Origin of the sequence: Marinobacter sp. MDS2 (assembly GCF_030718085.1) — a bacterium.
In the GTDB taxonomy this organism is placed as follows: Bacteria; Pseudomonadota; Gammaproteobacteria; order Pseudomonadales; family Oleiphilaceae; genus Marinobacter.
This window is the reverse complement of sequence record NZ_JAVAJF010000002.1, coordinates 403,700-461,370: the sequence shown is the minus strand read 5'-3', so window position 1 is coordinate 461,370 and position 57,671 is coordinate 403,700. Positions and strand designations below refer to the sequence as shown.

General features: G+C 54.1%; 47 protein-coding genes and 1 tRNA gene (2 of these 48 running past the window's edge). 18 read left to right on the top strand and 30 right to left on the bottom strand.

Features of this window, described 5'->3' with window-relative positions; genetic code table 11:
• The 4 genes from gspD to Q9245_RS12850 form a co-directional block, all read right to left on the bottom strand.
• A protein-coding gene (gene gspD / locus Q9245_RS12865) for a type II secretion system secretin GspD (RefSeq protein WP_305897561.1) crosses the window boundary here: on the bottom strand, positions 1-652 show its 5' end (the start). The gene continues 1,298 nt to the left of window position 1, outside the view; the window shows 652 of its 1,950 coding nt (coding positions 1-652); its start codon is at positions 650-652; the stop codon falls past the left edge of the window.
• Between the two features lie 32 nt (positions 653-684).
• Positions 685-1,551, bottom strand: a complete 867-nt coding sequence (locus Q9245_RS12860; protein ID WP_305897560.1) for a type II secretion system protein N — start codon at positions 1,549-1,551, stop codon at positions 685-687.
• Position 1,552: 1 nt separating this feature from the next.
• The gene (gene gspN / locus Q9245_RS12855; RefSeq protein ID WP_305897559.1) at positions 1,553-2,344 is read right to left on the bottom strand and encodes a type II secretion system protein N; all 792 of its coding nucleotides are present in this window, start codon (positions 2,342-2,344) and stop codon (positions 1,553-1,555) included.
• A gap of 241 nt (positions 2,345-2,585) precedes the next feature.
• On the bottom strand, positions 2,586-4,094 hold the full coding sequence (locus tag Q9245_RS12850; RefSeq protein WP_305897558.1) for an NAD(P)/FAD-dependent oxidoreductase: 1,509 nt from the start codon (positions 4,092-4,094) through the stop codon (positions 2,586-2,588).
• Positions 4,095-4,218: 124 nt separating this feature from the next.
• Here Q9245_RS12850 and Q9245_RS12845 point away from each other — a divergent pair, with 124 nt between their 5' ends.
• The gene (locus Q9245_RS12845; RefSeq protein ID WP_305897557.1) at positions 4,219-5,112 is read left to right on the top strand and encodes a metal-dependent hydrolase; all 894 of its coding nucleotides are present in this window, start codon (positions 4,219-4,221) and stop codon (positions 5,110-5,112) included.
• Between the two features lie 59 nt (positions 5,113-5,171).
• Here Q9245_RS12845 and Q9245_RS12840 read toward each other — a convergent pair whose 3' ends face one another.
• From Q9245_RS12840 to Q9245_RS12825, 4 genes are all read right to left on the bottom strand, one after another.
• Positions 5,172-6,014 (bottom strand): SDR family oxidoreductase, encoded by an 843-nt coding sequence (locus Q9245_RS12840; RefSeq protein ID WP_305897556.1) that lies wholly within the window; start codon positions 6,012-6,014, stop codon positions 5,172-5,174.
• A gap of 269 nt (positions 6,015-6,283) precedes the next feature.
• Positions 6,284-7,945: a chaperonin GroEL gene (gene groL / locus Q9245_RS12835; RefSeq protein ID WP_305897555.1), complete on the bottom strand. Its 1,662-nt coding sequence runs from the start codon at positions 7,943-7,945 to the stop codon at positions 6,284-6,286.
• A 75-nt stretch (positions 7,946-8,020) separates the two neighbouring features.
• A complete protein-coding gene (gene groES, locus Q9245_RS12830; RefSeq protein ID WP_114333243.1) occupies positions 8,021-8,308 on the bottom strand; it encodes a co-chaperone GroES in 288 nt (95 codons plus the stop codon).
• A 197-nt stretch (positions 8,309-8,505) separates the two neighbouring features.
• Positions 8,506-9,018 carry an FxsA family protein gene (locus tag Q9245_RS12825; protein WP_305897554.1) on the bottom strand — a complete coding sequence of 171 codons (513 nt, stop codon included), beginning with the start codon at positions 9,016-9,018 and terminating at the stop codon, positions 8,506-8,508.
• 128 nt (positions 9,019-9,146) lie between these two features.
• Between Q9245_RS12825 and Q9245_RS12820 the strand changes: the two genes are divergently transcribed.
• Both Q9245_RS12820 and Q9245_RS12815 read left to right on the top strand, forming a co-directional pair.
• A complete protein-coding gene (locus Q9245_RS12820; RefSeq protein WP_305897553.1) occupies positions 9,147-9,908 on the top strand; it encodes an SDR family oxidoreductase in 762 nt (253 codons plus the stop codon).
• A 23-nt stretch (positions 9,909-9,931) separates the two neighbouring features.
• The gene (locus tag Q9245_RS12815; protein ID WP_305897552.1) at positions 9,932-10,255 is read left to right on the top strand and encodes an MGMT family protein; all 324 of its coding nucleotides are present in this window, start codon (positions 9,932-9,934) and stop codon (positions 10,253-10,255) included.
• Positions 10,256-10,297: 42 nt separating this feature from the next.
• On the opposite strand, the gene Q9245_RS12810 is transcribed toward Q9245_RS12815, so the two are convergent.
• A complete protein-coding gene (locus Q9245_RS12810) occupies positions 10,298-11,812 on the bottom strand; it encodes a fumarate hydratase (protein ID WP_305897551.1) in 1,515 nt (504 codons plus the stop codon).
• A gap of 470 nt (positions 11,813-12,282) precedes the next feature.
• Here Q9245_RS12810 and Q9245_RS12805 point away from each other — a divergent pair, with 470 nt between their 5' ends.
• Complete coding sequence (locus Q9245_RS12805; protein WP_305897550.1) at positions 12,283-15,090, top strand: hypothetical protein; 2,808 nt, start codon at positions 12,283-12,285, stop codon at positions 15,088-15,090.
• 71 nt (positions 15,091-15,161) lie between these two features.
• Here Q9245_RS12805 and Q9245_RS12800 read toward each other — a convergent pair whose 3' ends face one another.
• The gene (locus tag Q9245_RS12800) at positions 15,162-16,220 is read right to left on the bottom strand and encodes a CaiB/BaiF CoA-transferase family protein (protein WP_305897549.1); all 1,059 of its coding nucleotides are present in this window, start codon (positions 16,218-16,220) and stop codon (positions 15,162-15,164) included.
• 187 nt (positions 16,221-16,407) lie between these two features.
• Between Q9245_RS12800 and Q9245_RS12795 the strand changes: the two genes are divergently transcribed.
• Positions 16,408-17,430, top strand: a complete 1,023-nt coding sequence (locus Q9245_RS12795; protein ID WP_305897548.1) for an AraC family transcriptional regulator — start codon at positions 16,408-16,410, stop codon at positions 17,428-17,430.
• Between the two features lie 4 nt (positions 17,431-17,434).
• Here the strand turns inward: Q9245_RS12795 and Q9245_RS12790 are convergent, their stop codons facing one another.
• Together Q9245_RS12790 and Q9245_RS12785 are read right to left on the bottom strand one after the other, a co-directional pair.
• Complete coding sequence (locus Q9245_RS12790) at positions 17,435-18,313, bottom strand: hypothetical protein (protein WP_305897547.1); 879 nt, start codon at positions 18,311-18,313, stop codon at positions 17,435-17,437.
• A 4-nt stretch (positions 18,314-18,317) separates the two neighbouring features.
• On the bottom strand, positions 18,318-19,730 hold the full coding sequence (locus Q9245_RS12785; protein ID WP_305897627.1) for a DNA recombination protein RmuC: 1,413 nt from the start codon (positions 19,728-19,730) through the stop codon (positions 18,318-18,320).
• A gap of 295 nt (positions 19,731-20,025) precedes the next feature.
• On the opposite strand from Q9245_RS12785, the gene Q9245_RS12780 reads away from it, so the two are divergent.
• The 4 genes from Q9245_RS12780 (at position 20,026) to Q9245_RS12765 (ending at position 23,814) form a co-directional block, all read left to right on the top strand.
• Positions 20,026-20,409, top strand: a complete 384-nt coding sequence (locus Q9245_RS12780; RefSeq protein WP_305897546.1) for a hypothetical protein — start codon at positions 20,026-20,028, stop codon at positions 20,407-20,409.
• Between the two features lie 234 nt (positions 20,410-20,643).
• Entirely contained in the window at positions 20,644-21,351 is a 708-nt protein-coding gene (locus Q9245_RS12775) for a RimK/LysX family protein (protein WP_305897545.1), read from the top strand.
• On the top strand, positions 21,348-22,865 hold the full coding sequence (locus Q9245_RS12770; protein ID WP_305897544.1) for an inactive transglutaminase family protein: 1,518 nt from the start codon (positions 21,348-21,350) through the stop codon (positions 22,863-22,865). The genes Q9245_RS12775 and Q9245_RS12770 overlap by 4 nt, the downstream gene beginning before the upstream one ends.
• Position 22,866: 1 nt before the next feature.
• Entirely contained in the window at positions 22,867-23,814 is a 948-nt protein-coding gene (locus Q9245_RS12765) for an alpha-L-glutamate ligase-like protein (protein WP_305897543.1), read from the top strand.
• A 69-nt stretch (positions 23,815-23,883) separates the two neighbouring features.
• Here Q9245_RS12765 and Q9245_RS12760 read toward each other — a convergent pair whose 3' ends face one another.
• On the bottom strand, positions 23,884-25,476 hold the full coding sequence (locus Q9245_RS12760; RefSeq protein ID WP_305897542.1) for a BCCT family transporter: 1,593 nt from the start codon (positions 25,474-25,476) through the stop codon (positions 23,884-23,886).
• A gap of 267 nt (positions 25,477-25,743) precedes the next feature.
• Between Q9245_RS12760 and Q9245_RS12755 the strand changes: the two genes are divergently transcribed.
• Entirely contained in the window at positions 25,744-27,387 is a 1,644-nt protein-coding gene (locus Q9245_RS12755) for an FMN-binding glutamate synthase family protein (protein ID WP_305897541.1), read from the top strand.
• Between the two features lie 112 nt (positions 27,388-27,499).
• A tRNA-Pro gene (locus Q9245_RS12750) sits at positions 27,500-27,576 on the top strand.
• A gap of 55 nt (positions 27,577-27,631) precedes the next feature.
• On the opposite strand, the gene Q9245_RS12745 is transcribed toward Q9245_RS12750, so the two are convergent.
• Both Q9245_RS12745 and Q9245_RS12740 read right to left on the bottom strand, forming a co-directional pair.
• A complete protein-coding gene (locus Q9245_RS12745; RefSeq protein WP_305897540.1) occupies positions 27,632-28,318 on the bottom strand; it encodes a response regulator in 687 nt (228 codons plus the stop codon).
• Positions 28,315-29,910 (bottom strand): sensor histidine kinase, encoded by a 1,596-nt coding sequence (locus Q9245_RS12740; protein WP_305897626.1) that lies wholly within the window; start codon positions 29,908-29,910, stop codon positions 28,315-28,317. The genes Q9245_RS12745 and Q9245_RS12740 overlap by 4 nt, the downstream gene beginning before the upstream one ends.
• A 231-nt stretch (positions 29,911-30,141) precedes the next feature.
• Here Q9245_RS12740 and Q9245_RS12735 point away from each other — a divergent pair, with 231 nt between their 5' ends.
• Genes Q9245_RS12735 through Q9245_RS12725 form a run of 3 tightly spaced genes read left to right on the top strand, consistent with a single transcriptional unit; the run spans position 30,142 to position 33,088 of the window.
• The gene (locus Q9245_RS12735) at positions 30,142-31,119 is read left to right on the top strand and encodes a tripartite tricarboxylate transporter substrate binding protein (protein ID WP_305897539.1); all 978 of its coding nucleotides are present in this window, start codon (positions 30,142-30,144) and stop codon (positions 31,117-31,119) included.
• Positions 31,116-31,562 (top strand): tripartite tricarboxylate transporter TctB family protein, encoded by a 447-nt coding sequence (locus Q9245_RS12730; RefSeq protein WP_305897538.1) that lies wholly within the window; start codon positions 31,116-31,118, stop codon positions 31,560-31,562. Before Q9245_RS12735 ends, Q9245_RS12730 begins: the two co-directional genes overlap by 4 nt.
• On the top strand, positions 31,562-33,088 hold the full coding sequence (locus Q9245_RS12725; protein ID WP_305897537.1) for a tripartite tricarboxylate transporter permease: 1,527 nt from the start codon (positions 31,562-31,564) through the stop codon (positions 33,086-33,088). Before Q9245_RS12730 ends, Q9245_RS12725 begins: the two co-directional genes overlap by 1 nt.
• Positions 33,089-33,165: 77 nt before the next feature.
• Here Q9245_RS12725 and Q9245_RS12720 read toward each other — a convergent pair whose 3' ends face one another.
• Both Q9245_RS12720 and putA read right to left on the bottom strand, forming a co-directional pair.
• The gene (locus tag Q9245_RS12720) at positions 33,166-33,729 is read right to left on the bottom strand and encodes an NADPH-dependent FMN reductase (RefSeq protein ID WP_305897536.1); all 564 of its coding nucleotides are present in this window, start codon (positions 33,727-33,729) and stop codon (positions 33,166-33,168) included.
• A gap of 146 nt (positions 33,730-33,875) precedes the next feature.
• Positions 33,876-37,502, bottom strand: coding sequence for a bifunctional proline dehydrogenase/L-glutamate gamma-semialdehyde dehydrogenase PutA (gene putA / locus Q9245_RS12715; RefSeq protein ID WP_305897535.1), 3,627 nt, complete (start codon positions 37,500-37,502; stop codon positions 33,876-33,878).
• A gap of 200 nt (positions 37,503-37,702) precedes the next feature.
• On the opposite strand from putA, the gene Q9245_RS12710 reads away from it, so the two are divergent.
• The 4 genes from Q9245_RS12710 to Q9245_RS12695 all read left to right on the top strand — a co-directional run bounded on the left by Q9245_RS12710 (position 37,703) and on the right by Q9245_RS12695 (position 41,882).
• Positions 37,703-38,155: an Lrp/AsnC ligand binding domain-containing protein gene (locus Q9245_RS12710; RefSeq protein WP_305897534.1), complete on the top strand. Its 453-nt coding sequence runs from the start codon at positions 37,703-37,705 to the stop codon at positions 38,153-38,155.
• Positions 38,155-39,246 carry a sugar diacid recognition domain-containing protein gene (locus Q9245_RS12705; protein ID WP_305897533.1) on the top strand — a complete coding sequence of 364 codons (1,092 nt, stop codon included), beginning with the start codon at positions 38,155-38,157 and terminating at the stop codon, positions 39,244-39,246. The genes Q9245_RS12710 and Q9245_RS12705 overlap by 1 nt, the downstream gene beginning before the upstream one ends.
• A gap of 151 nt (positions 39,247-39,397) precedes the next feature.
• Positions 39,398-40,741 (top strand): GntP family permease, encoded by a 1,344-nt coding sequence (locus Q9245_RS12700; RefSeq protein WP_305897532.1) that lies wholly within the window; start codon positions 39,398-39,400, stop codon positions 40,739-40,741.
• A gap of 1 nt (position 40,742) precedes the next feature.
• Positions 40,743-41,882, top strand: a complete 1,140-nt coding sequence (locus tag Q9245_RS12695; RefSeq protein ID WP_305897531.1) for a glycerate kinase — start codon at positions 40,743-40,745, stop codon at positions 41,880-41,882.
• 76 nt (positions 41,883-41,958) lie between these two features.
• Here Q9245_RS12695 and Q9245_RS12690 read toward each other — a convergent pair whose 3' ends face one another.
• From Q9245_RS12690 to Q9245_RS12630, 13 genes are all read right to left on the bottom strand, one after another.
• A complete protein-coding gene (locus tag Q9245_RS12690; protein ID WP_305897530.1) occupies positions 41,959-42,324 on the bottom strand; it encodes a MerR family transcriptional regulator in 366 nt (121 codons plus the stop codon).
• A complete protein-coding gene (ihfA, locus tag Q9245_RS12685) occupies positions 42,305-42,607 on the bottom strand; it encodes an integration host factor subunit alpha (protein ID WP_022989370.1) in 303 nt (100 codons plus the stop codon). Before ihfA ends, Q9245_RS12690 begins: the two co-directional genes overlap by 20 nt.
• 3 nt (positions 42,608-42,610) lie before the next feature.
• Positions 42,611-44,983 carry a phenylalanine--tRNA ligase subunit beta gene (gene pheT / locus Q9245_RS12680; RefSeq protein WP_305897529.1) on the bottom strand — a complete coding sequence of 791 codons (2,373 nt, stop codon included), beginning with the start codon at positions 44,981-44,983 and terminating at the stop codon, positions 42,611-42,613.
• Positions 44,984-45,055: 72 nt separating this feature from the next.
• Positions 45,056-46,054, bottom strand: a complete 999-nt coding sequence (gene pheS, locus Q9245_RS12675; RefSeq protein WP_199007760.1) for a phenylalanine--tRNA ligase subunit alpha — start codon at positions 46,052-46,054, stop codon at positions 45,056-45,058.
• Between the two features lie 139 nt (positions 46,055-46,193).
• Entirely contained in the window at positions 46,194-46,547 is a 354-nt protein-coding gene (rplT, locus tag Q9245_RS12670) for a 50S ribosomal protein L20 (protein ID WP_114333214.1), read from the bottom strand.
• A 50-nt stretch (positions 46,548-46,597) separates the two neighbouring features.
• Positions 46,598-46,789, bottom strand: coding sequence for a 50S ribosomal protein L35 (gene rpmI / locus Q9245_RS12665; RefSeq protein WP_007151842.1), 192 nt, complete (start codon positions 46,787-46,789; stop codon positions 46,598-46,600).
• Positions 46,790-46,883: 94 nt separating this feature from the next.
• Entirely contained in the window at positions 46,884-47,420 is a 537-nt protein-coding gene (infC, locus tag Q9245_RS12660; RefSeq protein ID WP_199007885.1) for a translation initiation factor IF-3, read from the bottom strand.
• Positions 47,421-47,422: 2 nt separating this feature from the next.
• Complete coding sequence (thrS, locus tag Q9245_RS12655; RefSeq protein WP_199007761.1) at positions 47,423-49,348, bottom strand: threonine--tRNA ligase; 1,926 nt, start codon at positions 49,346-49,348, stop codon at positions 47,423-47,425.
• Positions 49,349-49,506: 158 nt separating this feature from the next.
• Entirely contained in the window at positions 49,507-52,107 is a 2,601-nt protein-coding gene (locus Q9245_RS12650) for a TRAP transporter permease (protein WP_305897528.1), read from the bottom strand.
• Positions 52,108-52,185: 78 nt separating this feature from the next.
• Entirely contained in the window at positions 52,186-53,169 is a 984-nt protein-coding gene (locus Q9245_RS12645; protein WP_305897527.1) for a TAXI family TRAP transporter solute-binding subunit, read from the bottom strand.
• A gap of 185 nt (positions 53,170-53,354) precedes the next feature.
• The gene (locus tag Q9245_RS12640; RefSeq protein WP_305897526.1) at positions 53,355-55,745 is read right to left on the bottom strand and encodes an RND family transporter; all 2,391 of its coding nucleotides are present in this window, start codon (positions 55,743-55,745) and stop codon (positions 53,355-53,357) included.
• A gap of 45 nt (positions 55,746-55,790) precedes the next feature.
• Positions 55,791-56,939, bottom strand: a complete 1,149-nt coding sequence (locus tag Q9245_RS12635; protein ID WP_305897525.1) for a YCF48-related protein — start codon at positions 56,937-56,939, stop codon at positions 55,791-55,793.
• Positions 56,940-57,069: 130 nt separating this feature from the next.
• On the bottom strand, positions 57,070-57,671 hold the 3' end of the coding sequence (locus tag Q9245_RS12630; protein WP_305897524.1) for a DUF1329 domain-containing protein. 787 nt of this gene lie beyond the right edge of the window; only the last 602 of its 1,389 coding nucleotides appear in the window; its start codon lies beyond the right edge, outside the window; the stop codon is at positions 57,070-57,072.

The following is a 57,671-nucleotide window of genomic DNA, read 5'->3' as shown; positions in this document are numbered from 1 at the left end:
GGCCCAATTCACTTGGCGCCAATTCCTGCAGCAACTTCACCATGTCGCCAACCCAAGCTTCACGAAGTTGGATGACTTCCACCTCAGAACGGGAGGGGCTGTCGAGCTCACGAACGATCTGTTCGATGCGTTGAATGTTGGATGAGTGGTCACTCACGATCAGGGCATTGGCCGCCGCCACTCCGGCCAAATGCCCGTATTTAGCAACCAAAGGGCGAAGAATCGGCACCAACTCCAGCGCATTGGCGTTATCAATCTGGATAACCCGGGTAATCAGTTGTTCAGAGGGTGTTGCGTTAAACCGATCCAGTATTTCAGCGGATTGTTTAGCATCCACCTGTTGCACCACTTTCACGACCTCTTCGCCAGGAATGGCAGTAAAGCCGTGCACGTTCAGTACCGCCAAAAAGAGATCGTAAATTTCGTCTTTGTTCATCGGTGCGCTCGACAGCACCGTGACTTTGCCCTTCACTCGCGGGTCTACCACAAAGCTGTAGCCCGTGATGTCCGCAACCTGGGTTACGAAGGCCCGTATATCGGCTTCCTTGAGATTCAGCCTCCAGGTTTCTTCCTGCGCCTGTGCCACCGCCATTAACGGCAGTAGAAGAACAAATAAGAGAGCCCTGAGGATGTTTGTTTTATGGTTATACATCTGGCGGTGTCGTCCTGTATTGAATTACCCGGTCAGTTACGCCATTGCTCGGGAATGGCGTAACTGACCGTGAGTAGACTTCCGTTACGTTCTATTTCTATATCCAGCCTTGGCTGACTGCGCCATTCGTCAAACAGCGCTTTATCCTGTGCGAAGTCGCCCAAGCGCTGGCCGTTCAGAGCGGTGATCACATCACCGGGCTTCAGATTAACGGCATTCAACATGGCGTTCGAGCCATCGTACACATATCCGGATTGACCATCGTCGCTCGCCGGACTCAACCCGTAAGCCCTGAGAGCCGCGGCCCCCTGAGTATCCAGCTGAGCCCTGGCATTGGCCAGAAAGTCATCAGGAGAGCCTGCTGGCCGAGATGGCTCTTCCGGCGCTTCAGCCACAATTCCTTCAACGCCGAGAACCTCTTCAAAGGCCAGCGATTCGTAACGCCCGCCCCGTCTTATCAAGATTCGCGCTGGTTCAACCTCGGCAAGTTCCGCATTGCCCGGCAATGTATCGCCTACGCGGTAGTATTCAGTTTCTCCATTGCTTCCGGCAACTATAGCACCGGAGTCTTCCGGACGCTGCCCTATCAACACCCCTTCCAGGCGTAATCTCAGACCTGTTTCCGGAGCGGTTTCCCGAATCACGTCCGCCACCCCCGCCTGAGACTCGGACCGGCCAAACATTTCATAACCGGCAATGGGGGCCAGATCCCCCCCCCTTAAAGTACCCTGCGCCCCGGATACCTGCCCATACAATTCGGGCACCGGCTGATCGGGCCAGACATACCACCAGGCCATACGTGCAAGCTCTACCCCCAGGTACACAACCAACAGAACGAGAAGCAGGTTCGCCAGCGAGCGAGACAGCCGTTCTTGTGTTTTTACGGGGAAGCCGGACATGTTAAAGGCCTCCCGGCAATAGAGGTTGCTTCACCCGGAACACCACATCACTGGGCTTGCTGTTGCCAGACCAAGGTTGTTGTGCCAAATCAACCATGCGCTTGTACACACGAATTTCCATCATGCCATTCCAAAGAATGCTGGCATCCGCTGCGGGGCCGTCACCGCCCTGCTCCAAAATATCCAGTGCAACACCGCCTTCAACAGTATCCAGGTTGGCTTGCATCGGGGGGAAGCGGGCCTGCCCCGTCTGGTTCCCCATCGGCCAGGTAACCATGCCGCCATCCCAGCGCCCCACGCCTTCGGCGTGTTGTAGGCGATCTTCAGCCCAACGCAGATTCAGATGCTCAATGGCCACCTTGCCCTCGATCATTGCCCCTCCGCTCTGACGGATCAGGTCTTTGAATTCCGCAACGGTTACCACCCCGCCAGCCATTACCTCAAAATGACCGGGCCAGCCGCCAGTCGCCACACCTTGCAACCGAGATTGTGATGAAGACACTGAAAACGCGATCGGCAAGGTCAGATCCGTTAACGACGGCCAATCCAGTTGCCACTGAAGCCGCGCAGGAAAGCCCGCCAAATGCACTTTAGCCGCGCCACTCCACACACTCCCGGACACTTGGCGCACTTGTACCTGGGGCGGAAGGTCAACCTGCCCCGACACTTGATGCCATGCCCAGCCAACAGGCATTCTAATGACGAGCGTCACCGCAAAGACAAGCACCCCAAGCAGCAACAGCAAGATGAACTTGCCAGGGCGAAAAAAAGGTTTTGGGGAATCTTCACTCATTACATCGTGCACATTTGTAAGTCGGTTGCCGAGTCTAACAAACACAATTGCCAAGCGCATGATTAAAGCAACAAAAAACCCCGCGTGGATGTGATCCAGCGCGGGGTTTTCTATACAAACCAAAGCAGGGCAAAAAACTGAACTTTCTTGTACATCAATCTTCGCTATCACTCCGTCCCGGTATCAGAACGAGGGCCCTGTTGGACTGAGCGAGCGGGGACGATTGCCCCCAGCCCAAAGTTCAGGAAAATTTGAGGCCTACCGGGCCCAGCAAGGCGGCTATTGTCTTTTTCTTCGGACTTGCTTTTGCGAACCTCAACCCGGACTCGCTGCCCTTTGAAAAACGAATCACCGCAGTGTCGTGCAAATAACTTTGTATGACCTTCCACGGGCCGCTATTACCTTGCCTCGGCAACAAATGCCTGGCCCTAGCCACATATCCTGACTGCAAGTCTAGAAACGGCGCATCCGAGTATTCATCGCACCTGGCTTCGGGGACGCAGTAAGGGATCCCTTGTTTGTCCATATAATTGATCAGGCGACAGCAATACTCAGCTATCAGATCGGCTTTTAACGTCCAGGATGAGTTGGTATATCCAAACGTCATAGAGAAATTCGGCATGCCGCTGACCAGGGAGCCTTTATAGATCAGACATTCACCGATATTCACAGGCTGTCCATCGACGACAGGCGTGACTCCACCGAATATTTTCATATCCAATCCAGTCGCTGTAACAACCATGTCGGCTTGCAGTACCTTACCGGATTTCAGCCGAATCCCTTGCTCGGTAAAGCTGTCGATATGATCAGTAACTACAGAAGCTTGTTTTTGCTTCAACGCTTTGAATAAATCGCCATTGGGTACCGCGCACAACCTTTCATCCCACGGATTATAGTGAGGTGAGAAATGAGTCATGTCGAAATCGCTGCCTAGCTGGCGCTTGGCGGCCATCAGCAGAAGGCGCCTAACCGCTTGAGGCTTTTGTTTGGAAAGCCGGTAAACGCCAAGCTGGACACCCACGTTTCTTGCCCGAGCTAATTTATAGACCAGCTTCTCGGGCAAAACCTTACGTAAACCAATGGAAATATGATCTTTCTCCGGGACAGAAGCCACATAGCTTGGCGACCTCTGCAACATAGTGACATGCTCCGCCTGGCCACTCATCGCAGGCAATAAGGTTACGGCCGTAGCGCCACTCCCAATAATGACGACCTTTTTACCTTTGTACTGAATGTCATCCGTCCATTTCTGGGGATGAACAACCTCCCCCTTAAACTTTTCAATGCCCGGAAACTCAGGCGTATAACCCGCCTCGTAGTTAAAGTAACCCGTACAACCCATCAAAAAATTGCACGTGAAAACATGCTCTTCGTTGCTATCGTTCAGAATGGCAATAACTTTCCATTGCGCTTGCGCACTATTCCACTCGACACGGACAACCTGCATTCCATAGGTGATTTGCTCTGTGATGCCGTATTCGCGAGCGGTCTCCTTTATGTAGTTCAGGATCGAAGCGCCGTCGGCAATGCTCTTCTCATTTGTCCATGGTTTAAAGCTATAGCCCAACGTGAACATGTCGGAGTCTGACCGGATACCCGGATAGCGAAACAGATCCCAAGTGCCGCCCATAGACGATCGACTTTCCAAGATCGCAAATGTCTTTTGGGGGCAATGTCTTCTCAGATGAGCAGCTGCCCCTATCCCAGACAAGCCGGCCCCTATGATCAATACATCAACGTGCTTACTCATATTATCTCCGCGCCAACTGGCCCATGACAGAATTACCCTCCGCAGCTATCACTCCAGCCAGAGAGAATTCAAACTCTAGACAATGCTACACTGAGCAATGTAACGTTGTACAGGTAATCAATTGGTGCACGTAAAAAATCAACGCCATTTGGAGGCTAATATGAGTCAGCCGAACAAGAACACACCGATGCTAATGCCAACGAGACGCGACATTCAGTTCGCTTTGGATCCACAGATTATTAGTGAGTGGCACTATTCTGGCGGCCCGGTTTTCACAACGTTCCTCAATATTTTTTCAACCATTCTTCCTGTCGGTGAGCGGTTCTTTATCGATAGCGTTCGAGCCTACCGGGACAAAATTGAAGACCCTGAGCTAAAAAAAGCCGTCACAGCCTTTATTGGTCAAGAGGCGATGCATGGTCGTGAACATGAGGAGTACAATTCCGCGTTCTTAGCCAAAACGCCGGCCGCCAGAACGTTTGAACGGGTAGTGACCAAACTGCTTAAAAGCGCGACCAAGCATGCACCCAAATCTTTCGGGCTTTCATCGACGATCGCTTTGGAGCATTTTACGGCCCTGTTGGCTGACGGAGTGTTATCCGAACCACTTGCCACCGAAGGCGCGGACCCGCAATATGCCGCTTTGTGGCGCTGGCACGCTCTGGAAGAAACCGAGCACAAAGCCGTTGCTTATGACGTTTGGGATGTCGTCATGGGGAAAGGCGCAGGAGCCTACCTAGGCCGAAGTGCCGGCTTCGTTACTGCGACCGTGATTTTTTGGGGGTTAACGATTCCTGCGTTTATTGCTGCATTGCGCAATGAGGGGCAAATCACCAACTGGGACGGCTGGAAGAACTTTTTCAGATACACGATGGGAGATATTGGATTACTGCGCCGTCAAATCGGCAATTATCTGGATTACTTTCGACCCGACTTTCACCCGTGGGATCACGACAACCGCGAGTATCTGGAGCAAATAGATCAATTTCTTACTGACCAGAAAGGCTTAGCCGCCTAATGACGAAATACTGGAACGCGGACGGTAACCTCTACTTTCCGCGTTCTTGTTCAGCGTTGCTATTTCGCGGTGAAAGCCAGCGACTTTTCCACCAAGGCTTGATACGAAGCCGGTAACGCTCTCGCCATAACGTCCAACAGCTTGGCGTCAGGCCCTATCAATATTCTGCGCTGGTTTTTCTTTACACCGTTCAGAATAACTGACGCCGCTTTCTCTGGCGTGGTTATGAAAAGACTCTCGAACTGGTCGCGCACCTCCTCAGCGCTGGCTTGCTTGGCAATACTCTCCACGCTTTTGTTCATTCGCGCATTTTTGGCGATGTTGGTTTTAATACCGCCTGGATGGACGCAGCTCGCTGACACCCTCCCTTTTTCAAGATCCAGCTCTTGTCTAAGCGATTCCGTAAATCCCCTCACTGCAAACTTTGAAGTGTTGTAAGCGCTTTGTGTGGGTTGCGAGAACAAGCCAAACACACTTGAAATATTTACCACATGCCCTTCTTCACCCGACGACTTTATATAGGGCAAGAAAGCCTTGGTACCATATATCACGCCCCACAAATTAATATTCAGGATCCATTCATAATCTTCCAACGGGGTTTCTTCGACGGTACCGCCCATCGCCACACCGGCATTGTTAAAAATCAGATTTACCTTACCGTGATAATCAACAACGTTGTCGGCCCACCTTTTCATCGCCGCATGGTCAGACACATCCAGTACGTCATGACACACTTTGACATCGAACTGTTTCAGCTCGGATACCGTTTTCTTCAACCCGACGGGGTCCACATCACTCAACGCGAGGTGGCAACCTTCCTTCGCAAGGGCTAGAGCAAGGGCTTGTCCAATACCAGACGCAGCTCCAGTGACGGCCGCCACTTTATTTCGCAAACTTTTCATTGATGAGAACTCCGATAAATATGAATTCGACTGTTTTTTTTGAGGGGTACGTCAGCGCATCAAGCGCCCATACCCTCACAAGAAAACCTTAAACTTCTAAACATCACTCAGTGTAACATAGCACAGTGGCTCGATTTACCCAAACACTATGCCTTACGCCTACCGGAGAATTAAGAAAGATTACGGAGTAACCAATAAAAAACCCCGAAAGCCAGAGACTTTCGGGGTTTTCGAACGCGATGAACGCGGGTGAATCAGTTACATGATGCTTACATCATGCCTCCCATTCCACCCATTCCACCCATTCCGCCCATGCCGCCCATGTCTGGCATAGCGGCACCAGCACCTTCTTCGGCCGGCTCGTCAGCAACCATCGCCTCAGTGGTGATGATCAAGGACGCTACAGATGCCGCGGCCTGCAGAGAAGAGCGAGTCACTTTGGCTGGGTCAAGAATCCCCATTTCCAGCATGTCGCCGTATTCTTCAGTTGCTGCGTTGTAACCGAACGCCTTATCGCCTTCGCGAACCTTCGCAACCACTACGGAAGACTCACCGCCAGCGTTGAATACGATTTGACGCAGAGGCGCTTCCATCGCGCGACGCAGAATGTTCACACCAGCTTTCTGCTCTTCGTTGATCGCGTCTACCTTGTCCAAAGCGGCAATCGCACGGATCAGGGTAACACCACCACCGGCAACGATGCCTTCTTCAACGGCAGCGCGAGTAGAGTGCAGCGCGTCTTCAACACGGGCCTTCTTCTCTTTCATTTCAACTTCGGAGCCAGCACCGATCTTGATAACCGCAACACCGCCAGCCAGCTTGGCTACGCGCTCTTGCAGCTTCTCTTTGTCGTAATCGGAAGAGCTGTCTTCGATCTGCTTGCGGATCTGCTCAACGCGGGCTTCGATGTCAGCCTGAGCACCAGCACCATCGATGATGGTGGTGTTCTCTTTAGTGACGTTCACACGCTTGGCGGTACCCAGGTCATCCAGAGTGGTGTTCTCAAGAGTCAGACCCACTTCTTCGGAAATCACAGTACCGCCAGTCAGAATGGCGATGTCCTGCAGCATTTCCTTACGACGGTCACCAAAGCCAGGCGCTTTAACCGCGTTCACTTTGACGATACCGCGCATGTTGTTCACAACCAGAGTGGCCAGCGCTTCGCCTTCGATGTCTTCAGCGATGATCTGCAGCGGCTTTCCGGCTTTAGCAACGGCTTCCAGAATCGGCAGCAGTTCGCGAATGTTGGAGATTTTCTTGTCTACCAGCAGGATGAACGGGTCGTCCAGCTCTGCAGACATGTTGTCCTGGTTGTTGATGAAGTACGGGCTCAGGAATCCGCGGTCAAACTGCATACCTTCAACCACGTCCAGCTCGTCTTCCAGACCACGACCTTCTTCAACCGTGATCACACCTTCTTTGCCTACACGCTCCATGGCGTCGGCGATGATCTTACCAATGGTTTCGTCGCCGTTGGCAGAGATAGTACCTACCTGAGCGATGTTGCGGCTGTCGTCGCAAGGCGTCGCCATTTCACGAATCGCTTTAACGGCTTCAGCAGTCGCTTTGTCGATACCGCGCTTCAGGTCCATCGGGTTCATGCCAGCGGTTACGGCTTTGATGCCTTCGCTAACAATTGCCTGAGCCAGAACGGTTGCGGTGGTGGTACCGTCACCGGCAGTTTCGTTGGCCTGGGAAGCAACTTCCTTAACCATCTGCGCGCCCATGTTCTCGAACTTGTCTTTCAGTTCGATTTCTTTCGCGACAGATACACCGTCTTTGGTTACGGTCGGCGCGCCGAAAGACTTCTCCAGAACCACGTTACGACCTTTGGGGCCCAAGGTAACCTTCACGGCGTCAGCCAGAACGTTTACACCTTTTACCATGCGCTTGCGGGCGCTATCACCAAACTGAACTTCTTTTGCTGCCATGTCTCTAATTCCTGTTCGTTAAACCGAAATTTGATCGATCGGATAAATGTTCGTTCGTGCGTGTCGCTTATGCGATCACTCAAGCACGCCGTAGATATCGTTCTCGCTCATGATGAGCAGCTCTTCACCGTCTACCTTCACGGTATTGCCGGCGTACTGGCCGAAAACAACGGTGTCACCCACTTTGACTGCCAGTGAACGAGTTTCGCCATTCTCGAGAATGCGGCCGTTGCCCACTGCGATTACCTCGCCCTGAGACGGCTTCTCTTTAGCGTTACCCGGCAGCACGATGCCACCTGCAGTTTTTTCTTCTTCTTCCTTACGGCGCACAACAACACGGTCGTGTAGCGGACGAATCTTCATTGCTCGGTTTCTCCAATAGTCAGATTAATGTGGCAATGACAATTGCTTGTTAAAAAATGTCTGGCCGGAAAACCCGGACCCGACAAACTGCCCGGTCTCCAAACATCTGATAGTCAGAGCTTTTCAACCTGCGGCGAATCTGTGCAACTTAAATGGGGCTGTCGAATACGTTTTCAACACCCCACGATGAAAATTTTTTACTTTTTTTCCAACTTGTCCCGGTCCGCCTCGGTCTGATCCTGATACTCGCCTTCAATGATGTCACCGCCGGCGTTTCGGTCGAACGGCCGCTGCGGTCCAAAGGGGCCCGAGCCAAACCCGCCACCGGACTGAAAATGAAAGCTTCGGCTTTGCCCTGCGACCACCATGCGCTTCATCGCCTGCCCCGCCAGCCAATGCCGGGTTCCGGGTAACAAACAGAAAAAACCAAACGCATCGGTGATAAAGCCCGGGGTGAGCAGCATCGCGCCACCTACCGCCAGAATCAGCCCCTCCGCCACTTCTTTCGCGGGCAGCTCACCACTGTTGAGGCGCTGATTCGCCCTCAACAAGGTCTGCAACCCCTGCTTTCGTAGCAGCCAGGCACCGACAATGGCCGTCAGGAACACCAGCGCAATGGTATTAAGCGCGCCAATCATGCCCCCCACTTTGATGAGCACCACCAGTTCAGCAACGGGCATGACAATAAACAGAAAAAGAAAAACCGGCATATTGGCCTCGAGGTCGTGAATGTGTGTTCGGCAACGTCTGGTATACTCCGCGCCATACAAAAATGACTCAAAGCCACGGGCACACAGTTAATTCTTACCATCACTGAGAAACTAACTAAGGGCAAACTATGAAACTTCAAGACTCCGTAATCGCAATTACTGGCGGCGGCCAGGGTCTGGGCCGTGCAATGGCCGAATACCTGGCAGCTAAAGGCGCAAAACTGGCGCTGATCGACCTGATGGAAGACAAGCTGGCCGAATCGGTTGAAGCCTGCAAAGTAGCCGGCGTTGAAGCCAAAGCCTACGTGTGCAACGTGGCCAAGGAAGAAGATGTAGAGAATACATTCAAAGCCATCGTTGCCGACTTCGGCCAGCTAAACGGCCTGATCAACAACGCCGGTATCCTGCGCGACGGCCTGATGGTAAAAGTGAAAGACGGAAAGCTTGAGAAGCGTATGGAGCTGAGCCAGTGGCAGTCGGTTATCGACGTTAACCTCACCGGTGTGTTCCTGTGCGGCCGTGAAGCCGCTACCCGCATGATCGAAAACGGCGACAAAGGCGCGATCATCAACATCGCTTCCATCTCCCGTGCCGGCAACATGGGCCAGAGCAACTACTCCGCTGCCAAAGCCGGCGTGTCTGCACTCGTGCCGGTTTGGGCGAAAGAACTGGCCCGTTACGGCATCCGCTGCATGGGCATCGCCCCGGGTTTCATCGAAACCGAAATGACCGCTTCCATGAAGCCGGAAGCACTGGAAAAAATGACCGCTGGCATCCCGCTCAAGCGCATGGGTAAGCCGGAAGAAATCGCATCGGCCGCTGCATTCATCTTTGAGAACGACTATATGTCTGGTCGCATGATCGAAGTTGACGGTGCGCTTCGCCTCTAGTCGGCTGAATTGCGGAGTTCTGCGTGGACGAAATCGGTAACGAACCCACTAAAGAACAAAAGATCTGGCAGGTGGTGGCTGCGATCCCCCCGGGGAACGTGGCCAGCTACGGTCAGGTTGCCGCCATGGCGGGTCTTGGCCGCCAAGCCCGCTTTGTTGGCCGGGCACTGGGCAAATTGCCGGCCGGCCACAGCATCCCCTGGCACCGGGTTCTCCGGAGCAACGGCCAGATCGCTTTTCCTGAAGGTACAGAAACCCGTCAACTGCAAACTGAAAAGCTGCGATTGGAAGGGGTAGAAGTAAACAAAGGAAGGGTATCGATGAAAAGCTTTCAGTGGCAGCCCTGAACCTTCGCTCAGGGCCGCACTGATTAAAGCAGAAAACTCAGATTACACAGCCTTGGCTGCGATAATCTTCTCCTGCCATTCAACCGGGCCGGTCTGGTGCACAGAGCTACCACGCGAATCGACCGCTACCGTTACCGGCATGTCTTCCACTTCGAACTCGTAGATCGCTTCCATTCCCAGCTCTTCGAAGGCCACAACTTCTGAACCTTTGATCGCCTTTGATACCAGGTAAGCCGCACCGCCCACGGCCATCAGATAAACCGCGCCGTGCTTCTTGATGGCGTCAATCGCAACCTGCCCGCGCTCGGCTTTACCGATCATACCGGTCAAACCGGTTTTCTCCAGCATGGTGTCAGTGAACTTATCCATGCGGGTGGCGGTAGTGGGGCCAGCGGGACCAACCACTTCTTCGCCCACAGGATCAACCGGGCCAACGTAATAGATGAAGCGGCCTTTCAGATCCACCGGCAACTCTTCACCGCGTTCGATCATATCGACCATTTTTTTATGAGCCGCATCACGGCCCGTCAGCATCTTGCCGGACAGCAGAACGGTTTCACCCGGCTGCCAGTCTTTTACGTCTTCCGGGGTCACGGTATCGAGGTTCACGCGGCGAACGTTCTCACCCACTTCCCAGGTGATTTCCGGCCAGTCGTCCAGGCTCGGCGGCGTTTGCAAAGACGGGCCAGAGCCGTCCAGCGTGAAGTGCGCATGGCGAGTCGCGGCGCAGTTCGGGATGATCGCAACCGGCTTGTTGGCAGCGTGCGTCGGGTAGTCTTTTACCTTCACGTCCAGAACCGTGGTCAAACCACCCAGACCCTGGGCACCAATACCCAAGTCGTTCACTTTTTCGAACAACTCAAGACGCAACTCTTCAGCACGGTTAGAGGCACCGCGCTCTTGCAGATCGTGAATGTCGATCGGGTCCAGCAAGGACTCCTTCGCCAGCTCCATTGCCTTTTCAGCGGTACCACCAATACCGATACCCAGCATGCCGGGCGGACACCAGCCAGCACCCATCTGCGGAATCATCTTAAGAACCCACTCTACAACCGAATCAGACGGGTTCAGCATGGCAAACTTGGACTTGGCTTCTGAGCCGCCACCTTTCGCTGCCACGTGCACTTCAACGGTATTCCCCGGAACCATCTTGTAGTGAATGATGGCGGGGGTGTTGTCTTTGGTGTTCTGACGCTTGCCGTCCGGATCAGCCAGTACAGAAGCACGCAACACGTTGTCTGGGTGGGTGTAGGCGCGGCGCACACCTTCGTTGATTACATCATCCAGCGCCATATCGCACTCGAACTTCACATCCATACCGATGTTCACGAATACGGTCACGATGCCCGTATCCTGACAGATCGGGCGATGGCCCTGGGCACACATGCGGGAGTTGATCAGAATCTGGGCCATGGCGTCTTTCGCCGCCTGAGACTCTTCCCTCTTGTAGGCCTCGTACACGCCCTGAATGAAATCCTTCGGGTGGTAATAGGAAATAAACTGCAGCGCATCGGCTACGCTTTCGATCAGGTCGTCCTGGCGGATTACGGTGGTCATAGTCGCCTCATCAGCTTTCTGATTATGGAAGTGCGCAGAACCCCAAAGTGGCCCTGCTTATAAAGGAAGCGAGAGTTTACCAGAAAACTCGACACGCGAGGCATGCGACGGAAGGCGAAACACACTATGACCTCACTAGCCGGAATCTATGAAGCCCACAGGCTGTTTTTGAAACAAATTGTTAAATCCTGCAGCAGCAGCCCCCCTTAACTCGACAAACCCCTAAACGCACTCTATTTTTCAAGGAGGCGACTCCATCTGTGCGAGGAGGGGTTGCAACGCAGAATCACACTTTTGGCTGATCAACACTTGCCAAGGTGTCGCTATAGTCAATGCTACAGAAATTGGCTTAACGTGCTGGCTACGATTTCAGACAACTAAGCAGAACAGGCAAAAGAGCGGAATTCAGGGGCCGACCGGTTCCGTCTAAGCCGGATATAACGATACAACAACAGGAAAAGGTTCCACCCATGTTCAAGAAAACTTTATTAAGTCTTGCCGTGGCTTCTACTCTAGGGTTGACGGGCTGCTTTGACAGCGGCAGCAACGACAGTAACGCCAACCCCAGCCCGAAATACAAAGACTCTTCTATTGATGGGAAGACTTGGCCAGTTTTTAATCCGGCGACCAGTCAACTGCCTCTGCCGAATGACTTGATTTTTGACAGCGAGCAAGGGGACGGAACCTTTGGTGTAGCGGATACTAAACCGCCTGTCACAACTGCGCTCAATGAACTTTCCGGCGCCTCCACCGTGGCCCCTGCCGTTATCCAAACCAACGGTCAGCTAGATATCGAGACAGTCGTTTATGGCAAGTCTGTACACCTCATCGAGCTAGCTTACGCCAGCGAAGATCCTCTTCGAGCCCTCTCTATCAGCGAGCCCCCCACACTGGGTCTTGCCGTGGGCAGCTCACCTGTTCTGGCAAGAGCTGATGTGGAAACGCTGGACGGCACGTCGGCGATTCGCATCCTTCCGCTTGAGCCCCTCAAACCCAAAAAACGTTATGTTGTTCTTATCACGACTGATGTTAAAGATATCAACGGCGACTCTATTATCCAGGATCCCGTTTACGCCAACATAACTGCAGCTGGCACAGCAGAGGACCCAAATGCGGGACTGCTTAGCAACGCTCTTGCTCCCGTCAGGAGTCTGGTCAACAAGCTTTGGGAGCCTTTAGCACTTGCGTATGCTCAAGCCGCTGGCACCCCAATTGCTGAAGACCAGATAGCGTTGACCTATAGCTTCACTACCTCTAACGATGAGAAAGCGCTCCAGTACATTGCTGAGCCTGCGGCATGGTTTGAGGATCAACTTGAATCCTTCATCAAAGTGTCAGCTGCAAAGCAAGCAGTTGCAGGCGGAGCAGCGGATTACGCCACTGTGAAAGCAACGGTAGACGGCGCGTTCACCGCGTTCCCGAACATTCCTCTTGGTGATAGTGGGAAAACCGCGACTGAAGCACTTTCCTCTCTATACGGGACCGGCGCGCCGTGCGAACCCACAGTATCACTCGGTGGAGATGCAGCAGTAGACTGTGCTGCGGTTGCACTCGCTTCAAACTTTGCAGCTTCCGGGGTTCTGCCAACCCCCTCACCACTGAACAGAAGTGCGAGCGACTTTACCTTGGGTGCACCAGCGCCCGTCGGCCTAGTTTCAGCGGTAGCTTCCAGCACCCTTACAGCGCTCAAATCATCAGGTTTGGCACCGAACGATGTATTGGCGGCACAAGGCACCGTAAAGCTTCCCTACTACCTCGGAACTTCAGGCGCGGATCTGGTCACCAAATCCTGGGTCGCAGACAGCAGCCTGGCAGCAGCGCTGAACACTGCATTCACAGGTACTGGACTTTCTATCCCACAAGCGGACCCGTCCGTTTCGACAGCTGTGAACCACATTTTCCCCTTCCCTAAGAAGCAGGCAGATGTAGACGCTCCGGCACTGGTACTTTACCCTGCGAGCCCAACCATTAAAGGCGTTGTGCTGTTCCAGCACGGTATCACTACCGACCGCAGTACAGCCCTGACCATTGGCAGTGCCATGGCCGCCAACGGGTATGTAGTGGTTGCTATTGACCAGCCTTTGCATGGTATCGCTCCATTCACACAGAAAGAACAAGATGATCTTGCCAATGTGTTGCTGACAGGTGCTGGGCTTGACGTGAACGACACGAACCGGGCTGCCCTCATTGCAGGTCAACTTTCACTTGGTTATTACCAGCAAATTGCTACCACCTGCAACGACAATGGAGCAGGGCTGAGCTCTGACCCAGCGGTGGCGATACAACAGATAATGGGCGGGGCATGCGATTCAGTTATAGCTGATTCATCCGCTACGATGGCAGGCTTAGTCTCGATTCAGAACACCGTAGCCAATGCAGGCAGCACCATCCCTGGAATTGCGCCACAAGACGGCGACGAGCGCCACTTTGGCTTCTATGCTGCACAGCCTAGCGTACCGAGCCCTATGACCGAAACAGCGGGCGACTCCGGAAGCTTGTTCATTAACCTGACCAACTTTTTGGGCACACGCGACAACCTTCGTCAAAGTGCAGTTGACCAGATGAACTTGCGCGCAAGTCTCGCCGGTCTCAACCTCCCGATAGACCAATCAAACAGCATCACGATCGCGCCCACGACACCGGTTCTGTTTGTCGGTCACTCCTTGGGCACCATTACAGGCGCACCGTTCATAGCCGCCGTTAACGGAGATCAACTTGGAAACACGATTAGCGACGGAACGCCGGCAGGCACAGTACCATCAGCGTTCAACAACATTGCCGGTGCGGCCTTACTGACTCCTGGCGGCGGCGTTGTACGCACTCTGGAAAACTCTCAGACCTTTGCCCCACGCATTCTACCTGGTTTGCAAGCGGCAGCTGGCCTGACACAAGGCGACTCTGGCCTTGAGAGTTACTTCAATATTTTCCAAGCGGCGATCGATACCGCTGATCCGATCAATTTCGCGGATAACCTGGCCGACTTGGCTACGCCGCTGGCCTTGGTTGAAGCACCCAACGATACGGTGATTCCGAATTCGGCTGACCCTGTCTGGGGCGGCTCACCATTGAAAGGCAACTTCAAAACAGAGAGTGGCGGCAACATTACTATCGACAGCTTTAACGCTCCGCTAGCCGGCACCCAGCCGCTGGCATTGACAGGAACAGCTGTTACGACCATTCCAGCTGGCACCCATAGTGGTCCTGTAGACCCTCAGGACGCAGGATTTGCCGCATTCGTGCAACAAACACTAACCTTACTTGGTACGGTAGCGCCGTAAAACAACTAGCAACCTATAACAAAAAACCGGCCATTCAGGCCGGTTTTTTGTTTATTAAAGCGAAAAAGAGTTCAAGCAAATCGAATCGGCACCCCAAACTGCCTCTGCCCAACACCATCCCCCCGATCCCTCTCAACAACCATCCCCCTAGCTTTCATCTGAGGATGCTCCGCCGCTTCCTCAATCGTCAACACTGGCTCAACACAGGCGTCTACCTCTGCAAAAACCGCACGCCATTCCGCAAAGGTTTTGGCAGCCACTTTTTCCTTGATGGCTTGCTTGAGCGCCTGCTGGTGCTCCGGGTTCTGGCTTAGCGCAAAACTTTTCATCTCCGGAATTTCCAGGGCATCGCACAAGCGCGCCGAGAATTGTGGCTCCAGGCTTCCCACAGACAACCAACGGCCATCGCTGGTCTGGTAGTAGTCGTAGAAGGTGCCGCCGTTCAGCATGCCGCTTTCCGGCTTCTGGGTTTGGCCGCCAGCGATGGCTGCGGCGCCCGCCATGGCGTTCATGGCAAAGGCGGCATCGGTCATGCTGATGTCCACGAAAGCGCCCTCACCGGTCTGCTGGCGACGGATAACAGCAGCCAGAATGCCCATCACTGCGTGGTGAGAGCCGCCAGCCACGTCGGCTATCTGAATACCCATCGGCGGTGGCCCACTGTCGGCTCGGCCGCAGTGGCTGGCCACACCGGAGATGGCGAGGTAGTTGATATCGTGGCCGGCGCGGTCTTTGTAGGGGCCGGTTTGGCCGTAGCCTGTGATCGCGCAATAGATCAGCTTGGGGTTAATGGCTTTGAGTGCCTCGTAACCAATGCCTAGGCGGTCCATCACGCCGGGGCGGAATTGTTCCACCACCACGTCGTACTCTTTTACCAACTCTTTGATCTTATCGGCGCTGCCTTCTTGCTTCAGGTTGAGCTGAAGGGTTTGCTTGCCACGGCCAAGGTAGGAATACGCCGTGCTGAATTTGCCATCAAAGGGCGGAATCACTTTCACCAGGTCCACTCGGTCTGGCGCTTCAACACGAAGCACCTCGGCACCCATATCGGCCAACATCATGGTAGCGTAGGGCCCAGGTAGTAACGTGCTGAAATCGAGGACTTTCAGTTCTTTGAGCGGGGCTGTCACGGCAATCTCCTGTTGTTTTGTTTTCCGTTATTAGCTCATGAACTCATGCTGCCGGTTTTTCAAGCCTCGGCCAACTACCCGTTTGGCCAATCCCATTGGCGAAATCTTCCATCTTCGCGGTCATTCAAGCGGTTGCATTGTCTTTCCGTGCACTTATGATGAATGGCGTCTCACTATAGGTTCGTTTATGTCTGCTCTTACGGTTTCAAAACACTTTGTCGAAGCATCGCTTACAGGCGCCGAGCGCTTAGGATTCAATGTTCGCGAACTGCTGCTTGAAGCCGGGATTTCACCAGACCTTCTGCGTATCGAAAAAGCCCGGGTGAACAACGACCAATTCAGCCGCTTGATGCAAGTGATCTGGGTCAGAACCGGTGATGAGCTGATGGGGTTGGGGCCACGACGGGCCCGATCAGGCACCTTTGCGACCATGTGTGAGCTGGCGATTAACTGCCAGACGTTGGAAGAAGTCTTGCGGCAAACGTACGAGTTTTCCCGCCTGTTCGAGCCCATGGCCGGCATGAAGCTGGAAATTCACGAAGACAGTGCGCGGCTGGTGTCGATAATTGAAGGTGAATACTGCGACCCAGACCATTTCCTGCAAGAGAGCCTGCCGGTTATCTGGCACCGTCTTGTGAGTTGGCTGATCGGGCAACCGGTGGAACTGGAGAAGGCCGAGTTCCATTACCCAAAGCCTGACCATGGTGATGAATTGCGGCACATTTTCCGCTGCCCACTGGCGTTCGAATCGGACTGCACTGCCCTCACTTTCAGCACACGGTTTTTGTCAGCGCCAGTGATTCGCGACAAACCCGAAATGCGCCAATTCCTGAAAACTTCGCCGGCAGATCTGTTATCCCGCCCCGATGAAAGCAACACCTGGACGGGCCGCATTCGCGGTTTGATTGGCCGAGACTTCTCCAAACCCATGCCGGACTTTGACTGGATTGCCCAAGAGCTGCACACCAGTCCGCAAACGCTAAGGCGTCGGCTGAAACAGGAGAACACGTCGTTTCAGGAAATCAAGGATTTACTGCGGCGGGATATGGCCATCTATTACCTGAGCCATCAGGACTTGCCAATCAATGACATAGCGGAACGAGTGGGCTTTACGGAACCGTCTACCTTCCACCGTGCATTCAAGAAGTGGACCGGCGTTACCCCGGGCGCCTGGCGTGAAGGCGAGCGGGGTAATCTGGCCGGGATCTAAGCGATCAACTGCCCCCGCTTCCTTGCTGCAGGTTGCGGATGAGGCGCCCCAAGGTGCGAGCGATTTCGCTCACTTTCGCCTGATTGGGCGCAAGCTGGAACAGTCGAGAACCATCCCTCGGATCGTAGATCCAGCATGCACCTACAACCGCCTCGCAATCCCAACGAGGCTGTGGGTTTACACCGTACACCGGTAACGGGCTTGTTTTACGCACCAGTGTGCCATCGATCTCTCGCTTCACCTGCTGGATGGTCAGTTCGCTGTCGTTAATGGTCACCCGATACTGAATGTCCGCAGGCCGGTCCAGACGCACAACAGTTTTGTCTTTCCGCCAACCGTTGGCATCCAGCAAGGCATTCAGGTGAATGGTCAACGCCTCTCGGTCGGTTTTCGCAAGATACAGTTTACGCAGGCTTGCCAAACCTTCTTCACCTGCGGGCTCGATCACCGCGACCGGCTCTTTAACCGCCACGCTTCCCTCAACCAATGCCCGGGCATTCGCTTTACTTTGCTTTTCGATATCGGTAATCAGCTTCAGCGACTGCTGGTAATGCTTGCCTTCGGCACCAACGCGACTGACGTACCCTTCGAGCGCAGAGCGCGCTTCGTTAAAATGCTTGGCCTGCAACATGGCTCTGCCACGGTAATACAGATACTCGGCGGGTTTCTCGCCTTTCATCACCTGAAGACGATTAAGATACTCGCCTGCCTCACTCCAACGCTCGGCGCTCACCGCCTCTTCGGTGGCTAACATAAGCCGGTGAATTTCATGTTCCGGCTCCAGCGCCTGAGCATGACCGGCACCAACCACCGAGAACGACAACACCAATCCGGCCAACCACGAACGAGTTGCCGGCATACGCCGCTTGTGAGTTAACAACATACTGCTACTCCTGATGACTATCGGTGCCGTTTGAAATCATGTCCACTGACTCTGCGTCACGGCGTGATTCGGGCTCGCCCGCACTCTCAACATCGTCGGCATCAACCTCAGCCTGTTCAACAATGCTTTTTGGCAGTTCCTTTTTCACCCGAACACCCAGCTCCACAAACCTGTTAGCTTGAGAGATTAGATTACCACGGCCTCGGGTCAGGGTATTCATCGCATTATCATACGTACCTTGCGCCGTATGCAGCTGACTGCCAAGTCGTTCCATGGCTTCCACAAACACTCGCAACTTGTCGTAAACTGCGCCCGCGCGTTCGGCAATACGGCGTGCGTTCTGGCTTTGCCGCTCGTAGCGCCAAATATTCTCGATGGTGCGCAACGTCGCCAACAGAGTGGTAGGTGTTACCACAATAATCTTTCTCTCGAATGCTTCAGCGAACAAGTTATCATCTTGCTGAAAAGCCGCTACAAACGCAGGCTCAATAGGCATAAACAAGAGCACGAAATCCGGCGAATGAAGCCCGTTGAGCTGACTGTAATCTTTCTCGCTCAGGGTGCGAATGTGGTTTCTCACCGCTTCAACGTGTTGTTTCAGCGCTTGTTCGCGAGTTTCGTCATCGTCGGCGATCACCCATTGCTGGTAAGCCACCAGCGACACCTTGGAATCCACCACCAGATTGCGCTGGTCTGGCAGGTGAACGATGACATCCGGGCGCAACAGCTGGTTGTCGCTGTCCCGATAGCTGCCCTGAGTTTCGTACTCAATGCCTTTGCGCAATCCCGAACGCTCAAGCACCCGTTCGAGAATCAATTCGCCCCAGTTGCCCTGTACCTTTTTATCGCCCTTCAGCGCTTTCGTGAGGTTGGCAGCTTCTTCGGTAATCTGTCGGTTCAGGTCCTGCAGTGATTTAATCTCGCTGCGCAGGGCTTGGCGATCGCGGGTTTCTGTGGTGTACACATCTTCTACCCGCTTTCGGAAATCCTGCAGCTGGTCTCGAAACGGCGTCAGCAAAGCATCCAGATTGGTTTTCGATTGCTGACTGAAGCGCTCGCTCTTCTGCTCGAAGATGCGATTAGCCAGATTCTCGAATTCCTGCTTGAGGCTGTCCCGATTCTTTTCCAGCAACTCGAGCTTTTCTCTGGCGGCGCGGCGCTCCTTGTCCAGAGTCACCTGCTGCTCACGAAGATCGGCCTTCAAAACCGCAACCTGATCCCGCCAGTTTTCTACCGCATGCTCCAGCTTCTCTGCACGATCCTGCTTCTCGGCCAAGTTTGTTTCCAGATACCGGATTTCTTGATCATGCAAAGCGCGCGCTTGATGGGCGGCGTTTAACCGGGACGTTCTGTGAACCAACAAGCCGAGCAAACCCAAGCAAACGGCCAGCAAAACCGCACCAACCCCGAGAACCATTTCCGGGTTGGCTGCACTGAATTGAGCGAATCCCTCTACCACTTACGGCAACTCCTGAACATTCAACAGATGAATCAAGGCGGTTATCAATAGCCAAAGCCTGACAGTCTAACCCAGAGATCTGATTTTGGGGGAAATTGGAAAAGCGCCGCAATAACAGCCTCGACTGTTTGGCATTTAACGCAATTGACGGACGTCGCTCTAGACGCAAGGGGTAAATTCATCTAAAAAGAATGAAACAGCGATTCATTTTTTGATGGCACGCCAACCAAATGCTCATCTGCAGGACTCGAGCATGTTGAAAGAACTCTGGAGAAAACTGGAATCGGAACTTCTGCAAACAGAAGCCACTGCAGAGGAAACCAGCTGGGCGCAATGCCAAACGCCCGGCCGTCGCAGCGGGGCCAAGGTGCTGCCTCACATCACCCATACCGGCGAATTTCACCTTGAGCGGCTGAACCAGCTGTTGCGCGACCGTTACGATCAATCATTCGCGGCGCCAGAGAACCCGGCAGCAGACGACGAAACACTAAAAGCAGTGATCGGCTATGCCTCCCGAATCCAGGATCAGGATATTCAACGTGAGCTGCTCTTGTTCTACCTCAATTGTTCACCAGTGATTCAGGAATACCTGCGCTCGGAAACCACTCTGGGAACGGGTTCGTTTCTTGGCAAATAAGCCTGCGCCTTAACCATCTGTAAAGGCGTCGAACATCCAGCTTGTAGTATACTCATCCTCCTGACCGACAACACAATGAAGGCTGACCGGCACAAACTCCACAACCGGTTTATCGAGCAGCCAATTCAGGGGATATTCATGGGTGACAGGTTCTTCAAACCTCGACCACTAATTGCTTTCGGCATGACAGCGTTTTTTCTTGCTTTAACCGGATGTACTGCGGACCAATATTTTATGGTGCCCAAGGAAGGGGTCGATGACATTCGAGCATCGCTCAACAAACAGCGAGCCACTCTGGTGACAATGGAAAGCAACGCCGGCGTGCGCCAGGAACAACTGCTCGGCCACCAAAAGCAATCCACTCAAACGATTCTGGATGCGATCGCCACCCAAGTCGAAAAACCCACCTGCCCGCCGGTTGTTCAACGAAGCTGTCCTCCGGTGCCCAAAGACACTGGCCGGGCTGATCGCCTGAAAGGCAAGGTTGTTGTGGGAGAGGTCGAGAAACTGTATCTGGCCGACGCCGGAACAGTCTATACCGCCCGAATCGACAGCGGTGCAGAAACCTCGTCAATACACACCCGAAATGTAAAGCGCTTTGAACGCGATGGCGGCAACTGGGTACGGTTTGAAGTCCCGGTGCCTGGCAGCTCCGGTGAAGAATGGGTCACTCTGGAGAAAGAAATTTCCCGCCGCGTTAAAATTATCCAATCCGCTGCCGATGAAGCCGAACGCCGCGTTGTGGTAGAGCTTCAGTTTGCCATTGGCGATCATGAGCAAGTTGCGGAGTTTACCCTTGCCGATCGCACCAACCTCACCTACGAAGTCTTGATTGGCCGCAACGTGTTGCGCGACGTCATGCTGATCGATGTGGGGAAAGAATTCGCGACCGAACTTCCCAAGAGTTACCGCAATAAAACCCAAACGGGAGATGACGCATGACCGTGAGGTCCCGCATTCCATTTTATGTGGCCGTGTTCCTGCTCATTACCGCAGGGCTTTCCGTGGCCACCTGGCGACATTTCGAGATGGGCATCCCCTGGATGACCGGCGAACAGCAACCGGTTTGGATGGTTGAAGCCCGAGTGGATTTTCAAGGGTATGGCGAATCGGCGCAGGTTAACCTGCATGTACCGCAACAACCTCCCGGCTTTCGTATTTTAACCGAGCAGGCGGCCTCGCCCGGATACGGTTTCTCTATCCTTGAGAACAACGGCAGCCGACGTGCAGAATGGACAAAACGTGAAGTCACTGGCCCACAAACCCTTTACTTCAAAACCCAATTCGTACCTGATGACAGCATCGTTCAGCAGCCACCTAAACGCCCGCCCCAGCCCCAAACGGTCTTCTGGGAAGAGCCACAAGCCACCGCGGTAAGGGAGCTACTTAGCCAAGCAACAGAACGTTCCAGCTCACCCGAAAGCCTGACCCGGGAGCTGATCACCCTCATGCAGCCAGACAACCGCACCCAGAATTCCACCATGCTGGTGTCTGATGAAAATTACCTGCAAATTCTGGTCAGGATGCTGAATCACGCAGGCATCGCCGCTCGCACGGCGGACGCACTCAAACTTGAAGATGCGCGCCGGCGCCAGCACCTTGTCCCTTTCATTCAGATCTATAACGGCGAGCGCTGGCTAACGTTTGACCCGCGTACGGCAGAACAAGGTGTTCCGGAGCACCTTCTGCTATGGCGCCAAGGCTCGGAATCCCTGCTGGACGTAGTGGGCGGCGACAACTCTCAAGTCAGCTTTTCCATGCTCCGGCAGACAATCCCGGCGTTGCAGTTAGCAGCGCGGGAAGCGGCCTCCAACGGCCTGAGTGCACTCAGTTTTTACCAGTTGCCCATTGAAGAACAAAGCATGTTCAGAATGCTGTTGCTGCTGCCAATCGGTGCCCTAATGGTCGCATTTATGCGCATGGTGATCGGCGTTCGCACGTCCGGCACCTTCATGCCGGTATTGATTGCCGTTGCCTTTGTGCAAACCACACTGGTACCCGGGCTGATCGCCTTCCTGTCCGTAGTTGCCATAGGTCTACTGCTCAGGGGTTATCTATCAAGCCTTAATTTGCTTCTCGTTTCCCGAATCTCGGCGCTGATCATACTGGTGATATTCATCACCGCCGGTTTGAGCATCGTCGGCTACCAAATGGGCTTCAACACCGGCATGACCGTGACCTTCTTCCCCACGGTGATCATTGCCTGGACCATCGAGCGTATGTCGATCCTCTGGGAGGAAGAAGGCCCCCGTGAAGTCGCGGTACAAGGCGCGGGCAGCTTGTTTGTTGCCATTTGCGCCTACCTCGCCATGAGCCGGCCGCTGGCGGGTCACTTGACCTTCAACTTCCCGGAATTGCACCTGGTCATTCTGGGGCTGATTCTGCTGATGGGCCAGTACACAGGCTACAAACTCAGCGAGCTTCGTCGATTCAACCCGATGAAGGCCTACGACTGATATGGACTGGATTTCCCCTCGCAGGCTGAATCGAATCGGGATGCTGAACATGAACCGGCGCAATGTGGATTACATTGCCCGGTACAATGACCGCTCGTCGTACCCCTTGGTTGATAACAAACTGAAGACCAAGCTCGCCGTAGGCGAATACGACGTTAAAACGCCGAAACTTCTCCAGGTGGTGCGCCAGCAGCACGAGATTTCCCACTTCCGCGAAATGGCCGAGGACCTCTCCGGTTTTGCCATCAAGCCCGCCAAAGGCTCAGGCGGAAAAGGCATCACTGTAATCACCGGTCGTGATGGTGACGACTTCATCAAAGCGTCTGGCGCCCGAATCCCCGTTGCCATGCTGGAGCGGCACCTGACCAATATTCTGGCCGGGCTTTACTCTCTGGCCGGCACGCCGGATGTGGCGATTGTCGAAGATCTGGTGGAGTCCTCACCCGATCTCGCCAAGTATTCCTTCCAAGGTGTGCCGGACATTCGCATCATTGTATTTCAGGGATACCCCATCATGGCCATGCTAAGGCTAGCCACCAAAGCCTCGGACGGCAAAGCGAACCTGCATCAAGGCGCCGTCGGTGTCGGCCTGGATCTCGGCACCGGCCGAAGCCTGAACGCCGTTCAGTTTAACCGCCCCATCACCCTCCACCCGGATACCGGGCTGGCTCTCGAGAACATTCAGATTGAATCTTGGGAGAACATGCTGGAAATGGCCGCCCGCTGTTATGAAGCGACCGGCCTGGGCTATATGGGTGTGGATTTGGTGGTCGATGCCCACCAAGGCCCCTTGTTGCTGGAGCTGAACGCCCGCCCCGGCTTGGCGATTCAAATGGCTAACGGCTGTGGTTTGATGCCGCGCCTAAAAGCGATCGAGGGGTTAAAGCGCCCTCATTTCAGCCCGCGCGAACGAGCGCAGTTTGCGATGAATAGCTTCAGCCGAATGTAATAAGCTTGCATTCAGACAAAAAAAAACCGAAGCCAATCAAGCTTCGGTTTTTTTACCTAACTCAGTCGATCAGAGCAATTCGCCCCGCTGGACCAGTAGTTTTCGCTCTTGGGAAAGCCCCTTGAGCAAGCCCCACGTCATGATCAGCAAGATCAGGGTAAACGGCAGACCGGCACTGATTGCCACCGCTTGGATAGCGCCCAGAGCATCATCACCGCCACCGAAGATCAACGCAGCGGCAATGGCCCCCTCCATAACAACCCAGAACACACGCTGAGCTGTCGGTGCATCGGTTTTACCGCCAGCAGTGATGCTGTCGATTACCAGTGAACCGGAATCCGATGAGGTCACAAAGAACACCAACACCAGAATGATGCCCACAAAGGAGATAATGCCGGTCAGCGGCAAACCTTCGAACATCTGGAAGGTTGCCAGTGAAACATCTGTGAGTCCTTTCTCGGCCAGCACACCTACACCGTTCTGAATCTGCTCTAGCGCAGTACCACCAAAGCCACTCATCCATACTGTCGTAATCACGGTCGGGATGATCAGAACTGCGGTGACAAACTCACGTACAGTACGACCTTTGGAAACACGTGCGATAAACATACCTACGAAAGGTGACCAGGAGATCCACCAAGCCCAGTAGAAGACAGTCCAGCCCTGCATCCAGGCGGAGTCATCACGGCCAAACGGGTTACTCAAAGGAATGACGTTAGTCACATAAGAAGACGACGTTACCCAAATGGTTTCCAGAATGGTCATGGTCGGGCCGGCAAATACGATAAAAGCCAGCAATACTGCAGCGGTGATCATGTTGATGTTACTCAACACCTTCACACCACCATCAAGTCCACGCAGAACCGACATCAATGCCAGAGCCGTTACGCCCACAATAATGGCCATCTGAACGTTGGTACCCGCGCCCACATCAAAGAGGTAGTTCAAGCCTGAAGCGGCCTGCTGCGCACCAAAACCCAAGGAAGTCGCCAAACCAAAAATAGTCGCCACAACCGCCAGCACATCAATAATGTGCCCCGGCCAGCCCCACACTCGGTCTTTCAGCAGCGGGAAAAAGGCAGAACGAATGGTCAGCGGCATGTTCTTGTTAAACGCAAAGAATGCCAGCGACAGGGCTACGATCGCATAGATAGCCCAAGGGTGCAGACCCCAGTGGTACAGGGTAGACCCCATAGCCAGATCACGAGCCGCTTCGGAATTCGCCTCAACATTAAACGGTGTTTCATACCACCCGGTGTAATACGCCACCGGCTCGGCAACAGCCCAGAACATAAGACCGATACCCATGCCCGCTGCGAACAACATGGCAAACCACGAAATTCGGGTGAACTCCGGCTTTGCATCTTGCCCGCCAAGACGGATCTTACCCACTGGCATGAAGATAAGCGCAAGGCTCACTATCACGAAGATATTGGCGCTTAGCAGGAAGAACCAGTCAAAACTGGCGATAATTCCCCACTTTGCTCCATCAAGCGTTTCCTTGGCCAAAGCCGGAAACATGAGAGTTCCTATGACAAACGCCACTACAACCACTGCAGTTACCGGGAATACCCAGTTATGCAGGTCCAGGCCAAACGGATTGATATTATCCTGGCCTGCAACGTAGTCCGTTTGATATTCGTCTTTCACTACCTCGCCCACGTGGAGCCTCCTGGTTTTGGTGTGATGTCTGAAAGATGGATGATGAGAGGCTATTCCAAGCCGCCCCGAAAGATTACAAGCGCGTTATCCTATTACTTTGATCTCAAAACATCAAAGTACCCCTTGTGTCGCGTCCCTTCACAGAATTATAGACCACACAAAAAAGGGCGAAGTCTTTTTTCAATTCTTTTCAGCAGCTTGCTCCATGTTGGCCTGTCTGGCATATACTGAGGAGCACCCATCCTCCAGGGCCATTTAGAGGTATTCATGGTTAAGACCACCACCTTCCCTTTTCGCTATTCCGCCTACGCCCTCAGCATCGCGGGACTGCTCATTTCCCTTCCGCTCTCATTGTGGGCCGGCTCGGGATACCTATTCCCACTTGTGTTCGCTGCCCTGACGGCCCTTGGCACCAGAGATCTTCTGCAGCGAAAACACACCGTTAGCCGCAACTACCCAATCATGGCGAACTTTCGGTATCTGCTCGAATCCATAGGGCCAGAGATTCGCCAGTACTTTATTCAATCGGATACCGATGAACGCCCTTTCTCGCGTGAGCAGCGCGCCATTGTTTATCAGCGCGCCAAAGGGGTGCTCGACAAACGCCCGTTCGGTTCGCAACTGTCGATGTACGAAGAAGGCTTCGAGTGGATGAACCACTCCCTCACCCCCACCAAACTGCCGTCCAACGACTTCCGGGTAGTGATCGGGAAACATTGCGCAAAACCTTACAGCGCCAGCATTTTTAACGTTTCTGCCATGAGCTTTGGTTCGTTATCGGCGAACGCCATACTGAGCCTGAACGCCGGGGCCAGGAAAGGCGGTTTTTACCATGACACCGGTGAAGGCTCCATCTCTCGTTACCACAAAGAACCGGGCGGGGATTTGGTCTGGGAGATTGGTTCGGGTTACTTCGGCTGCCGTCATCCGGATGGCACCTTCAGCCCGGAGCGGTTTCAGGAGAATGCCCGCCTGGATCAGGTAAAAATGATAGAGGTCAAACTATCTCAGGGGGCCAAACCCGGCCACGGCGGCATTCTTCCCGCCGAAAAAGTCACCGCTGAAATCGCTGACGCACGCGGTGTACCCATGGGCGAAGATTGCGTTTCACCGTCTAGCCACTCTGCGTTTTCCACCCCTATTGAGCTGCTTGAGTTTATCGAGCAACTGCGGGAGCTTTCCGGTGGCAAACCCGTTGGCTTCAAACTCGCCATCGGGCATCCGTGGGAGTGGTTCGCGATCGTCAAAGCCATGCTGAAAACCGGCAAGAAGCCGGATTTTATCGTTGTCGATGGCGGCGAAGGTGGTACCGGTGCTGCCCCGCTGGAGTTCATTAATCGCCTGGGCATGCCGCTGAACGAAGCTCTGCTGCTGGTACACAACACTTTGGTTGGTGCCAACCTGCGCGATGACATCGCCATAGGCGCGGCTGGCAAAATCACCTCAGCCTTCAACATTGCTCGCACACTGGCCATGGGCGCTGACTGGTGCAATGCCGCACGCGGTTACATGTTCGCCTTGGGCTGCATTCAGGCGCTTAACTGCCACACCGGCCGCTGCCCGTCTGGTGTCGCCACCCAGGACCCGCGCCGTGGCAACAAATTGGACGTGCCCCTGAAAAGCGAACGGGTGTACAACTTCCACAACAAGACGCTGGATGCCCTTCAGAACCTGCTGGAAGCCTCTGGCTTGAAACATCCTTCAGAATTGGGGCCGGAACATATTGTACGCCGAGTGTCGAAAACCAAGGTGCAGAGCTATCTCGACCTGTACCATTTTCTAGAGCCCGGCATCTTGCTTGAGGGCGAAACCGGGTTAACGGTGTTCGATAAATACTGGAAGTGCGCGAAACCGGATACCTTTGAGCCACCGGAATTCATCCTGAAACTCAGAGAAACCAAGTTGCGGTAAATGTTCCGAAGAAAGTCGCCCGTCACCTGTTTATTTTTATTTGGGGCTGGCGTATACTTCGCTCCCGCTAAGCCACTGAGATAAACCTCTTTTCTTGGCGGCGAGCAGTTTACGGGGCGTAGCGCAGCTTGGTAGCGCACTTGCATGGGGTGCAAGGGGTCGTAGGTTCAAATCCTACCGTCCCGACCAGAATTCCCTACTCAAAGCCTGGATCGCAAGATCCGGGCTTTGTTGTATCTGGCCATCACTCCGCTAATTGATAACGCCTTTCCGGCCGGCCAACACTGCCGTAAGTCACTTCCGCCGACAGCTTTCCTTCTCCAACCATGAATTCGAGATAACGCCGCGCCGTTGTCCGAGAAGCACCGATGGCGCTACCCACTGCCTCTGCGCTCCAAGGCTCGCCATCGCCGATCACGTCCTGTATTTTTTCGAGCGTCAGAGCATCGATACCTTTCGGCAATCGGCCACTTGCCGCTTGAGCATCTTCTTCACTGGCGCGAGGGATCAAGGCGTCCACTTCATTCTGTGCAAGTTGATTCAACCCGGACAAATGCTCCAGCCGGGCACGGAACCGGTTAACCGCTTCCTCCAGTCGCTCGAACACCAACGGCTTTAAAATGTAATCGCAAACACCCCCTCTCAATGCACTGCGCAGGGTATCTACCTCTTTGGCTGCGGTGATCAAGATGACATCACTGGTGCTGTCTTGCGCTCTGAGCTCTCTTAACAGATCCAGACCACTGCCATCCGGAAAATAGACATCCAATAAAATCAGATCCGGGGCCAACACCTCCACAAGGTCACGTGCATCCGCCAAACTGTGGGCAATACCGCAAAGCTCAACGTGATCAAGCCGTTCAACAAACCTTCGCTGAATTTCCGCAATCTGGCGATCATCTTCAGCGATCAATATCCGAATCGTGTTCAATGGGCGCTCCTGGGTTCCGGAACCTTTGGTAAGTATAAAGTGAAGCGACTGCCAACGTCGGGCAGGCTTTCAACCGTAATCGAGCCTCCCCAACGTTCAAGAAACTGACGCACCAGGTACAACCCATAGCCGTGCTGTTTACTTGTACCCTGTTTGCTGGTTACGCCTTTCTCGAAAATCCGGTCGCGTTCGCCCTCACCGACGCCAGCGCCCTGATCGTCCACCTCAAAGATAAGTTCCTGACCAAGGTCGGTCATCGAGAGCGTTACGCGCCCTCCTTCACCGGCGTGCTGGCGAGTTGCTTCCAGCGCGTTATCGATCAGATTGCCCAACACACTGACCAATTGATCTCTGGGCATGGCATCGGGAATGTCGCTCATCTGACTACCCGAGTCTATGTCGAGGTGCAGCCCCATTTCCCGAGCCCGGTTATATTTCCCCAACAGGCAACCCGCAATAACCGGGTCAGGCACCGCCTCCAAAAGCAGATGAATCAAGCTCTGGTGGTCGCTGGTTTCACGGCCAATCAGACTCAAGGCATCGTCATGGGCACCAATCTGAATCAAGCCAGCAATGGTGTGAAGCTTGTTGGAATACTCATGGGTTTGGCTGCGGAGCGTGTCGGCATATTGCTGTATTCGTGTTAGCTGCTGACTGACATGATCCAATTCGTCCCGCAACCGGAAACTGGCCACCACACCGATGGCCTCGTCGCCTTGCCGAACCGGAAGCCGGTTTACCACCATTTGCCGGTTCCTGAGCCAAACTTCCCGGTCGAAATCCGGGGTACCGGTTTTCAGCACGGAGAGCAGATCACTATCCGGCAACACCTCATGAATCGGCCGACCAACCAGCGAGGTGCCGTTATCAAAACCCAATGTTTCAAGTGCTGCTCGGTTAACCGTTGTGATGATGCCATCGCGGTTCACGGCAATAATGCCCTCACGCACCGACTGCAAAGTGGCATTGCGCTCCTCGAATAAACGGGCGATTTCTTCCGGTTCCAAACCAAAAATCTCGCGTTTGAAACGCCCGGCGATCACTACGGCAACCAAAATGCTGACCAGCAGCATCAGGCCCACTATGCCGTAGAAAACAAACTTGTATCGCTGAATGGTGTTGCCAACCTGGGCAACGCTGTAGCCAACGGAAACGATTCCGATGATCTCGCCGGTTTCAGGCGCAAATACCGGCGCTTTTCCCCGCACCGTATCCCCCAAGGTACCCACGGCTCTCGACACATAGCCACGCCCGTTTTTCAGGGCTTCTCCGCCGTCATCCCCATCGTCATCGGCCATCGATTTTCCGATTCGGTCTGGTGAGGGATGCGCCAGACGGATCGCCCGGTGATCGCCAATGACAATAAAGAGGGCTTCATTCGTGGCTGCCATCGTAGACGCCAGACGATTCAATGCCTCGGTATCACGCTGCTGTATGCCGGCGATAACAGACGGGGCAGCGGCAACCGTTTTCGCCACCATCAAAGCACGCTGACCAATTTCACTGTACAGAGATTCGCTCAGGTAATAGCCCGCCACCCCACCAATCAATGCGGTCTGCAGGGCGCTGACCAGTGCCAGCGTAAGAATCATTCGGGTTTTCAGTCGGGTTTTTCTTGCCACAGCTTAATCAGATCTTCTTGTCATTTACTCGTGAGGTTAAAGCACACAGCGCCGATTTGCCCGTGAACTTTATGAACTTAATGGGCTTTAGGTTTTTTAAAGGCAATACGCCCACAAACTTTTTAGCAAGATGACCAGCTTTTAATCTACAACGAGAGCTCCTCCGGAGTGCCTAAAACAACAATCGAAGGATAACTATTCATGTTTATCAAACGAACCCTGAGTTTCGCAGCGGCAGCCGCTTTCAGCATGTCCGCTATGGCGTGGCAGCCTTCCGGTAAAGTCGAATGCCTGGCTCCGGCCGACCCGGGCGGCGGTTGGGACTTTACCTGCCGCAGTGTTGGCAATGTAATGCAGTCACTCAAGCTGGTCGAAGGCACCGTACAAACAATCAATATGGCAGGTGCCGGAGGGGGCGTTGCCTACGCACACACGGTCAGCAAACGAAACAAAGACGACAAACTAATCGTCGCGGCTTCTACGGCAACCACCACGCGCCTGGCGCAAAAACAGTTCCCCGGCCTGGATGCCGATATGGTGAAGTGGGTCGGTGCACTGGGTGCAGACTACGGCATCATTGCCGTGGGCAAGAATTCTCCTTATAAAACCTTAAACGACCTGTTTGAAGCCAGTAAGGCTAATCCACGTGCTGTTAAGTTCTCCGGTGGCAGCGCCCGTGGCGGCTGGGACCACCTGAAAGTTCTGATTGCCGCCAAGGCTGCCGGGGTCGAGAACCTGCCGTCTATTCCTTATCTGTCCTACAACAACGGCGGCGAAGCGATGACCCAGGTAGTTGGCGGGCAGGTTGATGCCTTTACCGGCGACATCTCCGAGGCGACCGGCTTTATGGAATCCGGCGATTTACGGGTACTCGCTGTGCTATCGGAAGAACGCCTGCCGGGTGAATTCAGCGACATCCCCACCGCCCGAGAGCAAGGCATTGATGCCCTGGGCCCTAATTGGCGCGGTTTTTATATGCCCAAAGGCGCCAGCGACGAAGCCAAGCAATACTGGGTTGAAGCCATCGACACCCTGTACGCCAGCGCTGAGTGGAAAGAGGTCATGAAAAGCAACGGCCTGATCCCCTTCCATCCGGATGCCGACAAGTTTGAAGACTTCGTCCATCAACAGGTGCAGGACATCAACAATCTGTCTCGCGAAATCGGGTTGATGAAATGAGTGGATTGAATGACCGCATACTCGGCCTGGGCCTGTTGGTCCTGGCCGTTGCCTACGGCTGGGTCGCGCAGCAGTGGCCAGAACCGTTTGGCGGCTCCCACGGCATGGGGCCCGAAACCTTCCCGACGATATTGTCGTTCATTTTGGTCATTGGCAGCCTGTACCTGATGGTAAAACCGGATCAGGACACTCCGTGGCCCTGGGGCAAAACCGCTCTGGAACTTCTGTTCTCGGTCATCGTGCTGGTGATCTACGCATTGCTTCTAGAGCCTCTGGGGTTCGTTATCTCGACCACCTTAACCGTTGGCGCGTTGAGCTGGCGAATGGGGGCCAGGCCTCGCAGTGCCTTTCTGACCGGGTTGGTCAGCGCGGTTGTGGTGTACGGTTTGTTTAATTACGGTTTGTCACTGAGCCTGCCCGCCAGCCTACTGGAGTTTAGCTAATGGAAACTCTCGGATTTTTGATAGACGGGTTTGCGGTGGCTCTCACCCCGTACAATCTGATGTACGCGTTATTCGGCGCCTTTGTCGGAACGCTGATCGGCTGTCTGCCGGGCCTCGGCCCTGCCAACGGCGTGGCCATCCTGATCCCGCTGGCGTTCACGCTGGGATTGCCTCCGGAAACCTCCATGATTCTGCTGACATCGGTGTACGCAGGAGCCATGTACGGGGGACGGATCTCTTCAATCCTGCTGAACATCCCGGGCGATGAACCCGCGATGATGACATGCCTCGACGGTTACCCGATGGCGCAGAAAGGCCGGGCGGCCGATGCTTTGGCCATATCAGCCATCGCCTCGTTTTCCGGCGGACTGATCGGCACCATCGGCTTGATCATGCTGGCACCGGTACTGGCGAAGTTTGCGTTGACCTTCGGCCCGGCGGAGTACTTCGCACTGTTCGTGCTGGCGTTCGCCACACTCGGCGGCATCACCGGCAAGAACCCGATGAAAACCGTCATTGCTGCGGCGCTGGGCATTATGATTTCCACCGTCGGCATCGACATTTCTACCGGTACCCAGCGCTACACCTTTGGCGTTCTGGAGCTTTACGAAGGGATTGATTTCATCTTGGCCATCGTAGGTCTGTTTGCGATCTCCGAGCTGCTGTTTTTTGTCGAGTCGCGCCTTGGTAGCGGCCACAAGAAAGTGAACGTGGGCAAACTGACGCTGTCGTTCAAAGAGCTGGTCACTACGATACCCTCGCAGCTTCGTGGCGGTGTTCTCGGCTTCATCGCCGGCGTACTGCCCGGTGCTGGCGCATCGCTAGGTAGCTTTATTAGCTACACCTTGGAAAAAAAGGCAGTGGGCAAGAAAGGCAACTTCGGTAACGGAGACATTCGCGGGGTTGTCGCCCCGGAAGCCGGCAACAACGGTGCGGCATCGGGTGCCTTGGTACCGATGCTGACACTGGGGGTTCCTGGCAGCGGCACCACCGCGGTTCTGCTGGCGATGCTGATCTCCCTCAACATCACACCTGGCCCGCTGATGTTCACTCAGAATGCAGACATTGTCTGGGGTGTTATTGCGGCGCTATTGATCGGTAACGTACTGCTGCTGTTGCTTAACGTTCCAATGATTGGTGTGTTTGTCAGGCTGCTGTCGATACCACCGATGTATCTGCTTCCTATCGTTACGATGGTTGCCTTCGTGGGTATCTACTCCATCAGCAACAGCACGTTCGACCTCTACTTTATGGTGGCGTTCGGGATAGCCGGTTACTTCCTGCGTAAACTGGAAATACCGCTGGTGCCAATCATCCTTGGCTTGCTATTAGGGCCTGAAATGGAGAAAAACCTGGGGCATGCGCTGATTCTGTCGGACGGTGACTGGAGCACGCTCTGGAGCAGCCCTCTGGCGTTGGGGCTTTGGATTGTTGCCGGTTTAGGTCTGATGCTGCCAGTGATCGTTGGCCCGCTCCTGAGACGGCGCATGAAGTCGGCGATGACTGAAAATCCGGTTAGCGACTAGTTAACGCAGCTTTGCCACTTTCATGAACCATAAAAAACACCGGGCTGCTGCCCGGTGTTTTGTTTCTAACTTATAACTTAGCGCATCGTTTTCAGCGCTTGCGCCCACTTCGCTAATTCTTCCAACATTGCGTTTGCTGACTGCGCGTGAACATCTTCAGCCAGGAACTGGCGATTCTCGTCCAGCTTTTCCCACGGCATCTGAACCATAACCCCCTCGGTCATTGGCATCATTTTCACAGTGGTAACCAGTTGCTTGGCAGTTTGAGCCGAGCGCAGGCCGCCAGACACCCCGCCGTAGCTTACAAAAGCACACGGCTTGTAGTTCCACTCGTTGAACAGATAGTTCACCGCGTTAACGAAAGACGGAGGTGGGCAGAAGTTGTATTCAGGAATCACAAACACGAAAGCATCTGCGTTGGACACGCTCTCAGACCATGCCTTGGTATGGTCGTGCTCGTACTTCTGCATGCGCGGGTGATTCGGTTCGTCATAAACCGGCAGGTTAAAATCTGCCAAGTCCACCAGCTCACTTTCAAATCCCCCCTGCTTGTTAGCAGCCTTGTTGAACCACTCTGCGACGGAAGAGCCGACGCGGCCCGGGCGGGTGCTACAGATAATAGTTTGCAGCTTGAGAGACATAGTCATCCTTCCTTTTTACTTCAATATTTAAGTTTGTAGATCCACTATAAACAGAGCGTTCATTGAATAAAAACGAAGAAAACTGCAGCATCTATTCAGTTTTTCTGAATAGATGCTGCGCATGGAGAGGATTTCGTTGAAGCGGTTTATTCGGCTGAAGCGATCAAGCTGGCGTTACCGCCGGCAGCCGTGGTGTCGATACACAGGTGACGTTCGATCACGTAACGCTGGTCCAGCGTGTGCTCGGTGATTACCGGCAACAGTGCTCCATCCCGCACCGCAAGCGCTTCGCGATAGCGTTTCAGCAGCGGCTTTTCCGCGACGCTAACAACGGCTTCGTAGCCATCAAGCTGTGTCAGTGCCTCTGGCTCCAAAAAACCGTCAGTGGCAACAACCGGTAGGCCAGCATTGATCGCTCGCGCCAGCGCTTTTTCAGCACCCGGAGCCACCACCACAACTTTGTTGCCTTGCGACAAAGCCACACCGGCCTGCTCGACTGCCGAGGCAGTATCTGGCCCCACGCACAACACAACGCCCCGAGCGTGGCAAGACAGATGGTTCTGCTCACCGGTCGGCCCCGGCATTTCTTCATAGCCGAGATCCAGCGGTGCCGGCACATCACCAAAGAAAGGGCTCAGAGCCTGCTGACGACCTTCTGCCGCAGGTACATCCAGCTTGGCCAGCTGATCAATCAGCTTTTGCACCTTACGGGCGCCAACGGCTTTGCCCTCACCGGCCGGTTTCTCAACAACGTCACCCTTGATGAAGCGTCGTACGTATTGCGGGCCACCCGCTTTCGGTCCGGTTCCCGACAAGCCTTCACCACCAAAGGGCTGAGAACCCACAATAGCGCCGATCTGGTTACGGTTAACGTAGGTGTTACCGACTTTGATTCGGCTGGCAATGTGCTCGATACGGCGATCCACCCGGCTATGAATGCCGAAGGTCAGGCCGTAGCCTTTAGCGTTAACCGCATCCACCACTTTGTCGATATCCTTGGCTTCGAACGTGGCAACATGCAACACCGGCCCGAAGATTTCTTCTTCCATTTCCTCGATTCCGCTGACTTGCAGAACCGCAGGTGAAACGAACATGCCCTTTTCGGGCACTGGCAGTTTCTTGAGCAGCTTGCCCTTTTGCTCGAATTTCTTGCAGTGGTCGTTGATCTTCTGACGAGATTCCTCGTCAATCACTGGCCCCACATCGGTGGACAGCTCCCACGGGTCGCCAATACCCAGCTCTTCCATGGCACCGTACAGCATTTCCAGCAAGCCATCGGCAATGTCTTTCTGCACGTAGAGCATACGCAGGGCTGAACAACGCTGACCGGCACTCTGGAACGAGGAAGCCAGAACGTCGCGCACTACCTGTTCCGGCAAGGCAGTGGAGTCCACAATCATGGCGTTCATACCACCGGTTTCAGCAACCAGCGGCGCATCCGGAGCCATGTTTTTGGTCATCGCCTTGTTGATGAGTTTGGCGGTATCGGTACCACCAGTGAAACAAACCCCTTCAATGCGCGAGTCCGACGTCAGCGCAGCACCCACGGTGCCACCGTCACCGGGCAACAACTGGATGGCGTCTTTCGGAATGCCGGCCTCGTGCATTAATTCAACCGCACGCACGGCCAACAAAGAGGTCTGCTCCGCAGGCTTGGCCACCACGGTATTTCCGGCTGCCAGGTTAGCCAAAATTTGACCGGTAAAGATGGCCAACGGGAAGTTCCAGGGCGAGATACAGCAAATCACCCCACGGGCCTCTCCGGCATCCTTATAACGGATACCCTCGTTGGCGTAGAACATGGCGAAGTCCACCGCTTCACGAATCTCAGCCACGGCGTCAAACAAAGACTTGCCTGCTTCCCGAGTCGTTAGTGCGAATAGCTCATCCACGTTTTCTTCGTAGAGATCACCCACCTTACGGATCAGCTCAGCACGCTTTTCTGCCGGGACGGCCGCCCATTCTTTGAAACCGTTACGGGCCGCTTCGACAGCGGCATCCACGTCTGCTTCGGAAGCATAGGTAATCTGACCCACTACGTCGTCCAGATCAGCAGGGTTGCGAACATCTACTACCTCGCCACCCTTTGCTTCAGTGACCGTTACGGGACCACCCTGCCACTGGTGTGTTTTATACTTGCCTCGCCCTTCGTTCAGCTCGGCCACGGTGACGGGATCGGTCAAATCCCACCCCTTTGAATTACGGCGCTGCTCGCCGAAGATATCCGCCGGCTTAACGATCATTTGGCTGGAAACATCGCGACCCAGCGCATTCACGGCATCAATCGGGTCTTTGGCGATCTCTTCCGGGGTAATGCTGGTATCGACAATCTGGTTAACAAAGGAGCTGTTCGCGCCGTTTTCCAGCAAGCGGCGAACCAGGTAGGCCAGCAAATCTTTGTGAGCACCTACCGGTGCGTAGATCCGGCAAGGCACTTTGCTTGCCTTCAGCACCTGGTCGTGCAGAGACTCACCCATACCATGCAGGCGCTGGAACTCGAACTTATCGCGGCTCAAATCTTTCGCCAGCTCTAACACCGCGGATACGGAATGCGCGTTGTGGGTGGCGAACTGTGGGTAGATGCGATCGGTCATGCCGAGTAGCTGAGTCGTACACGACAAGTAGGACACGTCGCTACAGGCTTTACGGGTAAACACCGGGAAGCCCTCAAGCCCCATTACCTGAGCGCGCTTGATTTCGGCATCCCAGTAGGCGCCTTTTACCAGACGCACCATGATCCGGCGGTTGTGCTTCTCGGCCAGCGCGTACAACCAATCCAGTGTCTGTGAGGCACGCTTGGCAAAGGCCTGAACGACCACACCAAAGCCGTCCCATCCATCCAACGCCGGGTCGGCAAAGATTGCTTCGATGACATCCAGAGAAAGATCCAGACGATCCTGCTCCTCCGCGTCAATGTTGAAACCCATGTTCGCCGCAGCGGCTTTTTTGGCCAGCTCCAGCGCTCGGGGCACCAATTCGTTCATCACTCGTTCTTTCTGGCCGTACTCGTAACGGGCCAATAATGCGGAGAGCTTTACCGAGATTCCCGGATTGGTGCGAACGTCGCCTTCACAACGCTTGCTGATGCTATCGATGGCCGTGGCATAGGCCTGGTAATAACGTTCTGCGTCGGCGTCCGTGCGTGCGGCTTCACCCAGCATATCGTAAGAATAGGTGTAGCCCTGCTCTTCCATTTCCTGGCCGTTCTCCTGGGCTTCTTCGATGTCCCTGCCCAGAACAAACTGGCGGCCCATTTCTTTCATGGCCTGCCCAGCGGCCACGCGCACGACCGGCTCGCCCAAACGCTTCACCAAATGACGCAAGGTGTCGCCTACACTTTGACGTTCAGAATCCTTCAGCAGGTTGCTGGTCATCAGCAACGCCAGAGTGGCGGAGTTGATCAAGCCGGATTTAGCTTTGCCAACGTGGGCGCCCCAGTTACCGGAAGTGATTTTGTCTTCGATCAGATCCTGAATGGTGAAGTTATCGGGCACCCGAAGCAGCGCCTCCGCCAAGCACATTAGTGCCACTCCTTCTTTGGTGGTCAGCCCGTACTCGGCCAGGAATTTTTCCATGATCGTCGGCTTCGCGTTGTCACGCACATCGCGCACCAGCTCTGCTGCTCGGGCAGAAATCGCTTGGCGGGTTTCATCAGACAGCTGAGCCTGCTCAATCAGTCGGTGAATCACCTCATACTCGTCCGCCAGATAATTATTGCGAAGCGCCTGACGAATTTCGTGGAGCTCTTTTGCCGCGGATTGCTGCAAACTCATGGTTATGCCTCCTGATTATTGGAATACTGACCGCATTGTAGCGAAGGCGTAATATTCTATTTTCCTATTAGGCGCCTTAATCCGGACTTATTTCCTTTAATTAGCCCACCATAATTATCAAAAAAACCTCACATCCATTAAAATTAGGAAAACTGACTTATAAAGCCCCATTTCAATCGCACACAACAAGGATAGCAGTCATGTCGGATCTCGACAGAATCGACCTTGCCATCATCCGAGAGCTCCAGAACAACGGGCGCATTACCGTTACCGACCTGGCTTCCAGAGTGGGCCTGTCCAAAACCCCTTGCCAAATACGCATGCGTCGGCTCGAAGAACAGGGCTACATCACCGGCTATTCTGCCATGGTGAACCAGACGAAACTCGGGCACTCTCATGTAGCCTTTGCTCAAGTAACTCTGAGCGATACCTCCAGCAAGGCTTTGGCGGCATTCAATGATGCCGTCAAAAAGATCTCTTCGGTGGAGCAATGCCACATGATGGCCGCTAATTTTGATTATCTGCTGAAGATTCGCACACGAAACATGGCCGAGTATCGACAGGTGCTGGGAGAGCAAATTTCCAACCTGCCCCATGTTCTGCAAACCAGCACCTTTGTTGTCATGGAAAACGTGAAAGACCGGGGCCTTTAATGACTACACTTGATCAAGCCACCGCACAACGCATCGTTGACCGTGCGATGCCCGTGATTGGCCATTCCGTCAACGTGATGACTCCGGACGGCATCATCATCGCCTCTGGCGACTCCCTAAGAGTGGGAGCCATGCACCAGGCGGCTCGGCAGGTAGCTGAAACCTGCGCACCCGTGGTGATTACAGAGCAAGAGGCTTGCCGATATACCGGAACACGGGCGGGCGTCAATTTACCGGTTGAAGTGGCGGGCAAGATCGTAGCGGTTGTCGGCATCTCGGGCACACCGGAAAAGGTTTTGCCGTTTGCTGACCTGGTCCGGGTGACCGCTGAGCTGATTTTGGAACAGGCTTCCTTGATAGAGGTAAGCCGCCAACGCCGGCAGCAAATTGAAAACACCTTGCTGGCACTGCTGAATGGTGAACCGGTTTCGCAACACTGGCTTGAGCAATTATCGATTGATCTTAGCAAACCCCGGATTGCCGTGGTGTTCGAAACAAGTCAGCCCGACCTGCCTTGGTTATCCGATATCACCTCGTTAGCCCGGGCTTTAGAGCGTATTGAACCCGAGGCTCTGGTCATGCAGACGCCGGACCGGAAGATTGTATTCTTTTTTATCGAGAAATCGCCGCAAGACGCCATGAATACTGCGCTGGCGCGGCTTCCTCAGAATCTAGGAGATGCGACATCGGCTGCCACCGGTGCCGTCTTCAGCAACAACCTGCAAGCTTGCTACGAGTCAGCCGAAGCGGCCTTACAGGCCGCCAAGCAGCGTTTCCCAGCGCCCGTTCGCGGACATTATGAAGACTTTCCGCTGGCAACACTGTGGCGAAGTCTGCAACCGAAATGGCAACAAGAGCAGCTGAATCGGGCTCTTCGGCCTCTTCGCAATCATGCCCGCAGTGATCAGTACCTCAAGACACTTAGAGCCTTTATTTCCTCCGACGGAGATATCCAGCGATGCGCTCAACAACTCCATCTGCATCGTAACTCGGTTCGGTATCGTCTAAAAGGCATCGAAGCTTTAACGGGCTTTTCGCCATTCCGGCTCGAAGATCTCGCGCTCCTCTACTTGGCTCTGGAATCCAATTGACAATTAGTGCATACGCACAAATATATCGCGCAAAAATAGATCAACTCTATCCTTATGCATAACGAATTCTTGTCAATCTGCTCTTACACTTAGCACCACATAACCGACCACAGAGTCGGTGTCACAATCGGGTTGATTCTGGAGATGTCCAATGCATCTGGTGCTGATATTGGTCGCGGTCATAATTTTCATTGTGTTCGCCACCAGCCGTTTAAAACTAAACCCCTTTATTACCTTGCTGCTCGCCTCGTTTCTGGCAGCGTTTGCCTTCGGTCTTCCTTTAGCCGACATAGAGAAAACCATTCGAGCAGGCTTTGGTAACATTCTCGGCTACATCGGTCTGGTGATTGTTCTGGGCACAATCATAGGCGTGATCCTTGAGCGCACCGGTGCCGCTATTGTGATGGCCGAGAGCGTGGTCAAATGGCTCGGCCAGAAATTCCCGACGCTCACTATGTCGATTGTCGGCTTTATCGTCGCCATCCCGGTATTTTGTGATTCGGGATACGTCATTTTGAACAGTCTTAAACGCTCTATGGCCCGAACGCTCAATGCATCTCCTGTGGCCATGACCGTTGCCCTGTCTACGGGCCTGTTCGCCACCCACACGCTGGTTCCACCAACCCCAGGCCCTATTGCTGCCGCTGGCAACCTGGGACTGGAGAACAATCTGGGTATGGTCATCGGTGTCGGGCTGGTGTTTGCCATCATCGCTGCTTTTGCCGGCCTGTTCTGGGCATCCCGCTGCAAAGATCTACCCAGCACCGAGCTCGAGCAGGCAGAAGAGGCGTTCGAAGAGGCCAAACAGCACTACGGCGAACTGCCTTCTGCCACCAAAGCGTTTGCTCCGATCTTCGTTCCAATTTTGCTGATTTGCACAGGCTCCGTTGCCAATTATCCCACTGCGCCGCTGGGTGACGGAATGACCTATGACATTCTGAACTTTCTCGGCAAACCGCTGAACGCTCTTCTCATCGGACTTGGATTTGCACTCACACTGCTGCAAGGACGAAACAAGTTTGAAGAATTTGGCCGCCACACCAGCAAAGGCCTGGAAGTTGCTGCGCCCATTATTCTGATTACCGGTGCCGGTGGTGCATTCGGAGCGGTTCTGGCTGCCACCCCCTTGGGTAGCTACCTCGGCGACACGCTATCCACCTTAGGCTTGGGCGTCATTATGCCGTTTATCGTCGCAGCTGCTCTCAAGTCGGCTCAGGGCTCGTCTACCGTTGCGCTGGTGACCGCGTCTGCACTGGTTGCACCACTACTCCCGCAACTGGGACTGGATTCCGAGCTGGGCCGGGTACTCACCGTCATGGCCGTGGGTGCCGGGGCAATGACAGTGTCCCATGCTAACGACAGCTACTTCTGGGTGGTGTCCCAGTTCAGCAAAATGAACGTTGCAACTGCCTACAAGTCGCACACCACCGCAACCTTGGTGATGGGGCTGGTGACCATCGCCTGCGTGTGGCTAACCTCACTGGCGGCTTTGTGACATGCGCATCGTCATTGCTCCCGATTCGTTCAAGGAATGCCTGGCAGCCGATCAGGTTGCCAGTGCACTGGGCCGTGGCTGGGCAAAAGCTGCACCTCGAGACGAGATCATCGAAGTGCCACTGGCCGATGGCGGAGAAGGGACGACCGTTGCGCTGACGGAAGCCCTGCACGGGCAATTGCATTCCGTTACCGTTACGGGGCCACTGGGTGAACCGGTCGTCGCCCGCTATGGGCTGACCAACAATTCCGGCACAGCCATTATCGAAGTGGCCGAAGGGAGCGGCCTGCACTGTGTGCCTTCAGACCAGAGAAACGCCCTAACGGCCTCGAGCTACGGCACAGGCGAATTGATGCTGGAAGCACTGGCCCACAAACCGAAAGCACTGATCATGGGGCTAGGCGGCAGTGCCACAACGGACGGCGGAGCCGGAATTCTACAAGCACTAGGCGCAAAGCTGCTCGACAAAGAAGGTAACCGCATTCCGCCCGGTGGCATCGGTCTGGCCAAACTCGCCAGTCTGGATTTACAGCCGGCACTTGACGCGCTTGGAGACACCCGCCTGGTTGTTGCCTGTGACGTCAACAACCCGTTGACCGGCCCTAATGGCGCTGCCGTTGTGTTTGGGCCTCAAAAAGGCGCCAGCATTCAACAGCTCATAAAACTGGACGCCAATCTGGCTCACTTTGCCCGACTGGCAAAAAAACAGGGCTGGGACATCGCGAGCTTCCCCGGTAGCGGTGCCGCCGGCGGTATCGGCGGGATGGTCGCAGGCATTCTCGGCGCGCAATTACGCCCCGGCATCGAGCTTGTGATGGAAACCGTCGAGCTGGAACGTCACATCCAAACAGCCGATTTGGTGATCACTGCCGAAGGGGCCATCGACAACCAAAGCGCTTACGGCAAAACCCCCGCAGGGGTGGCACTGGTGGCCAGGAAATACAGCGTACCGGTGGTAGGCTTTGCTGGCATGCTGGGGCAAGATTTCTCTGCCCTGCAGGCGCAGGGCCTAACGGCCGCGTTTTCAATCACCCGAGGGCCTATGGAACTCCAAAGTGCCTACGCCCAGGCCGAGGCGAACCTGGAACAGTGCGCGGAACAACTTGCTCTGCTTACTCACGCTCTAAGCAAAAGTAGCTAAGCCCACATAAAACGCAAAAAGCCGGGACGATTCAACGTCTCGGCTTTTTATTGCAACGATTCCCGGCTGCGGTTAATTAACGGGCCGGAGCGTTCAACACATCCAGCACGTCTTCCAGCTCGGTAATCATCTGTCGGATGAGTTGCTTGTACTGGGAGGTGTCGTCTTTCACCTCGGAGCTACTGAGTTTTTGCTTGGCGCCACCAATGGTGTAGCCCTGATCGTACAGCAAACTACGAATTTGGCGGATGGTTATAACATCAGCACGCTGGTAATAACGACGGTTACCCCGGCGCTTGACCGGCGCGAGCTGCGGAAATTCCTGCTCCCAATACCTCAGCACGTGTGCTTTAACGGCACACAGCTCCGCAACCTCACCGATGGTGAAATAGCGTTTCCCCGGAATGACGGGAAGCTCGTTGTTATGACTCGGTTCCAGCATACGTTTCTACTTTTTGTTTCAGTTTTTGGCCGGGCCTGAAGGTAACGACGCGTCGGGCGCTGATCGGGATTTCTTCGCCCGTCTTGGGGTTACGTCCGGGGCGCTGCTTCTTGTCACGGAGGTCAAAGTTGCCGAACCCCGACAACTTGACCTGCTCATTGTGACTGAGAGCACCTCTGATCTCATCGAAGAAAGCTTCTACCATCTCTTTGGCTTCCCGCTTGTTCAAACCTAACTCTTCATACAAGCGCTCTGCCATATCCGCTTTCGTCAAAGCCGCCATCCGTCAACTCCTCAGTGTTGCCCCCAGCTCTTCTTTAAGGGAATCGATCACCCCGTTGAAGAGCGTATGCACTTCGTCTTCATTCAACGTGCGTTCAGGGTGCTGCCAAAACAGGCTCAGAGCCAAACTACGATTGCCCTCACCCAGACTTTCGCCTTCATAGACATCAAACACACGCATATCTGTCAGGTGTTCGCCGGCTTGTTTACGAGCTATTTCTTCAACCTGCGCGAACGACACTTCGCTTCCGATAATGATAGCCAAATCTCTTCGAACTTCCGGAAATTTCGAAACATCTTTGAAATTAGGCACATAACCGGTCACGATCGAATTCAAGAATAGCTCAAACATCAGAATCGTGCCATTAAGTTCAAGGTTTTTCTGCACTTGAGGGTGCAAAGTTCCCAACCAGCCGACACTTTCGCCATCGCGCAGCAATTCTGCTGTTTGGCCGGGGTGCAACGCAGGATGCTGGCTGGCCCTGAACTGAATCTGAATACCGAGTACCTGGAACAGGCTTTCCAGCTCACCTTTTACATCGAAAAAGTCGGATGCCCGGCGGCCGTTAGTCCAGTTTTCAGGATTCTGATTGCCCACCACAACACCGGCCAGCATGGGCTGCTGGTCGATCTGCTCGCCGTCTTTCACAAAGCGAAGACCGGTCTCGAACAAACGGATACGAGGCTGCTGGCGATTCTGATTGTGCTGAACCGTCTTAATCAGACCGCTCCAAAGAGTTGTGCGCATAACTGAGAGATCTGCCGAAATCGGGTTCGCCAAGGCGATACCTTCCCGATCGGGATCAACCAACTGCTGGACTTTGGGGTCAACAAAGCTGTAAGTAATCGCTTCCTGGTAGCCTTGAGCCACAAAGAAGTTGCGAACCGCCGATAGTGGCCGAACCGCTTCTTCCCGAACACTCAATCCTAACGAACCCGTAGGCTCGGTTACCGGAAGGTTGTTGTAGCCATAGATGCGCCCGACTTCTTCAATCAAATCTTCTTCGATCGAAATATCCGGGCGGAAGCTGGGTACGCTGATGCGCCAGCCATCCTTCAGAAGTTTTTCAACACGCAAACCTAGCCGAGACAGAATCTCCTCTACCGTGGTGCGGTCGATCGCCAATCCCAAAACGTCGGCCAAGCGCTTTTCACGCAGGTCAACGGTTTTAGCTTTAGGCAGATCTTCCCAGCTGACCACTTCGACAATCTCGCCCGGCTCACCACCAACGATGTCCATCAGCAGGCGAGTCGCACGCTCCATTGCCTCGCGGGCCAACTCGTAATCAACACCGCGCTCAAAACGGTGAGAAGCGTCGGTATGCAAACCGTAGTGACGCGCCTTTCCTGCCATAGCAATGGGTTCGAAATAGGCAGACTCAAGGACCAGATCCTGGGTTTTGTCATTCACGCCGGAATGCTCACCGCCCATCACGCCAGCAATGGCGATCGGCTTATCGTGATCGGCGATCACCAGAGTTTCAGCCGTCAGTTCAACTTCCTGGCCGTCCAGCAGCACCAGTTTCTCGCCGGCTTTCGCCATGCGAACTACGATGCCACCGGAAATTTCTTCCCGGTCGAACGCATGCAGAGGCTGGCCGAGTTCCAGCATCACGTAGTTCGTCACATCAACCGCTGGGTCGATGGAGCGAATGCCGGAACGACGCAGTTTCTCCTGCATCCACAGCGGCGTTTCGGCTTTCAGATTTACGTTACGCAGAATACGCCCCAGATAACGGGGGCAAGCCTCCGGCGCTTCGATACGAATCGCAGGAACCTCTGAATGAACAGCCTCAACCGGCTCGATTTCAGGGGCTTCCACCACCGAGCTATTCAGTACACCTACTTCGCGGGCCAACCCTTTGATTGACAGGCAATCACTGCGGTTGGGGGTCAAATCAACATCAATGGCGATGTCGTTCAGCTTGAGGTAATCCACCATGCTCTGACCAACCGGAGCGTCGTCCGGCAATTCCATCAACCCCTCATGACTTTCAGACAACGCCAGTTCCGATTCAGAACACAGCATGCCTTGAGACGGCTGACCGCGCAGCTTGGCTTTCTTAATCTTAAAGTTACCCGGCAGCACTGCGCCCACTTCGGCAAACGGCACCTTCAGCCCTTCGCGCACGTTCGGCGCGCCACAAACAACCTGTACGGTTTCGTCACCATTGCTGACCTGGCAAACGCGAAGCTTGTCCGCATCCGGATGTGCCTCTACCGAAAGCACTTCACCCACGATTATCCCGGTAAATTCGCCAGCTACCGGTTCAAAACCGTCCACTTCCAGACCCGCCATGGTGATCTGATCCATCAATGCCTGGGAATCTATGCCCGGATTAACCCACTCTCGCAGCCACTGTTCACTGAATTTCATCGTTCTAGCCTTGTCCTGATGCCATTTATGCGGTTGATTCGGAGACTTGCTTGCGCCTTTTAGCCCTTCGGCTTATCGGAACTGGCGCAAGAAACGCAGGTCGTTTTCAAAGAACATTCGCAGATCTTTCACGCCGTAGCGAAGCATGGCCAGGCGCTCAACGCCCAGACCAAACGCAAATCCGCGATATTCTTCGGCATCAATGCCGCAATGCTCGAACACTTTCGGGTGCACCATTCCGCAACCCATGACTTCCAACCACTTGATGCTGCCGTCGGCTTCCCGGCCCCATTCGATATCCACTTCCGCAGAAGGCTCGGTGAACGGGAAATAAGAGGGACGGAAGCGTACTTTCAAATCTCGCTCGAAGAACACGCGCAAGAACTCTTCTACGGTGCTCTTGAGATCAGCAAAGCTCACATCCTTTTCGATCAGCAGACCTTCTACCTGATGAAACATCGGCGTGTGCGTCATGTCCGAGTCACAGCGGTATACCCGTCCCGGGCAGATCATTCGGAACGGCGGCTTACCGGCTTCCATGGTACGGATCTGAACAGGGGATGTATGAGTACGCAGCAGCGTGCCCGGATTGAAATAGAAGGTATCGTGCATGGCACGAGCGGGGTGATGCCCCGGAATATTGAGGGCTTCGAAGTTATGGTAGTCGTCTTCGATTTCCGGCCCTTGCTCGACGCTGTAACCGGCGCGAGCAAAAATCTCTTCAATACGCTGAAGTGTGCGGGTCACCGGGTGCAGTCCACCCAGATCCTGTCCGCGGCCCGGCAAGGTGACATCAATGGATTCGCTGGCCAGTTTGGCCTCAATGGCGGCCTTTTCAAGATCGGCACGGCGGGCGTTAATAGCCTGTTCAACCTGCCCTTTGGCTTCGTTGATCTTCTGGCCGGCTGCAGGGCGTTCCTCTGCGGAAAGCTTACCCAGTGTTTTGGCCTGCTGAGTAATAGAGCCTTTCTTACCGAGGTACTCTACGCGAATTTGATCAAGCGCCTGAAGGTTGTCTGCCGCTTCGACTGCACTCAATCCGTCCTGAACCAACTGTTCAAGGTTTTCCATTGACCCTGCTCCAAACCTGAAATGAGGTAGGTTAAAACAAAAATAGGGGAAGAGCGCGCCCTTCCCCTATTCAGAAGGCACCGTCATGAACTCATGAGGCGCCCTGATCGATCAGTAATCGATGAAAGAGCTTAAGCGATCACAGGGACGCTTTGGCCTTCTCAACAATAACAGCAAAAGTCTGCTGCTCGTTCATGGCCAGGTCAGCCAGAACCTTACGGTCGATCTCAACATTCGCTTTCTTCAGACCAGCGATCAGACGGCTGTAAGACAGACCGTTTGCACGAGCACCAGCGTTGATACGAGCGATCCACAGAGCGCGGAAAGCACGCTTACGGTTACGACGGTCACGGTATGCGTACTGACCGGCTTTGATAACCGCTTGCTTGGCAACGCGGAATACACGACTACGAGCGCCGTAGTAACCCTTGGCCTGCTTGAGAATCTTCTTATGACGACGACGTGCTACCACGCCACGTTTTACACGAGCCATACTATTATCCTTCTACCTTAATATACTTGATCAAGAAGTTAGCGGCTGAATCAGCACGCCGTCATGCGCTTGATTGAAGCCACATCGGACTTGGCAATCAGCTTGGTGCCACGCAGCTGACGCTTACGCTTAGGGCTCTTCTTGGTCAGGATGTGACTGGTGAAGGACTGCTTGTGCTTGAAGCCAGTGGCGGTTTTCTTGAACCGCTTGGTAGCTCCACTCTTAGTTTTCATCTTAGGCATTTTTTAAAACTCCGCATTCTATTTTAGGAAAAACACTTGTGCCCCTGAACGACAAATCCCCCGCTAATGCGGGGGACCCATCATCGGATCAGGTTCACTTCTTTTTGCGGGGAGCCACAATCATGGTCATCTGCCGGCCTTCCATTTTCGGCCGCATCTCTACCGTTGCAAGCTCTTCAACATCCGCTTCGATTCGGTTCATGAGCTTCATACCAATTTCTTGGTGTGCCATCTCACGGCCCCGGAAACGAATGGTGATCTTGCCGCGGTCCCCGGCTTCAAGGAAACGTACCAGGTTGCGTAGTTTTACCTGATAATCCCCTTCTTCAGTTCCTGGACGGAACTTAAGCTCTTTGACCTGCGTCTGCTTCTGCTTTTTCTTGGCAGCTGCTTTCGCTTTCTTCTCTTCGAAGATTTTCTTGCCGTAGTCCATTATTTTACAGACGATCGGATCGGAATCCGTAACCTGTACCAGATCAAGTGTCGCTTCTTCCGCCATGCGGAGAGCGTCCTCAATTGGAACAACACCAACCTGATTGCCTTCGGCATCGATCAAGCGGACTTCAGTTGCGTCAATATTCTCATTGATAGGCGCTTTTGGAGTACGCCCCCGATTCGCTCGCTGTTTAATAATTAGATCTCCGTTTCAGTTTTGCCTTTACGTTCGATATCGGCAGCCAACAGCTGCTCAAACGCTTCAAGCGATAAGGTTCCTAAATCTTCCCCTTTGCGGGTGCGCACGGCAACCGCGTTGTTCTCGATTTCTTTGTCGCCTACAACGACAAGGTAGGGAACCTTGTTAAGAGTATGCTCGCGGATTTTAAAGCCGATCTTCTCGTTTCTCAAGTCAGCATTTACCCGATATCCCAAAGAATCCCATTTTTTAGCCAATTTTTCACAGTAATCACGCTGATTATCAGTGATATTCAGAACCGCAATCTGTGTTGGGGCCAGCCAGGTGGGGAACGCACCTTCGTATTCTTCGATCAGTATACCGATAAATCGCTCAAAAGACCCGAGAACGGCACGGTGCAGCATGACCGGCGTTTTCCGCTCGGAGTTATCGGCCACATACTGAGCCCCCAAACGACCGGGCATAGAGAAATCCACCTGAATCGTACCGCACTGCCAAACACGGCCGATGCAGTCTTTCAGAGAGAACTCAATTTTCGGGCCGTAGAACGCACCTTCACCCGGCAGCAATTCCCAGTCAACACCGGCACGGTTCAACGCTTCTTCAAGAGCCGCCTCGGACTTATCCCATACTTCGTCAGAACCCACACGCTTTTCCGGACGGGTTGAAAGCTTATACAGGATTTCAGAGAAGCCGAAATCCTCATACACTTCGTGCAGCAAGTGGATAAATGCCGACACTTCTTCCTGAATGGCGTCTTCTTCACAGAAAATGTGCGCATCGTCCTGAGTAAAGCCACGAACACGCATCAAACCGTGCAGTGCACCAGAAGCTTCGTTTCGGTGACAGGAACCGAACTCCGCCAGACGAAGCGGCAGATCCTTGTAGCTCTTCAGGCCCTGATTGAACACCTGCACGTGACAGGGGCAGTTCATGGGCTTGATGGCGTAATCGTGCTTCTCGGACTCTGTGGTAAACATCGCATCCGAGAACTTGTCCCAGTGACCGGACTTTTCCCATAGTGTGCGGGAAACCACTTGCGGAGTCTTGATTTCCTGGTAGCCGTGGTTGCGCAGCTTTCCACGCATGTACTGCTCGATTTCCTGATACAGCGACCAGCCATCCGGATGCCAGAACACCATACCCGGGGACTCTTCCTGCATATGGAAAAGCTTCAGTTTTTTGCCGATCTTGCGGTGATCACGCTTTTCAGCTTCTTCGAGACGATTCAGGTACGCCTTGAGATCTTTTTTGTTACCCCACGCCGTGCCGTACACGCGTTGCAACTGCTCGTTGTTGTGATCACCACGCCAGAAGGCGCCCGCCACTTTAGTCAGCTTGAAGGCTTTCAGCTTACCGGTGCTTGGCACGTGAGGGCCACGACACAAGTCGATGAAGTCACCTTGGCGATAGAACGACAGATCTTCGTCACCGGGAATGTCTTCGATGATCTGGACTTTGTACTCTTCGCCCATGTCTTCAAACAGTTTTACCGCCTCTTCCCGAGACATAACAGAGCGGGAAACCGGAATATCCTGCTTGGCCAACTCTTCCATGCGCTTTTCAATACGCGCCAGATCCTCATTGGTAAACGGACGATCGTATTTGAAGTCGTAGTAGAACCCGTTATCTACCACGGGGCCGATCGTTACCTGAGCCTCCGGGAACAGTTCTTTGACCGCCATTGCCAACAGGTGAGCCGTTGAGTGGCGCACCACGTCCACGCCGTCTTCATCCCGCTCGGTCACGATCGCCAGCTCCGCGTCGTTTTCAATCAAGTGGCTGGTATCGACGAGCTGACCATCCACTTTGCCTGCCAGGGCAGCCTTAGCCAGGCCTGCGCCAATATCAGCGGCAACATCGTGTACGGTAACGGGTTCTGCAAAACTGCGGTGACTGCCATCTGGCAGGGTAATGACGGGCATGAAGCTCTCCTGATGATTCCTCAGCGGTGATCTATACCAAAGATCACATGGTTGTCAGCCTCCGCGACACAAACCGCGGGCCGATTTGAGGGCGAGTTTAACAGAAAAAAGCCCGGCAACAATGCCGGGCTTCTACTAACACCAACCTACCCTTGAATTTAGGCTGGTTGTGGCTGCGCTTCTTCTTTCGCCTTTCGCCTGAGCTGGCCGTAAGCCACAAACCCTAGCAACAAGAGAGCCGGAATGAACATCAGCTCCCTCGGCGGCCGTTCCAGCTTCGCCTGAACCGCCTCAATGGTCCAGCCAAACTGGATACCTGCTTTCTCCGCAGGGCTACCGAAGTTGACGAAGTCCACCGCCAGTGCGCCATCAAACTCTGACACTTCAAGGCCAGCAGCAGCCAAACGCTCGGCGGCAGTTTCACCGGCCGGCATATCGAGCTGCACGTAAGTGGTTACGTCGCTGCCATCAAGAGACATTCCGGACACCCTGAAGACAACGCTTTCGTCTTTAGGTGCCGTTTCAACGTATTCCATAATCGCAGCGCCCTGCACCTCTTCGTGGGGCGGGTAGACCATATCCCAGAAGAATCCCGGGCGGAACAGCGCAAAGGTGATCAGCAACAGCGCGATCGTCTCCCACCAACGGGTGCGAGTGAACCAGAAGCCTTGTGTGGCCGCCGAGAACACCAGCATTGCCGTGACCGCGCTGGCGATCGTGACCAGCAGATCAAACCACCCGGTCAGACCAATCAACAGCAGCTGCGTGTTGAAAATGAACATGAAGGGCAAGATCGCGGTACGGATATCGTAGGTGAAGCCCTGTACACCCGTACGGATCGGATCTGCTCCGGATATGGCAGCCGCCGCATAGGCGGCCAGCCCCACGGGCGGCGTATCATCCGCCAGTATCCCGAAGTAGAACACGAACAGATGCACCGCAATGAGCGGCACCAACAGGCCGTTCTGGGCCCCCAGCGTGACAATAACCGGCGCCATCAAGGTAGACACAACAATATAGTTGGCCGTGGTTGGCAGCCCCATGCCCAGCACAAGACTGATCAATGCCGTGAATATCAGCATCAGCAGCAGGTTACCGCCCGACAAGAACTCCACGAACTGAGTCATGACCAGCCCGATGCCCGTCAGCGTGACCGTACCGACCACGATACCCGCAGTAGCCGTTGCCACACCAATGCCGACCATGTTTCGTCCGCCGGTGGCCAGGGAGTGGAAGAGATCTGATATACCACCAACGAACTCGCCCATCAGGCCGCCGTGCTTGCGGAAGAAAGCCTTCAACGGACGCTGGGTTATGACGATAAAGATCATGAACAAGGTTGCCCAGAAAGCAGACAGCTGCGGCGAGAAACGCTCAACCGTCAGGCACCAAACCAGCACGACAACCGGCAGTAGATAATACAAACCGGTCTTGACCGTTGGCCCCACTTCCGGAAGTTTCCCCATATCCTCATCCGGATCATCCACCTCCAGCTCGGGGAACCTGGTCGCATAACCAATAAGGGCAATGTAACTCAGCAGCAAAGCACTGCCTAACACCCATATTGCTGCAGCACCGAGGTATTCCTTAGTCCAACCGATGCCGTAGTAAACGACCGCCGTCAATGCGAACAGACCGAGCAAAACCACCACCCAGTTCAGCATGCGCTGCGCCAGCGTTGGGCGATTCAGGCGCTCGATGCCCTGCATTTTCAACTTACAGGCCTCAAGATGCACGATGTAGATCAGGGCTACGTAAGAGATCATGGCCGGCAAAATGGCGTGCTTGATTACCTCCAGGTAGGAAATCCCGACGTACTCCACCATGAGAAAGGCAGCTGCCCCCATGATTGGCGGCGTCAACTGGCCGTTTGTGGAGGCAGCTACTTCAACAGCACCGGCTTTGGTAGCAGGGAAGCCAACACGCTTCATCAAAGGAATGGTAAAGGTACCCGTAGTCACCACGTTGGCGATTGATGAACCGGAAATAACACCGCTCAGACCACTGGAAACCACGGCCGCCTTGGCGGGACCGCCTTTCATGTGACCGAGCATGGCGTAGGCGACTTTAATAAAGTAATTACCCGCGCCTGCCCGCTCCAGCAATGCGCCGAACAGCACGAACAAGAAAACAAAGCTGGTGGAAACGCCCAGGGCAACGCCGAAAACGCCTTCGGTACCCAGCCATTGATGGGATGCCAGCTTATTAAGACTCACACCTTTGTGAGAGATCACATCGGGCATGTAGGGGCCGGCCAGCGAGTAACCAATAAACACCGCGGCAACAACGGTTAATGGAAGCCCAAGCGCCCGGCGGGTCGCTTCCAACAGCAACACCAAACCACCCAAGGCCACCCAGAGATCCTGAGTAATCGGCGCTCCAGGGCGTTGGGCAAGCTGGTCATAGAAAACGTATAGATAAGAGGCTGAAGCCGCAGCGGCCGCTGCCAAGATCCAGTCGTAAATGGGCACCTTAGCTGTGTGCACCCCCTTGAACATGGGGAACGCAGAAAAAGCCAAAAACACCGCAAACGCCAAATGGATCGAACGCGCTTCTGTGGAGTTGAAGATGCCGAAATTCAGAATAAACGGAAGTGGTGACGCAATCCAAAGCTGAAACAAAGACCAGCACACTGGAATAATAAAGAGGATTGCAGCCGCAGGCCCGACAAGCGCCCTGCCCCCGGTTTCCGTCTGTAATACCTGTTCGACTTTGGCAGCATCCACACTCGCGCCGGAACCGGAGTCATTCTTTGTCATTGAATGTACCTGTGATGTGTAGATAACTTGATGGGAAGTTCAGGGCGAGCCTCTGCTCGCCCTGATGCGTGCAGCCTGTTAGTCGATCAGGCCGGCTTCACGGTAGTACTTGGCAGCACCTGGGTGCAAAGGCGCACTCAGAGCATCCGCAACCATTTCTTCTTTCTTCAGATTGCCAAAGGCAGGGTGCAGACGCTTGAAACTGTCAAAGTTCTCAAACACCGCTTTCACAACCGCGTAAACAACATCATCAGGAACATCTGTCGAGGATACGAAGGTTGCCGCCACACCGAAGGTGGTTACGTCTTCATCGCTTCCACGATACATGCCGCCCGGAATGGTCGCCTGACGGTAGTACGGGTTGTCTGCGATCAGCTTCTGGCTGGCCTTGTTGTCTACGTTGACAACAACGCTGTCACAGGAAGTAGTCGCTTCCTTGATTGCACCCGACGGGTGCCCAACGGTGTAGAAGAACGCATCGATGTTGCCATCGCACAGAGCCTGAGACTGCTCAGCGGCTTTGATTTCAGCCGCCAGAGAGAACTTGTCCATTCCCCAGCCCATAGCATCCATGAGCACTTCAGCCGTTGCACGCTGGCCGGAACCCGGGTTACCTACCGACACACGCTTGCCTTCAAGATCTTCAAAGTTCTTGATGCCGGAGCCCTTGCTGGCGATTACGGTAAACGGTTCTGGATGCAGAGAGAAAACCGCACGCAGTTTTTCGTCCTTACCGGAGTCCTCAAACTGGCTGGTGCCATTGTAAGCGTGATACTGCCAGTCAGACTGGGCCACGGCCAAGTCCAGCTCTCCCGCGCGGATAGCGTTCAGGTTGTATACCGAACCACCCGTACTCTCAACGGAACAACGGATGCCGTGCTCTTTGCGGTCCATATTAACCAAACGACAGATTGCGCCACCTGCCGGGTAATAAACACCTGTTACGCCACCGGTACCGATCGTCACAAAACGCTGGTCCTGGGCTGAAACAGAGGTGGATGCCGCGCCAAAGGAAACGGCAGCAGCGACGGCCATTGCAGACGCTTTAAGTTTCAGTGTCATGTGTACTCTTCCCTTTCTCGGTCATTATTGTCATTCGCCCACTCTGTCCATGGGCAAATCTTTCGCTCGAATTAAAACATAGAACACATCAGGCGATAAATAAAGAAACGATTATGTCGCTAAACAGCTGAACAGAAAACAAAAAAGCCCGCAACAGCGGGCTTTTTCAAAATTCCTGACTGATATCAGGGCTTGGCCGCAGTTCTTGCCTTGGCGAGCATTTTATCTGGCCGCAACAGGAACCTTGCCAGTGCTGGCAACAGCCAGATGGCGCCGACCATGTTCCACAAGAACATGAAGAACAACAGGAAGCCCATATCCGCCTGGAACTTGATCGGCGAGAATATCCAGGTCACTACACCAAGCCCCAGAGTTACACCGGTAAAGATAACGGCCTTACCTGTGGAGCGCAGCGTTTCGTAATAAGCCTCTTGCAGCGGCTTCCCTTCTAGCAGGAAGTGCTCCAGCTTGCTGTAAATATAGATGCCGTAATCGACACCGATACCTACCCCCAGCGCGATAACCGGCAAGGTTGCGACTTTGATACCGATACCGGACATCGCCATGATGGCTTCACACAGAATCGAAGTCAGGCCCAGCGGAATCACGATACACGCAACCGCGCGCAGCGAGCGGAACGTCAGGAAGCACAGCAAGCTCACAACGCTGTATACCAGCAGGAGCATGATGTCTTTGGCGCCGGAAATCACTTCGTTGGTCGCCGCCTCAATACCTGCGTTACCAGCCGCCAGCAAGAACGTATGCTCTTCGTTGCTGTTGGCCTGAGCGAACGCTTCGGTCCTTTCGATAACAGTCTGCAGGGTTTCTGCTTTGTGATCTTCGAGGAACACCAGCACCGGGGTCAGATCACAGCTTGTGTTAATCAGGCCCGAAGGTGCATCACGGATAGACGCGTTAATAATGGTCTGGTTACGAGAAATCTCGAACCACTTCCAGTTACCTTCGTTAAGTGCTTTGGTCACCAGCTTGGATACGTCTGCCAGTGATACAGAACCCTGAACGCCCGGCGTGTTCTGCAGTTCCCACTGCAGACTATCCATTGCCCGGAGTACGTTGTACTGAGTACATTGCTCTTCAGGCGTCTTCACCATGACAACCAATACGTCGGCACTGGTGGAGTAATTGTCAATGATGAAGGCATTGTCTTTGTTGTAACGGGAATCCGCTCGCAACTCTGGTGCACCTTGGTCAAGGTCACCTATCTTCAGGTCTTGCTTATAATACATACCCAAGCCAAGACCGATCACCGCAATCAGCAATGAAATGGGCGCAACACCCGGGTGAGAGAAGTAAGACATAATGCGCCATTTGCGATCCTGCTTCTCACCGTGGTTCTGAACGTGACGCACACCGCCCTTGGAAATACCAATGTAAGACATGATCAGAACGTGCAGCACCAGGTTCGTCACGATCACGAAGGCCACACCCAAGCCAGCTGCGACCGCCAGATCACGGATAACATCGATCTCGATGAACACCAGCGTCAGGAAGCCCATGGCATCGGAAATCAACGCCAACATGCCCGGAATATAAAGTGCTCGGAAAGCCAGGCGAGCCGAGGTGACAGCATCAAAACCTTTGGCAGACTCAACGGCCATCGCGTTCACAATTTGAACGCCATGACTGATACCGATGGCAAATACAAGGAATGGCACCAGCACTGAGTAGGGGTCCAAACCATACCCAAGCAACTTCAGCGCACCCAGCTGCCAGAATACGGCGATGATCGATGTGAACACCGGCACCAGAGTCCCGGCGATGCAGCGCGAGTACCAGAACAGTAGCAGCGTGGTGAGCAGGATCGTAATACCGGCAAACCAGGCAATCGATCCGATACCTTCAATCAAATCACCCACTTTTTTGGCAAAACCAACGATGTGGATGCTGATCTCAGGGTTCTGCCCCTCATACTTGTCGCGGATCTTCTCTTCCAGCTGGCGAGAAAACTCCGCGTAATCCAACGCTTCGCCGGTTTCGGGGTTTTTCTCGTACAGTGGCGCGTAAACCACTGTTGATCGGAAATTGTCGGAGATCAGACGACCCACTTCGTTCGAACGCAGAACGTTCTGACGTAACTTCTCGAGACTTTCCCGCGAACCGTCGTAGTTATCCGGGATAACCGTACCGCCCTGGAAGCCTTGTTCGGTCACCTCCACCCAGCGAACGTTTGATGTCCACAGCGATTTCAGACCGGAGCGATCCACGCCGTTGAGATAAAACATCTCATCGGTGATCTGCTTCAGGGTTTCCATGTATTCGGGATCAAAGATATCACCGTCCTCAACCGCTACGGCAATACGGACAAAGTTGCCCAGATTTTCCAGATCATCCCGATGGTCGAGCATGTTGACGATGTACGGATGCTCAAGCGGAATCATCCGCTCAAAGCTGGCATCCGGCTGAATCTTGGCGGCGTTATAGCCAAGAAACACAGTCAGCACGAGAAATCCGAGCAAAATCAGCGCCCGGTTATTAAATAGCAAACGCTCAAGAAACGGTTCCGCTTTTGGCGTTGTCAGGTAGTGTTCACCCCTGTCATGCATCGGGTCAGACATTAATAAGCCCTCTATCCTTTATTCCGTTGATGCCACACCAGGGCGTTATTTAAGGTTCTTACCGCGAGAATCGGTGAATTTCACACCACCCTCGCCGACCAGCAAAAGATTGGTTTCAGACAGCGGGACGGCTCCCATGACACTCCCGCGATCATTGCGGAAATATGCGCGGAAGCTTTCGCCACCATCTACGCTCATCAAAACTGCGCCGCTGTTGCCCACCAGCGTAATGCGACCATCTTCAGTCACAATCGCATTGTTCAACGTGGTATTACCCTCATTCGGGACGATGGTCCAACTGCGCCCCAGATCACTTGAGAAAATCGTGGTACCGCGCAGGCCGAATGCCAGTATTTCATTGGCACTACCAGTGCCGGTTACGCCAAACAGCGAGCCCGGATAGGGGCTTTCGCGACGTTCCCAGGTATCGCCGTTGTCGACGGAAACATGAATCTGTCCCGCCTCACCGACAAGCACCAAGGCACCACCGTCGATCCGGTCAATACTGTTGTAATGGAAGTTTTGAGCGTTATCGATGTAAGGCGACCAGTCTTGCCAGGAGTCGCCGCCGTCCTGAGTTCGCAATATCATTCCGTAGGCGCCAACCGCAAAACCGTGTTTGTCGTTCTCGAACCAAACATCGAGTAGCGGGTTAACCGGCCCTACTTCCATATCGGCTTCCGCGTTTTCAAGCGCAAAAACCAAATCATCCAACGCCCACTCAAGATCGTCTTTCTGATCTTCAGGGGCTTGCTCGATGACCTCTTCCATTTCAGCTATCTGCGCTTTCTTGCTTTCGATGGTTAGTGCCGCAGCCTTTAGCCCATCAAATTGCAGAACCCAGTTCTCGCCCGCGTCCGAAGAATGCAACAAAACCCCGCTGTGCCCGACAGCCCAGCCATGGTTTTCGGTACCAAAATCCAAAGCTGTCAGTGTGACCGAAACCGGCACTTCGGCCTGAGTCCAGCTTTCACCCTCGTTATCGGAATAAATAATGTGCCCGCGCTCACCAACCGCAACAATACGATCCCCGGTGCGGGTTACATCATTCAGCAACGACTCGGGGGCCAATTCTGTATCCCGCGCAGGAATATCAATGATATCTGTAAGCGCAAACGCCGAGGGTGCTGCCAATGCCATGGAGAGACCCAGACAGGCAGAACCCAGTGTCGCGCACTTGAATCTATTAGCCATTCAGATTGCCTTTACGTTGATTGAATCATGAAACTGTTGCCGCAGATGCCGCAAGCAAACCGGCAGCCCTCGCTGCCGGCCTTAGTCTTATTTTCGAACTCAGCGACACACTGACCGGGTCGCTTGAAACCTATCGAACACTGCGTCTACGCAGGGACGACGGTGAGAAATATCGCTTGTTAGGAATGTCATCGCTGAACACCCGTGTATTCGGCTCTTCCGTGTCCAAACCCAGCACGTGATAACGACGAGCCTGCAGGTCGTGATAGACATCCAGAACCGTCCAAACCCCGGGCAAATCATAGTAGTTTTTGAGGATACCCATGGTCACACGCCACAGTTCGCCACGACCGTCATATTGATCAAGCAGAACCGTATTCCAACTATCGGCATCGACATAGAAACGACGTTTACCATAGATGTGACGCTCACCGTCTTTGAGATTAGCCTCCACAACGTGTACCCGGTGCAGCTCCCAACGGGTCAGATCTGGGTTCAGGTGCGTTTTTCCAAGAATTTCGGAGTAAGGCGTACCCTTCTCACCAATCCGATAGTTGTTGTAGGGGATATAGATCTCTTTCACACCTTCATAATTCCAGGTGTAGCGATCCATGGCACCGTTAAAGATATCGGTATCATCGGCGGTGCGTAGGTTGTCGGCTGCCGCGATAGGTGAGTCATAGCCGAGGTTGGGCGCACGGCGAACCCGCCGCTGACCTGCGTTGTAACCCC

What these genes read in the sequence shown, in the direction of transcription:
- Q9245_RS12720 (WP_305897536.1), bottom strand. Translation starts at nt 33,729, where the DNA reads ATGTCTCTCAAGCTGCAAACTATTATCTGTAGCACCCGCCCGGGCCGC.
- Q9245_RS12705 (WP_305897533.1), top strand. Translation starts at nt 38,155, where the DNA reads ATGACTACACTTGATCAAGCCACCGCACAACGCATCGTTGACCGTGCG.
- Q9245_RS12805 (WP_305897550.1), top strand. Translation starts at nt 12,283, where the DNA reads ATGTTCAAGAAAACTTTATTAAGTCTTGCCGTGGCTTCTACTCTAGGG.
- Q9245_RS12725 (WP_305897537.1), top strand. Translation starts at nt 31,562, where the DNA reads ATGGAAACTCTCGGATTTTTGATAGACGGGTTTGCGGTGGCTCTCACC.
- Q9245_RS12810 (WP_305897551.1), bottom strand. Translation starts at nt 11,812, where the DNA reads ATGACCACCGTAATCCGCCAGGACGACCTGATCGAAAGCGTAGCCGAT.
- Q9245_RS12735 (WP_305897539.1), top strand. Translation starts at nt 30,142, where the DNA reads ATGTTTATCAAACGAACCCTGAGTTTCGCAGCGGCAGCCGCTTTCAGC.
- rplT (WP_114333214.1), bottom strand. Translation starts at nt 46,547, where the DNA reads ATGGCTCGTGTAAAACGTGGCGTGGTAGCACGTCGTCGTCATAAGAAG.
- Q9245_RS12740 (WP_305897626.1), bottom strand. Translation starts at nt 29,910, where the DNA reads ATGATTCTTACGCTGGCACTGGTCAGCGCCCTGCAGACCGCATTGATT.
- Q9245_RS12710 (WP_305897534.1), top strand. Translation starts at nt 37,703, where the DNA reads ATGTCGGATCTCGACAGAATCGACCTTGCCATCATCCGAGAGCTCCAG.
- thrS (WP_199007761.1), bottom strand. Translation starts at nt 49,348, where the DNA reads ATGCCCGTCATTACCCTGCCAGATGGCAGTCACCGCAGTTTTGCAGAA.
- Q9245_RS12785 (WP_305897627.1), bottom strand. Translation starts at nt 19,730, where the DNA reads ATGGTTCTCGGGGTTGGTGCGGTTTTGCTGGCCGTTTGCTTGGGTTTG.
- gspN (WP_305897559.1), bottom strand. Translation starts at nt 2,344, where the DNA reads ATGAGTGAAGATTCCCCAAAACCTTTTTTTCGCCCTGGCAAGTTCATC.
- Q9245_RS12775 (WP_305897545.1), top strand. Translation starts at nt 20,644, where the DNA reads ATGGTGCCCAAGGAAGGGGTCGATGACATTCGAGCATCGCTCAACAAA.
- putA (WP_305897535.1), bottom strand. Translation starts at nt 37,502, where the DNA reads ATGAGTTTGCAGCAATCCGCGGCAAAAGAGCTCCACGAAATTCGTCAG.
- pheT (WP_305897529.1), bottom strand. Translation starts at nt 44,983, where the DNA reads ATGAAATTCAGTGAACAGTGGCTGCGAGAGTGGGTTAATCCGGGCATA.
- Q9245_RS12650 (WP_305897528.1), bottom strand. Translation starts at nt 52,107, where the DNA reads ATGACAAAGAATGACTCCGGTTCCGGCGCGAGTGTGGATGCTGCCAAA.
- groL (WP_305897555.1), bottom strand. Translation starts at nt 7,945, where the DNA reads ATGGCAGCAAAAGAAGTTCAGTTTGGTGATAGCGCCCGCAAGCGCATG.
- Q9245_RS12690 (WP_305897530.1), bottom strand. Translation starts at nt 42,324, where the DNA reads ATGCTGGAACCGAGTCATAACAACGAGCTTCCCGTCATTCCGGGGAAA.
- Q9245_RS12635 (WP_305897525.1), bottom strand. Translation starts at nt 56,939, where the DNA reads ATGGCTAATAGATTCAAGTGCGCGACACTGGGTTCTGCCTGTCTGGGT.
- Q9245_RS12755 (WP_305897541.1), top strand. Translation starts at nt 25,744, where the DNA reads ATGGTTAAGACCACCACCTTCCCTTTTCGCTATTCCGCCTACGCCCTC.
- Q9245_RS12640 (WP_305897526.1), bottom strand. Translation starts at nt 55,745, where the DNA reads ATGTCTGACCCGATGCATGACAGGGGTGAACACTACCTGACAACGCCA.
- Q9245_RS12820 (WP_305897553.1), top strand. Translation starts at nt 9,147, where the DNA reads ATGAAACTTCAAGACTCCGTAATCGCAATTACTGGCGGCGGCCAGGGT.
- Q9245_RS12730 (WP_305897538.1), top strand. Translation starts at nt 31,116, where the DNA reads ATGAGTGGATTGAATGACCGCATACTCGGCCTGGGCCTGTTGGTCCTG.
- ihfA (WP_022989370.1), bottom strand. Translation starts at nt 42,607, where the DNA reads ATGGCGGCTTTGACGAAAGCGGATATGGCAGAGCGCTTGTATGAAGAG.
- Q9245_RS12790 (WP_305897547.1), bottom strand. Translation starts at nt 18,313, where the DNA reads ATGTTGTTAACTCACAAGCGGCGTATGCCGGCAACTCGTTCGTGGTTG.
- Q9245_RS12780 (WP_305897546.1), top strand. Translation starts at nt 20,026, where the DNA reads ATGTTGAAAGAACTCTGGAGAAAACTGGAATCGGAACTTCTGCAAACA.
- Q9245_RS12840 (WP_305897556.1), bottom strand. Translation starts at nt 6,014, where the DNA reads ATGAAAAGTTTGCGAAATAAAGTGGCGGCCGTCACTGGAGCTGCGTCT.
- Q9245_RS12795 (WP_305897548.1), top strand. Translation starts at nt 16,408, where the DNA reads ATGTCTGCTCTTACGGTTTCAAAACACTTTGTCGAAGCATCGCTTACA.
- pheS (WP_199007760.1), bottom strand. Translation starts at nt 46,054, where the DNA reads ATGGAAAACCTTGAACAGTTGGTTCAGGACGGATTGAGTGCAGTCGAA.
- Q9245_RS12850 (WP_305897558.1), bottom strand. Translation starts at nt 4,094, where the DNA reads ATGAGTAAGCACGTTGATGTATTGATCATAGGGGCCGGCTTGTCTGGG.
- groES (WP_114333243.1), bottom strand. Translation starts at nt 8,308, where the DNA reads ATGAAGATTCGTCCGCTACACGACCGTGTTGTTGTGCGCCGTAAGGAA.
- Q9245_RS12645 (WP_305897527.1), bottom strand. Translation starts at nt 53,169, where the DNA reads ATGACACTGAAACTTAAAGCGTCTGCAATGGCCGTCGCTGCTGCCGTT.
- rpmI (WP_007151842.1), bottom strand. Translation starts at nt 46,789, where the DNA reads ATGCCTAAGATGAAAACTAAGAGTGGAGCTACCAAGCGGTTCAAGAAA.
- Q9245_RS12825 (WP_305897554.1), bottom strand. Translation starts at nt 9,018, where the DNA reads ATGCCGGTTTTTCTTTTTCTGTTTATTGTCATGCCCGTTGCTGAACTG.
- Q9245_RS12700 (WP_305897532.1), top strand. Translation starts at nt 39,398, where the DNA reads ATGCATCTGGTGCTGATATTGGTCGCGGTCATAATTTTCATTGTGTTC.
- Q9245_RS12860 (WP_305897560.1), bottom strand. Translation starts at nt 1,551, where the DNA reads ATGTCCGGCTTCCCCGTAAAAACACAAGAACGGCTGTCTCGCTCGCTG.
- Q9245_RS12765 (WP_305897543.1), top strand. Translation starts at nt 22,867, where the DNA reads ATGGACTGGATTTCCCCTCGCAGGCTGAATCGAATCGGGATGCTGAAC.
- Q9245_RS12695 (WP_305897531.1), top strand. Translation starts at nt 40,743, where the DNA reads ATGCGCATCGTCATTGCTCCCGATTCGTTCAAGGAATGCCTGGCAGCC.
- Q9245_RS12770 (WP_305897544.1), top strand. Translation starts at nt 21,348, where the DNA reads ATGACCGTGAGGTCCCGCATTCCATTTTATGTGGCCGTGTTCCTGCTC.